General features: G+C 44.0%; 54 protein-coding genes and 1 pseudogene (1 of these 55 only partly in view). 42 read left to right on the top strand and 13 right to left on the bottom strand.

The genetic code is table 11. The features are described 5' to 3' along the window. Window positions 1–145: 145 nt before the first annotated feature. Complete coding sequence (locus ACFQ3J_RS23490; protein ID WP_251584599.1) at window positions 146–841, bottom strand: MerR family DNA-binding transcriptional regulator; 696 nt, start codon at window positions 839–841, stop codon at window positions 146–148. 191 nt (window positions 842–1032) lie between these two features. Between ACFQ3J_RS23490 and ACFQ3J_RS23485 the strand changes: the two genes are divergently transcribed. Together ACFQ3J_RS23485 and ACFQ3J_RS23480 are read left to right on the top strand one after the other, a co-directional pair. After that, window positions 1033–1434, top strand: a complete 402-nt coding sequence (locus ACFQ3J_RS23485) for a VOC family protein (protein WP_251584597.1) — start codon at window positions 1033–1035, stop codon at window positions 1432–1434. Next, entirely contained in the window at window positions 1431–2054 is a 624-nt protein-coding gene (locus ACFQ3J_RS23480) for a hypothetical protein (protein ID WP_251584595.1), read from the top strand. The genes ACFQ3J_RS23485 and ACFQ3J_RS23480 overlap by 4 nt, the downstream gene beginning before the upstream one ends. Window positions 2055–2311: 257 nt before the next feature. Here the strand turns inward: ACFQ3J_RS23480 and folE2 are convergent, their stop codons facing one another. Together folE2 and ACFQ3J_RS23470 are read right to left on the bottom strand one after the other, a co-directional pair. Continuing rightward, window positions 2312–3247 carry a GTP cyclohydrolase FolE2 gene (gene folE2, locus ACFQ3J_RS23475; RefSeq protein ID WP_251584593.1) on the bottom strand — a complete coding sequence of 312 codons (936 nt, stop codon included), beginning with the start codon at window positions 3245–3247 and terminating at the stop codon, window positions 2312–2314. A gap of 76 nt (window positions 3248–3323) precedes the next feature. Then, on the bottom strand, window positions 3324–4295 hold the full coding sequence (locus ACFQ3J_RS23470) for a CobW family GTP-binding protein (RefSeq protein ID WP_251584591.1): 972 nt from the start codon (window positions 4293–4295) through the stop codon (window positions 3324–3326). Window positions 4296–4701: 406 nt separating this feature from the next. Between ACFQ3J_RS23470 and ACFQ3J_RS23465 the strand changes: the two genes are divergently transcribed. From ACFQ3J_RS23465 to ACFQ3J_RS23450, 4 genes and pseudogenes are all read left to right on the top strand, one after another. Beyond that, window positions 4702–5136 carry a Fur family transcriptional regulator gene (locus ACFQ3J_RS23465; RefSeq protein ID WP_251584589.1) on the top strand — a complete coding sequence of 145 codons (435 nt, stop codon included), beginning with the start codon at window positions 4702–4704 and terminating at the stop codon, window positions 5134–5136. Window positions 5137–5302: 166 nt separating this feature from the next. Next, a complete protein-coding gene (locus ACFQ3J_RS23460; protein WP_251584587.1) occupies window positions 5303–5671 on the top strand; it encodes a hypothetical protein in 369 nt (122 codons plus the stop codon). A 217-nt stretch (window positions 5672–5888) separates the two neighbouring features. After that, on the top strand, window positions 5889–6218 hold the full coding sequence (locus tag ACFQ3J_RS23455; protein ID WP_091161405.1) for a PadR family transcriptional regulator: 330 nt from the start codon (window positions 5889–5891) through the stop codon (window positions 6216–6218). Between the two features lie 16 nt (window positions 6219–6234). Continuing rightward, window positions 6235–7100: pseudogene (locus ACFQ3J_RS23450) on the top strand (pentapeptide repeat-containing protein). A 158-nt stretch (window positions 7101–7258) separates the two neighbouring features. Here the strand turns inward: ACFQ3J_RS23450 and ACFQ3J_RS23445 are convergent. Continuing rightward, window positions 7259–8299 carry an NAD(P)-dependent alcohol dehydrogenase gene (locus ACFQ3J_RS23445; RefSeq protein WP_251584585.1) on the bottom strand — a complete coding sequence of 347 codons (1041 nt, stop codon included), beginning with the start codon at window positions 8297–8299 and terminating at the stop codon, window positions 7259–7261. A 305-nt stretch (window positions 8300–8604) separates the two neighbouring features. Here ACFQ3J_RS23445 and ACFQ3J_RS23440 point away from each other — a divergent pair, with 305 nt between their 5' ends. Then, complete coding sequence (locus ACFQ3J_RS23440; RefSeq protein ID WP_091161400.1) at window positions 8605–9015, top strand: MerR family transcriptional regulator; 411 nt, start codon at window positions 8605–8607, stop codon at window positions 9013–9015. A gap of 82 nt (window positions 9016–9097) precedes the next feature. Continuing rightward, entirely contained in the window at window positions 9098–9271 is a 174-nt protein-coding gene (locus tag ACFQ3J_RS23435) for a hypothetical protein (protein WP_251584583.1), read from the top strand. A 49-nt stretch (window positions 9272–9320) separates the two neighbouring features. On the opposite strand, the gene ACFQ3J_RS23430 is transcribed toward ACFQ3J_RS23435, so the two are convergent. The 3 genes from ACFQ3J_RS23430 to ACFQ3J_RS23420 all read right to left on the bottom strand — a co-directional run bounded on the left by ACFQ3J_RS23430 (window position 9321) and on the right by ACFQ3J_RS23420 (window position 10538). After that, complete coding sequence (locus tag ACFQ3J_RS23430) at window positions 9321–9530, bottom strand: hypothetical protein (protein ID WP_251584581.1); 210 nt, start codon at window positions 9528–9530, stop codon at window positions 9321–9323. Beyond that, window positions 9493–9663, bottom strand: coding sequence for a hypothetical protein (locus tag ACFQ3J_RS23425; RefSeq protein WP_251584579.1), 171 nt, complete (start codon window positions 9661–9663; stop codon window positions 9493–9495). The genes ACFQ3J_RS23430 and ACFQ3J_RS23425 overlap by 38 nt, the downstream gene beginning before the upstream one ends. Window positions 9664–9728: 65 nt before the next feature. After that, window positions 9729–10538, bottom strand: coding sequence for a helix-turn-helix domain-containing protein (locus ACFQ3J_RS23420; RefSeq protein ID WP_251584577.1), 810 nt, complete (start codon window positions 10536–10538; stop codon window positions 9729–9731). 252 nt (window positions 10539–10790) lie between these two features. Here ACFQ3J_RS23420 and ACFQ3J_RS23415 point away from each other — a divergent pair, with 252 nt between their 5' ends. After that, on the top strand, window positions 10791–11570 hold the full coding sequence (locus ACFQ3J_RS23415) for a sugar phosphate isomerase/epimerase family protein (protein ID WP_251584623.1): 780 nt from the start codon (window positions 10791–10793) through the stop codon (window positions 11568–11570). Window positions 11571–11630: 60 nt separating this feature from the next. Continuing rightward, window positions 11631–12650, top strand: coding sequence for a Gfo/Idh/MocA family protein (locus ACFQ3J_RS23410; RefSeq protein ID WP_091161394.1), 1020 nt, complete (start codon window positions 11631–11633; stop codon window positions 12648–12650). Window positions 12651–13060: 410 nt separating this feature from the next. On the opposite strand, the gene ACFQ3J_RS23405 is transcribed toward ACFQ3J_RS23410, so the two are convergent. Continuing rightward, the gene (locus tag ACFQ3J_RS23405) at window positions 13061–13984 is read right to left on the bottom strand and encodes an ArsR/SmtB family transcription factor (protein ID WP_091161392.1); all 924 of its coding nucleotides are present in this window, start codon (window positions 13982–13984) and stop codon (window positions 13061–13063) included. Window positions 13985–14398: 414 nt separating this feature from the next. Between ACFQ3J_RS23405 and ACFQ3J_RS23400 the strand changes: the two genes are divergently transcribed. From ACFQ3J_RS23400 to ACFQ3J_RS23385, 4 genes are all read left to right on the top strand, one after another. Next, window positions 14399–15373 carry a glycoside hydrolase family 43 protein gene (locus ACFQ3J_RS23400; RefSeq protein ID WP_251584575.1) on the top strand — a complete coding sequence of 325 codons (975 nt, stop codon included), beginning with the start codon at window positions 14399–14401 and terminating at the stop codon, window positions 15371–15373. Between the two features lie 268 nt (window positions 15374–15641). Next, window positions 15642–16883, top strand: coding sequence for an extracellular solute-binding protein (locus tag ACFQ3J_RS23395; protein ID WP_251584573.1), 1242 nt, complete (start codon window positions 15642–15644; stop codon window positions 16881–16883). A gap of 140 nt (window positions 16884–17023) precedes the next feature. Then, window positions 17024–17899 carry a carbohydrate ABC transporter permease gene (locus tag ACFQ3J_RS23390; RefSeq protein ID WP_091161387.1) on the top strand — a complete coding sequence of 292 codons (876 nt, stop codon included), beginning with the start codon at window positions 17024–17026 and terminating at the stop codon, window positions 17897–17899. A 32-nt stretch (window positions 17900–17931) separates the two neighbouring features. Further along, window positions 17932–18777: a carbohydrate ABC transporter permease gene (locus ACFQ3J_RS23385; RefSeq protein WP_091161386.1), complete on the top strand. Its 846-nt coding sequence runs from the start codon at window positions 17932–17934 to the stop codon at window positions 18775–18777. A 332-nt stretch (window positions 18778–19109) separates the two neighbouring features. On the opposite strand, the gene ACFQ3J_RS23380 is transcribed toward ACFQ3J_RS23385, so the two are convergent. After that, on the bottom strand, window positions 19110–20828 hold the full coding sequence (locus ACFQ3J_RS23380; protein WP_251584571.1) for a glycoside hydrolase family 13 protein: 1719 nt from the start codon (window positions 20826–20828) through the stop codon (window positions 19110–19112). Window positions 20829–21021: 193 nt separating this feature from the next. Between ACFQ3J_RS23380 and ACFQ3J_RS23375 the strand changes: the two genes are divergently transcribed. From ACFQ3J_RS23375 to ACFQ3J_RS23365, 3 genes are read left to right on the top strand one after another with little or no spacing between them, the layout of a single operon-like run. Continuing rightward, window positions 21022–22740, top strand: a complete 1719-nt coding sequence (locus ACFQ3J_RS23375) for a spore germination protein (RefSeq protein WP_251584569.1) — start codon at window positions 21022–21024, stop codon at window positions 22738–22740. 33 nt (window positions 22741–22773) lie between these two features. Then, window positions 22774–23898 (top strand): GerAB/ArcD/ProY family transporter, encoded by a 1125-nt coding sequence (locus tag ACFQ3J_RS23370; RefSeq protein WP_251584567.1) that lies wholly within the window; start codon window positions 22774–22776, stop codon window positions 23896–23898. Further along, on the top strand, window positions 23882–25072 hold the full coding sequence (locus ACFQ3J_RS23365; protein ID WP_251584565.1) for a Ger(x)C family spore germination protein: 1191 nt from the start codon (window positions 23882–23884) through the stop codon (window positions 25070–25072). The genes ACFQ3J_RS23370 and ACFQ3J_RS23365 overlap by 17 nt, the downstream gene beginning before the upstream one ends. 217 nt (window positions 25073–25289) lie before the next feature. On the opposite strand, the gene ACFQ3J_RS23360 is transcribed toward ACFQ3J_RS23365, so the two are convergent. Continuing rightward, complete coding sequence (locus ACFQ3J_RS23360; RefSeq protein ID WP_251584563.1) at window positions 25290–26681, bottom strand: phosphodiester glycosidase family protein; 1392 nt, start codon at window positions 26679–26681, stop codon at window positions 25290–25292. Between the two features lie 179 nt (window positions 26682–26860). Here ACFQ3J_RS23360 and ACFQ3J_RS23355 point away from each other — a divergent pair, with 179 nt between their 5' ends. The 3 genes from ACFQ3J_RS23355 (at window position 26861) to ACFQ3J_RS23345 (ending at window position 28528) form a co-directional block, all read left to right on the top strand. Further along, window positions 26861–27580, top strand: coding sequence for a DsbA family oxidoreductase (locus ACFQ3J_RS23355; protein WP_251584561.1), 720 nt, complete (start codon window positions 26861–26863; stop codon window positions 27578–27580). 167 nt (window positions 27581–27747) lie between these two features. Next, on the top strand, window positions 27748–28191 hold the full coding sequence (locus tag ACFQ3J_RS23350) for a DnaJ family domain-containing protein (RefSeq protein WP_251584559.1): 444 nt from the start codon (window positions 27748–27750) through the stop codon (window positions 28189–28191). A gap of 157 nt (window positions 28192–28348) precedes the next feature. Beyond that, a complete protein-coding gene (locus tag ACFQ3J_RS23345) occupies window positions 28349–28528 on the top strand; it encodes a GapA-binding peptide SR1P (protein WP_090727442.1) in 180 nt (59 codons plus the stop codon). An 88-nt stretch (window positions 28529–28616) separates the two neighbouring features. Here ACFQ3J_RS23345 and ACFQ3J_RS23340 read toward each other — a convergent pair whose 3' ends face one another. Beyond that, window positions 28617–29780: a cation:proton antiporter gene (locus ACFQ3J_RS23340; protein ID WP_251584557.1), complete on the bottom strand. Its 1164-nt coding sequence runs from the start codon at window positions 29778–29780 to the stop codon at window positions 28617–28619. Between the two features lie 471 nt (window positions 29781–30251). Between ACFQ3J_RS23340 and ACFQ3J_RS23335 the strand changes: the two genes are divergently transcribed. From ACFQ3J_RS23335 to ACFQ3J_RS23325, 3 genes are all read left to right on the top strand, one after another. After that, window positions 30252–30815, top strand: coding sequence for a DUF420 domain-containing protein (locus ACFQ3J_RS23335; RefSeq protein WP_091161372.1), 564 nt, complete (start codon window positions 30252–30254; stop codon window positions 30813–30815). Window positions 30816–30950: 135 nt separating this feature from the next. After that, window positions 30951–31859 (top strand): aldo/keto reductase, encoded by a 909-nt coding sequence (locus ACFQ3J_RS23330; RefSeq protein WP_091161370.1) that lies wholly within the window; start codon window positions 30951–30953, stop codon window positions 31857–31859. A 53-nt stretch (window positions 31860–31912) separates the two neighbouring features. Continuing rightward, window positions 31913–32239: a thioredoxin family protein gene (locus ACFQ3J_RS23325; RefSeq protein ID WP_091161369.1), complete on the top strand. Its 327-nt coding sequence runs from the start codon at window positions 31913–31915 to the stop codon at window positions 32237–32239. Between the two features lie 71 nt (window positions 32240–32310). Here the strand turns inward: ACFQ3J_RS23325 and ACFQ3J_RS23320 are convergent, their stop codons facing one another. Next, the gene (locus ACFQ3J_RS23320; protein WP_244533687.1) at window positions 32311–33084 is read right to left on the bottom strand and encodes an undecaprenyl-diphosphate phosphatase; all 774 of its coding nucleotides are present in this window, start codon (window positions 33082–33084) and stop codon (window positions 32311–32313) included. Window positions 33085–33323: 239 nt separating this feature from the next. Between ACFQ3J_RS23320 and ACFQ3J_RS23315 the strand changes: the two genes are divergently transcribed. From ACFQ3J_RS23315 to ACFQ3J_RS23225, 18 genes are all read left to right on the top strand, one after another. Continuing rightward, window positions 33324–35117 (top strand): cache domain-containing sensor histidine kinase, encoded by a 1794-nt coding sequence (locus ACFQ3J_RS23315; protein ID WP_251584554.1) that lies wholly within the window; start codon window positions 33324–33326, stop codon window positions 35115–35117. Continuing rightward, window positions 35110–36648 carry a response regulator transcription factor gene (locus ACFQ3J_RS23310; protein WP_251584552.1) on the top strand — a complete coding sequence of 513 codons (1539 nt, stop codon included), beginning with the start codon at window positions 35110–35112 and terminating at the stop codon, window positions 36646–36648. Before ACFQ3J_RS23315 ends, ACFQ3J_RS23310 begins: the two co-directional genes overlap by 8 nt. A 206-nt stretch (window positions 36649–36854) precedes the next feature. Next, window positions 36855–37838, top strand: a complete 984-nt coding sequence (locus tag ACFQ3J_RS23305) for an ABC transporter permease (protein WP_091161364.1) — start codon at window positions 36855–36857, stop codon at window positions 37836–37838. A gap of 16 nt (window positions 37839–37854) precedes the next feature. Next, a complete protein-coding gene (locus tag ACFQ3J_RS23300) occupies window positions 37855–38763 on the top strand; it encodes a carbohydrate ABC transporter permease (RefSeq protein WP_091161362.1) in 909 nt (302 codons plus the stop codon). 250 nt (window positions 38764–39013) lie between these two features. Continuing rightward, the gene (locus ACFQ3J_RS23290) at window positions 39014–40717 is read left to right on the top strand and encodes an ABC transporter substrate-binding protein (RefSeq protein ID WP_251584550.1); all 1704 of its coding nucleotides are present in this window, start codon (window positions 39014–39016) and stop codon (window positions 40715–40717) included. Between the two features lie 624 nt (window positions 40718–41341). After that, window positions 41342–43042: an ABC transporter substrate-binding protein gene (locus ACFQ3J_RS23285; RefSeq protein ID WP_091161359.1), complete on the top strand. Its 1701-nt coding sequence runs from the start codon at window positions 41342–41344 to the stop codon at window positions 43040–43042. Window positions 43043–43313: 271 nt separating this feature from the next. Beyond that, window positions 43314–44663, top strand: a complete 1350-nt coding sequence (locus ACFQ3J_RS23280) for a GH1 family beta-glucosidase (protein WP_251584548.1) — start codon at window positions 43314–43316, stop codon at window positions 44661–44663. A 382-nt stretch (window positions 44664–45045) separates the two neighbouring features. After that, window positions 45046–45321 carry a hypothetical protein gene (locus tag ACFQ3J_RS23275; protein WP_244533673.1) on the top strand — a complete coding sequence of 92 codons (276 nt, stop codon included), beginning with the start codon at window positions 45046–45048 and terminating at the stop codon, window positions 45319–45321. Between the two features lie 274 nt (window positions 45322–45595). Continuing rightward, window positions 45596–46504, top strand: a complete 909-nt coding sequence (locus tag ACFQ3J_RS23270; protein ID WP_170862587.1) for a COX aromatic rich motif-containing protein — start codon at window positions 45596–45598, stop codon at window positions 46502–46504. 29 nt (window positions 46505–46533) lie between these two features. Then, window positions 46534–48516, top strand: a complete 1983-nt coding sequence (locus tag ACFQ3J_RS23265) for a cbb3-type cytochrome c oxidase subunit I (RefSeq protein ID WP_091161356.1) — start codon at window positions 46534–46536, stop codon at window positions 48514–48516. Further along, window positions 48516–49127 (top strand): cytochrome (ubi)quinol oxidase subunit III, encoded by a 612-nt coding sequence (locus tag ACFQ3J_RS23260; RefSeq protein WP_251584546.1) that lies wholly within the window; start codon window positions 48516–48518, stop codon window positions 49125–49127. The genes ACFQ3J_RS23265 and ACFQ3J_RS23260 overlap by 1 nt, the downstream gene beginning before the upstream one ends. 1 nt (window position 49128) lies before the next feature. Continuing rightward, window positions 49129–49464 (top strand): cytochrome o ubiquinol oxidase subunit IV, encoded by a 336-nt coding sequence (gene cyoD / locus ACFQ3J_RS23255; protein WP_047913708.1) that lies wholly within the window; start codon window positions 49129–49131, stop codon window positions 49462–49464. A 253-nt stretch (window positions 49465–49717) separates the two neighbouring features. After that, window positions 49718–50395: a deoxyribose-phosphate aldolase gene (gene deoC / locus ACFQ3J_RS23250; RefSeq protein WP_091161352.1), complete on the top strand. Its 678-nt coding sequence runs from the start codon at window positions 49718–49720 to the stop codon at window positions 50393–50395. A gap of 215 nt (window positions 50396–50610) precedes the next feature. Then, window positions 50611–51441 carry a 5-dehydro-4-deoxy-D-glucuronate isomerase gene (gene kduI, locus ACFQ3J_RS23245; RefSeq protein WP_251584544.1) on the top strand — a complete coding sequence of 277 codons (831 nt, stop codon included), beginning with the start codon at window positions 50611–50613 and terminating at the stop codon, window positions 51439–51441. Window positions 51442–51504: 63 nt separating this feature from the next. After that, window positions 51505–52257 carry a DeoR/GlpR family DNA-binding transcription regulator gene (locus tag ACFQ3J_RS23240; RefSeq protein WP_251584542.1) on the top strand — a complete coding sequence of 251 codons (753 nt, stop codon included), beginning with the start codon at window positions 51505–51507 and terminating at the stop codon, window positions 52255–52257. A gap of 18 nt (window positions 52258–52275) precedes the next feature. Beyond that, window positions 52276–53028, top strand: a complete 753-nt coding sequence (kduD, locus tag ACFQ3J_RS23235; protein ID WP_251584540.1) for a 2-dehydro-3-deoxy-D-gluconate 5-dehydrogenase KduD — start codon at window positions 52276–52278, stop codon at window positions 53026–53028. A 29-nt stretch (window positions 53029–53057) separates the two neighbouring features. Continuing rightward, window positions 53058–53900, top strand: a complete 843-nt coding sequence (locus ACFQ3J_RS23230; RefSeq protein ID WP_251584538.1) for a sugar phosphate isomerase/epimerase family protein — start codon at window positions 53058–53060, stop codon at window positions 53898–53900. Window positions 53901–54394: 494 nt separating this feature from the next. Continuing rightward, complete coding sequence (locus ACFQ3J_RS23225) at window positions 54395–56347, top strand: heavy metal translocating P-type ATPase (protein WP_091161443.1); 1953 nt, start codon at window positions 54395–54397, stop codon at window positions 56345–56347. 150 nt (window positions 56348–56497) lie between these two features. Here the strand turns inward: ACFQ3J_RS23225 and ACFQ3J_RS23220 are convergent, their stop codons facing one another. Then, the gene (locus ACFQ3J_RS23220; protein WP_091161345.1) at window positions 56498–57229 is read right to left on the bottom strand and encodes a ZIP family metal transporter; all 732 of its coding nucleotides are present in this window, start codon (window positions 57227–57229) and stop codon (window positions 56498–56500) included. Window positions 57230–57562: 333 nt separating this feature from the next. Here ACFQ3J_RS23220 and trxB point away from each other — a divergent pair, with 333 nt between their 5' ends. Next, a protein-coding gene (gene trxB, locus ACFQ3J_RS23215) for a thioredoxin-disulfide reductase (RefSeq protein ID WP_251584536.1) crosses the window boundary here: on the top strand, window positions 57563–57671 show its beginning. 833 nt of this gene lie beyond the right edge of the window; the window shows 109 of its 942 coding nt (coding positions 1–109); it begins with the start codon at window positions 57563–57565; the stop codon falls past the right edge of the window.

Here is a 57671-nt window from a genome sequence, read left to right as displayed (position 1 = left end):
TAATAGTCTAATTTTGAAGTGTTCTAAAAATCTAGAACACAACTGTAATGCAAAACGACAGCCGAGCGAATTTCAGGTATCCACTCCTGATTTCGCTCGGCTTTTTTCTTAGGCAGCCTTTGTTTGAAAGTTGTAGTTGTTACTTTCACAGAGTGTCCAACAGGTTTTGAAGCGTGGCAATACCTCGAACCTGCTCAACAAGTGCATTATCAATATATTGGAGAGATTGGAGGATCATCTCCTTAGCCTGAAGCACGTTACTATTATCAATATCCGCTAATACCTCACGAACAATATCCAAGGAGTAAACGACGCGCTGAATGGTTCGAATGATATGTACTCTTCTAATATCAGCTGTGGAATATATACGAAATCCGCTATCTTTGTCCCGTTCAGGATTTATTAAACCTTCCTTTTCCCAATGACGAATGGATGAAGCAGATACGTTTGCTTCTTTAGCTACCTCTCCAATGGTGAAATTACTTTTATGATTGTATTTATGAATATTGGTTAATTCCGTTAATTCCGTTGAATCAAGTATTTTAGCTGTTCTTTGCACTGTTTCCTTTTCAGCATGGAGGTCAACCTGCGCTTTGTTAATTAGCCATAAGGCATCATGTATTTTGCTATTTATGATCAGAGGCATCACCTTTTTAACCAAGTCCATTCCGAATCCAGCATTCAAGGCACGTATGCATTGAAAATATGCCTCATGCGTACTTGTATAGATCCGATATCCATTTTCTGCTCTCTCTACTTCTGGAATAAGTCCCCATGATTCATAATGTCTTAATGCACTTGTGCTTATATTTAATTTCTTAGCGATTTCAATGCCTTTCATCACATTTCTCCTTATACCCACCCTACAATTTATAGTTAAAGCAGATGACGGGTTTCTTTATTATAATTCAATAATGACAGTATATGTATTTATTAAACCTTAGCATTTGCATGCATGTTGTACGATTAAAATGTTAGGTGGGTTTTAGTTGACCTACCTTACTAGTTTTTAAAACAAAGGAGAAGAATCAGATGACTAATCTAAAAGTAGAGCAAACCATTATACCGTATTTCATGGTACTAAATGCATCCAAGTTCATTCATTTTACTCAAAATGTATTCAATGCCGAAGTAGGAACTATTGTAAGACTGGGAGACACGGAGGGTGTAATTCATGCAGAAATGAGAATAGGAAACAGCACCATCTACTTTGCTGATACATCTGCTGACGGAAGCTGCGGACCAGGAGTGTGTGGGGAGTTAAATACAGAAGGACTTGTACCGATCCAGATGTATATATTTGTTGAAAATGTTGCTGATACTTATAAAAAGGCAATTGCAGAAGGAGCAACACCTCTAATGGAACCTTCAGAAGAAACAGGGAATATGGGTGGTTTTGTTGATCCGTTCGGGAATCTATGGTGGGTTAAGTGAAAAAAGTAGAATTAAACCGCAATAGAATCATTCCGATTTTTGACTGTGACTATGATTTATTTGATAACCATTTAGAATTTTATACAGCTCTAGGATTCAATATTGTGTATTATCAGAAGGCTCCTTACCGTTTTGCTTCTGTAAGAAAGGAAGGTATTGGAGAATTCAGCTTTTATGGTGTGAAAAATTTTAAAGTAGAGGGGAATACCGGAGGATGTTATGTCGTTGTACCAAACATTCGAGAAGTGTATGAACAATTCAAGGTAAAGCTAAAAGACTATTACGGAAAAATTCCATCAAAAGGTATGCCTAGAGTCTCAAGGCTAAATAAAACAGCGGAAGACTGGAGAGTAAATATTACGGATGCTAGTGGGAATTACATCATAATTGGAGAGAGCATTGGGGATTCCATTCCGTTAAAGGAAGGAGAAGGCGAAAGAGACAAGACCCTTAAATCGAAGTTTGAACGGGCATATGAGCAGGCTTACCGTTTTGCTTATTCAAAAGAAGATTTTTTGGCAGCAAGAAATACGTTGGAAGTCGCATTCCATAAGCTCGAAGGAGAGATATCAAATGAGGTTTTATTCAAAGCATATAGTGCTGCAGGCAGAGATTTTTAATTCATTGGGTCAATTCAAGAAATCTAAAGATACAATACAAGAAGCAGACAACATTGAGCTGACTATAAGTGAAAAAGAAAAATTTAAGGACTTTGTTGATCGTCTCAGTGAACTCCAATTGGAAACGAACCAGTGAATATCATGGGTTCAGGGGACATAAATGATTGAGTATGTGCACACTAGTATATATTGCAGTGGCAAGTTTAATGCACTTGTAGTAGCTCATGCATAAATTATTGGGGGAAGGAAGAGGGGGGTTAGGTTGCCGCCTCTTCCTTTCTTTTATCATAAGTAATCTTTGCTACGGCATCGTGTAAATGAATGGATTCCTCGTTCCGACACTCTACTGTAAAAGCCCATACAGCGTTCATTTCATATAAATCAGCAGCTACAAGGCGTACCATATCCTCTACAAAGCGAGGGTTCTCATAAGCGTTCTCGGTCACGGCTTTCTCGTCTGGACGTTTTAGAATCGGATGTAGTGCACAGCTTGCATTGGATTCTGCTGCTTCCAGAAACGCAGTTTTCCAATCCTGTACAAAGTATGCATCCGGATCCGGATTAACCTCGGCTGTTATTGAGATGGTGCCGCGCTGGTTATGAGCACTGTACTCGCTGATTTCTTTGGAACATGGACATAAAGTGGTTACTGCCACACGCAAGCCCAGCGTGATGGTTGGCTGCTTTTCTTTTTCATAGCTTATCTGAATGGAAGCCTCTGCATGACTTAGTCCTGTTCTTCCCGTAACCGGGGCGGAGCGCTCGTAGAACCAAGGGAAGGTCATCGTTAGTTCGGATCGGTCTTGACCCATATCATTGGCAAGCTCTTGGGCAAATTCAATCAATTCGGGTAATTCAGCCGACCAGCTCTTCTGACGATATCGCTCCAATTGCTCAGTGAGCCGGCTCATATTGATACCCTTCGATTCTCGGTGCAGGCTGGTTGCAAGCGAGATCGTAACAATACTGGTTTGGAGCCGGGTCTCTAGATCAGAATGAACCTGTATGGGGTGCTTGACCGCAGAGATCCCGACATGATCTATGGGGAACAAGTAGTTTTCTCGACTATTTTGAAGATCAGCCATTTGTTCTTTTGTTGTTGGTTTGTTTCCTGGAATAGGATCCGTGGAGCCGAAGCGCCGATGTCGTTCCGGCTTCGCAGGGAGAATGGGTCTATTGTTAGATGGTTTCATTAATTACTCCTCATCTTGTAACGGTTGAGCGTTTATGATCGTAAACATGATGAGTACACACGAATGGTGCTGGACCTTAAGAAGACTTCATCGTAACATTCATGGATTCACAAAAAGCGGTCCATTCCGCAAGCATTTGATTCTTGTCCAATTGCATGCCTATTACAACTAAATAGGGGGTACCTGGATATACGGAAGTTGTCCAATTCATCCTGCCCCCTGCAAATTGAAACAATTCGACTTTTTCATCAATACGAATATAGCCCTTCATTCGAACCAATTGTGGACACCAATGACGAAGGAATTGTTCCAATTCAGGTTTATTGAAGGATATGGATTCAGGAATAGGAAGAGTAATCGTTTTAATGTGAGAATAAGAGGGTTCAGGGATAGGTGTATTAGTGAATTCCTCCGCAGGATTCGTAAGATTTTTATGAGGTGTGATCCCTTCGAGCAGTGAAGCGACATTGATTTCACTATGCACAGTATAAAGAATTTCCGCATGTTCATTTTGCTTACGAACGACTTTTTCAATCTTGGCTAATGCTTGTGAAGAAGCCAAGTCCTTCTTGTTCACAAGGATAAGGTCGGCTACTTCAATTTGTCGGCGAAGTGTTCGAACAAGCTGGCGGTCAGCAGCAAAAATGCTATTATAGTCGAGCGTATGCTCGGCATCCAATACGGTGATAATTCGTTTGTTTTCAACTTCGTTGCGAAACGACTCTGCCAGTATATCAGCAATTTCTTCAGGGTTCGCAACACCCGTAAGTTCAATAAAAATGAAATCAGGCTGTCTTTGCAGCAGCAGGCGCAAGGCCCCGTCCAATTCCGCCTTTTTGTCACAGCAGACACATCCATCTAACAGTCTTTCAATTTGCACCTCGCTTTGCTCGCTGATCAGTTGACCATCTACATCTTGCCGACCCAGTTCGTTCATTATTACGCCAGGTTGTAACCCCCGTTTTTTTGTTTCCTCTAACATTTGTAGAAGCAGTGTTGTTTTGCCACTGCCCAGAAAGCCACTTAAGATGAAGGTCGGAATTCGCACAAGAATCATCCTCTCTAATTTATGGATTACATACTTTTAAGCGTTGATAGAAATCTATTAGTAGATATATGCTTCTTTAAATCGTAATTATTACAATTAATGCAAATGAAGATGAATATAATTTCCTACCCATTGCCATTTAGTATTTGACATATTAAATAAAAGGAATTATATTATCGAATATAAATCGTAATTCTTACGAATAATTTCGTGAGCTCATATATATTTAAAGGAAAAAGCTGAAAGACTCAAAGGCGAGTACCCGTGACCTAGCGGATATCTGGGGTTCAGGTTATTCGACGGTATTAAATTACTTCTCGAAGTCAGTCCAATATGGCATTTTATGTGCTCAAGTTGTGTGACATCTATTCATTTTATGTATGTAAATAGCAGGCAGGTGATTAGGTTGGAACCAAGCACGAAGCTCGATAATTTGATTGCCTTCCTGGCTGAGAACAGCGTCCGAATTACGGCCAAACGGACATTTTTACTTGATTTAATCGTAAGGTTAGATCGTCCGTTCTCAGCCATAGAGGTATATCAAATGATGGAAAAAAACTTTCCTGGATTGAGTTATGGGACGGTTTATCGGAATCTTGAGCTTTATAAAAAATATCGGATCATTGAGGTTTTCGCACTGGGCAATGAACTGCGTTATCGTGTCATCGATCATATCAGGCCACAGCTGCATTTTATTTGTATGGACTGTAAGCACACCATCCCGTTAACTTTTGATCCGGAACAGATGAAGTTGCCGAAGCCTGAACAGTTTAGATCGATGAATTACAAGATTGATGTGTTCGGATACTGTATGGATTGCGAAGACGAAGAGAACCCTTAAAAGCGATGAGCAGGATTAAGATTTAAGAAGATAGCCGCTTGAGAGGAGGGCAGATATATGGCTGAACATGCGAGAAGTGCCAACCAAGAGATAGAACAAGTGATAAGTACGCACAGTAGAGAACAGTGGCACCGGGAGAGAGGTAGAATTAAGGGAATGGGTGGCGATGACTAAGCACAGAAAACGAGATAAGCAGACGGTTTGGCTAGGTGATGCTGAATTTGACGCAGAACTACTTCCTGCATTAACGTATTTCGAACGTGCGGGAATACAGACAGAGTTCTCTTGTGCTGGCGTAAGTCTGTTGGATGAGCCGGAGAACCATTCCCTCTATGCTTACATCACATTCATCACCTCTAAGAAAACAGAGTCGTTTATTGAGTATTCCATGGAGCGTATGAGACACCGTTTGCTTGTTACATACGAGCCCTCGAGGAAACGATATGATCTGTCTTCCTTTTTTATTGGGCATAATCGCCGATTCTGCACGTTAATGAATCAGTACGCTCAAGGATTTTACCTAAGCCAGTGTTAAAATAAACGATACACAGCATTTATCCTCAAATCGAGAGCAGACTGATATTTAACTTATATCGGGCTGTTTTTGTTTGTCTTGATTCTTTCGATGTATAACATGAAATGAATTTAGGACTCAAATGAATGAGGTTGAAAGGTCGGTTTATATATCCCTATCCCTATTACCTTTACAGTCACAGTAGTATAAACTATCATGAAATAGTGGGGGTGTTGAGATGAGTAAAAATAAAATAACATCCGACCTGCTGCGCGGACATACCGATACGATGATATTACGCTTACTATCCGAGGCGGATCGTTACGGTTACGAGATCGTGAAGTTGATTGCAGAACGTTCAGGCGGAGAATATGAACTAAAGGAAGCAACGATGTACTCCAGTGTTAGGCGGCTTGAGGTTGAGGGTGATATTGAGTGGTACTGGGGCGATGAATCGCAGGGCGGAAGACGGAAATATTTTAGGATCACAGAGAAGGGCAGAGAAACTTATCATCGTAATATAGAAAACTGGGAATATGCGAAGCGAGTTCTTAAGGACTTATTATGAGGAGCTGATCGATCCTATGGATGAGAAGTTGGTCAATTATTTAAACGCAGTGTTCGCACCGTATGATGGAGTCAAGAGCGTTGAGGAACTGAAGAGTGATCTGCTCCATGATCTGAATGACCGGTATCGGGAACTCCAGGAGCAGGGCAAGGATGAGGAAACGGCCTTCAAGATGACCATCGATAGTATCGGTGACATCGAACAAACGGTACAGGAGGTTGCAAGCCTGTCACGCACGCTGGAGAGGCAGGTGCTCACGAACTTTAGTGCGAGTAATTTACCGAAGAGCGACTTTGCTGATGTAACGGTACATAAAGGGAAATTTGCGTCGAGTGCATTACAGGGCTCTGACTTCTCCAATGCAGATTTGACGGGAAGTACGTTCTCAAGCAGCGATGTACGGGATGCAAATTTTGATGGAGCGAACCTGACGGACTGCAACTTCTCATCACTGGATCTTTCGAATGCGAGCTTTAATACATCGGTGTTGGTACGAACGAATTTCAACGTTTCCAGCTTGAACGGTGTGAGGTTTGTTGGGGCGAGATTGACAGACGTCAAGATTAGCACGACCGATCTTAGGAAGACGACGTTTGAGAACTGTATCTTCGTTGGAGTAGATTTCAAAAATTCTGACCTTACCGGTCTTTGCCTTGACGGACAGAGCTTTAAGGTGTCAGATTCGAGAAGTGTGCTTTAACTGGTGCTTCCTTTAAAGGTGCGTGCTTGCGAGATGTTTCCTTCCAGCCAGGATTTACGTTGACTAAGAAATATTACCGTATGATGAAGACGATTTGTTTTGACAATGCGGTGATGGACAAATTGACTTATGCCGCACTCAAAGGAATGGAAGCAGATCTATCTAAAGTCATCGTCAAATAAGCAGAGCTCGTGAAAAATGAAGCTGGGGAACTGCCGCATTGAGCCATTGTTCGTCAGCTGTATAGGATAAATCAAAGGCCGTCCTACATGATCGTAGGACGGCCTATTTTATCTCCACAGAGCGGACCCTGATAAGATATGATCCTCATTATGGCTACTTACATCGTGCTCGTATCAATAACGAATCTGTACTTCACATCCGAAACGAGGACCCGCTTGTAGGCTTCATCAATCTCATCAGCGGATATAACCTCAATCTTCGGAGCGATATTATGTTCTGCGCAGAAATCCAGCATTTCCTGGGTTTCACGAATACCTCCAATCATGGAGCCTGCGAATGAACGGCGATGTCCTATGAGAGACATGACATGAAGTGACAGCGGCTCTCCAGGCGCACCGACGTTCACCAATGTTCCGTCCAGTGTGAGTAGTGAGAAATAAGCATCCATATTCAAGCTGGCGCTTACCGTGTTAATAATTAAATCAAAGGATCCCGCTAGTTTCTCGAAGGTTTCCGGATCACTTGTAGCATAGTAGCTGTCTGCGCCAAGCTGCAAGCCATCGTCCTTCTTCTTCAGAGATTGGGACAGAACGGTTACCTCGGCACCCATGGCATGTGCAATCTGAACCGCCATATGACCAAGGCCACCCATGCCGACCACAGCGACTTTCTTGCCTGGAGCAGCTCCCCAGCGGCGAAGCGGTGAATAAGTCGTAATCCCTGCACAGAGTAGTGGGGCTGCTGCGTCAAGTTCAATGTTATCTGGAATTCGGACGACAAAGTCTTCAGTTACGACAATATGGGAAGAATATCCCCCTTGTGTCGGTTCGCCATACTTGTCTACACCCGCGTAAGTAGGAATGTTCCCTTTGAGACAGTATTGCTCTTCTCCTTTACGACAGTTCACACAATCCCCGCAGGAGTCCACCATACAGCCAACGCCTACCCGGTCGCCTACTTTATATTTGGTTACTTCGGAGCCCACATCGGTTACGATTCCTGCAATTTCATGTCCAGGTACGAGAGGGTAGTTCACTTCTCCCCATTCGCCGTGAGCGGTGTGGATGTCAGAATGGCATATCCCCGCGTATTTAATTTCAATCAGGACATCCTGTGTATCGAGATCCCGTCGTACGATTTCAGCTGTTCGAAATGATTGATCTGGACCATCTACAGCTCGTGCTTTAGCTGTTATCATAAATGTAACCTCCTAGAGTTAAAGTTTTATTGTTCATGAGAAAGGCAGTATTCCAGTGAGAAAGGAAATCATGCTTGATCGATTTAAAATATCCTCAATCCATTCCCTACCCTAGAAACTTCTCTTGCAAATTCATGTTAAATGTTACAGTTAACTCTAAGTCAAGCCACATCGATAGATTTTTACTAAAATCGTACCTAAGTCGCATGAAATGGTCTTGCTTTGACATCATTAATAGTCCTTGATAGAATACCTAGAGTTAACTCGAAGTGTATGTTTAAGAGGATAGGAGAGTAGAAGATCGCATGAAGACATATACCATTAGTGAAGTAGCCAAAGAGTTGAACCTTACACCCTATACGTTGCGTTATTACGATAAGGAGGGTCTGCTGCCATTTGTAGAACGGACAGCGGGTGGAAGAAGATTGTTTAAGGAGTCCGACATGGACGCCTTAAAAGTAATTGAATGTCTGAAGCTGACCGGAATGCCGATCAAAGAAATTAAAGACTTTATTGACTGGTGCTCTGATGGAGATGCGACATTACAGCAGAGACATGATATGTTCATCGAACGAAGAGCCACGGTAGAAGCACAGATGGAAGAACTGAAGAAGACGATGGAAGTTATTGAACATAAATGCTTGTATTACAAGACCGCACTCGATGCCGGAACAGAAGACATTCATAAGAAGAGAAGGATAGAGAGCCCTCATTAAGCAAAGAACCAGCTGAGATGAATTGGACCTCTAGTTAGATTGTCTAACTTAGGGGTCATTTCAAGCGAATGGATGTGTTCGAATGCAGAAACGAATCCTGCTGGTAGCCATATTTCTTATGCAATTTCAAAATTTTGGATTTCTACTGGATATGGATCTGCATACGAATCTAGTAAACGCCGTACTGTGTCTGCTCGGATTGGGGAGTGTATACCTGGCGATTGCGACCGTAGATACCGGTATAGGGGAGATATAACGGGCGCATATAAATCAACAGCGATCATCTTCTAAGTTGAAGACGGTCGCTATTTTGCATTACAGATAGCATACTGCGGCAGGATATGCTCTTTTAACAGTCTAATGACATGCTCATTTGCTTCGACGACGGTGACGCTCTTCACATTATCTTTCTCGGAAACCATATAGGCATAATAGCCAAGGCCAAGACCGAAGGTAAGCGCATTGCCAAAGGCCGCTTCAACAGGCTCCTTCATCGTTTCGATCTTCGGAAACACCGTAGGCCGTAATCTCCTGAATCCCCTCTGTGGTGATAAGGTCAGGCGCTTGGTTCAGGTAATGGCTCAGCAATGCAAATACGGTCCGGTTATCTTCTTCAATTCGAGCCATTGTTTCTTTGTCTAGTTTCATATGTGCTCCTCTCAAAAAAAAAACGGGATTCAATATCGCGGATAAGTCATTCATCTTAAAAATATTTAAATGTGTGAGTTAACAATTCGGGAACGGTATTCAATCGGAGAAATGCCGAAATGCGTGCGGAATACCCGGTGAAAATAAGAATAGCTGGCAAAGCCGCAAATCTCGGCAATATGCTCAAGTGTCATTTCGTTACTATACTTCATTTGCTCCACGGCAGCTTTAAGCCGGATTTCAATGGCATATTGGACCATTGTTTTTCCATAATGCTCTTTGAATAAACGAACTGCACTGGATAAGCTGAGACCCGCATAGCTCGCTGCTTCTTCCAGCTTGAAGGTGGTTGTCGCATGCTCCTCGATGAATCGCTTTAGCTTCAGGGTTGAGGTTCCTTTGAGCCCTGTCTGGACATGTTCAGAGATCGCTCTGTCAATATATAAGCATAGTCCGCGAAGCAGCACATCCTCCAGCTCCGTGTTTTCCTCTAATGAACCCCGTCGTCTTACTAACAGCAGATTGCGCCATAGTCCGATGAGCTTCTCATCCAGCCCAACCCGGCTGACCGCAGGCCTCGATCTTCTTCTGTTCCACCAGTCATCAATCCAGGGTCCTTGGCAGAACAGATAATAGTCCCCACTGGACAATCGACCCTCGTTCGCAGGCTCTTCTACGACAAGATGATAGTCATCACCTGGCTTCAGAAGCAGAAGATCTCCGGTTGTGAGCGTGTGCTCTTGACCCAGCGAATAAACTTTGCAGCTTCCCTCCGTTTGCAGCCGAAAAAGATAGTGGGGTAATCCGCTTTTTGTATTTTGAATGAACGGCTTGTAATGATAGGAATAATCACATAGGAGAAGGGTTGTATCCACTGGAATTCTAGGCCTCCTGTCAAAATAATGAGCAAATAGTTCATGTTATGATCATATTGGATATGTTCATTTTAGCCCAATTCGACTTACAATGTAACTAGTTCGATTCAAACGGAAGCTGGCGACCCGGATTCACGAAAGGGTTTTAGTAAATACCGCAGGTTTGATACGAACCTTTGTGAAAATTAGCGATTTAGTGCATATGCAGATGTTTAAAGTTCGTAATCCTACTACAGAAAGAGGTAATAGATGATGAGAAAGATCAATATCGGGCTACAGTTGTACACACTTCGTGAAGAGACCGCAGCGGATTTCAGAGGAACACTCAAGAAAGTGGCTGACCTTGGATATGAAGGTGTTGAATTTGCCGGCTATGGTGACATTCCTGCTGAAGAAATGAAAGCGCTTTTGGACGATCTGGGTCTTAAGGGCTTCAGCAGTCACGTTTCCCTTCATGCGATGCGTGCTGACCTGCAGAAGGAAATTGATTATCTCAAAACGATCGGTGCTGAGTATATGATTTGTCCATTCCTAATGCCGGAGGATCGCCCGGAAACGGCAGAAGGCTGGACGGCATTATTCACTGAGCTTGAGCAGATTGGTAATGAGGTCCGCAAGCAAGGCCTGATCTTTGGCTACCATAATCATGACTTCGAATTCCATGGCACGGTTGGAGACAGCAATGCTTTTGACGCGATGTTCGCTGAGACTTCCCCTGCAGCGGTTCAAGTTGAGATGGACGTATGCTGGGTACAATTCGCAGGTCAAGATCCAATCGAGTATATCGGTAAGTATACAGACCGCCTGCCACTGCTCCATCTGAAGGATTTCAGCAAAGATGGGCAGGGTCAAATGAAAACACTTGAGCTGGGTCAAGGCTCTGTGAATCTGCCAGCTGTTATTGACGCTGCGGATCAAGCAGGAGTACAGTGGCTGATTGTTGAACAGGATGTCTGTCAGAATCCACCGCTTCAAAGCATTGAGAACAGCTACAAGTGGGTAAAAGAGAATTATCTTAGTAAATTGGGCTAATCGTTCATTTTCGTCTATTCAAACTAATAAACTAACTAAATTCACTAAAGGAGATTCGACATGACAAAGATTAAAGTTGCCGTATTCGGCTGTGGTGCGATTGCTGAGCGTAGACATATTCCGGAATACGCGGCAAATGAACAAGTAGAGCTCGTTGCATTTGCAGATCCGATTATTGAGCGTGCCGAGAAAATGGCTGAAACCTACGGTGGTAAAGGCTATGCGAGCTATGAAGAGCTGCTTGCCAATGAGGAAGTAGATGCGGTCAGCGTGTGTACACCGAACTATTTGCATGCTTCCATGGCGATTGCAGCAGCAAATGCAGGCAAGCATGTGCTTGTGGAGAAGCCGATGGCATGTACAGCTGAAGAAGGCGAGCAAATGATTGAAGCAGCGAAGAAAAATGGGGTGTTCCTCATGGTAGGACACAACCAGCGTCTCATGCCGCCTCACGTGAAGGCCAAGGAATTGCTTGAGTCAGGCAAACTGGGCAAAGTACTAACTTTCCGTACTTCTTTTGGACATCCGGGTCCGGAAGCATGGAGCGTGGACGGTGCTGGCAGCTGGTTCTTCCGCAAAGAAGAAGCAATTATGGGCGCAATGGGCGACCTTGGCGTTCACAAATCTGACTTTATTCGTTACCTGCTGAACGATGAAGTGTCCGAAGTTGCCGGCTTTATCAGCACATTGCATAAGGAAGGCACAGAAGTGGACGACAATGCAACCTGCATCCTGCGTATGAAGAGCGGAGCGGTTGGCACATTGGTAGCCAGCTGGACCCAGTACAAAGGCGGAGACAACAGTACCGTATTGTGGTGCGAGAACGGCGTGATGAAGATCGGTACAGTTGAAGGTGATGAGGTCATTGTTGAGCTGACGAATGGTACGGTTGAGACGTACAAAGTCGGCGCAATGGCAACGAATGAAAAACAAGTACCAAGTGGTGTGATCGACGCTTTTGTTGAATCCATCGTGACAAATACGCCGCCATCTATCTCTGGAGAAGAAGGACTGAAATCACTGAATGTCATTCTTGCTGCATTCGAATCACAGAAGACAGGTCAGATCATCAAACTGTAAATTCAATAGTAGTATGCGAAGGGACCCTTTGAGTATAGCTCAAAGGGTTTTTTTGTGATTCTAAACCTTCGTGGTTAGCTATAAATCGAGGCGGAGTTTGGCGTGACATACGAACTAACGTACAAGAATGACTATCCGCTGCTTTATAATGCACCTGAATTAACACAGCAGGTTGCTGATTATCTCAAAAATTGCTGTAAAAGCAGTGGGACACGTGGTTTGCGGTTATTACGGGTTATAAAACGAATCTGCAGAAGATAACGGTTGAAGACGGCGGCGAGAACTCCCGCCGCCGTTAATTGTTTGTGCAGATGTAATAGAAATTATAAAAAAAGACATCGAGTTTCGCATGGTAAATGCCAATTCAATCGATGTCTTTCTGTTTGAAAGAGAAGCAGTTCTAAAACATATTATTCCGGTTTCTCGTTATTTGTCGTGTAGTACAGACGGAAGATGATGTCTTGATTATGATTACCGAAGCCAGAGCCGAACAGCGTCACACCACCAATATGTTCAGCATCTTCTTTGACAGCAATACGGAAGGACCAATAACTATTGCGGATGCCGATATCATCAATCGTGACGTCCGACAACTTGATGCCGTCCATAAATGTTCCTTCTTTTTTAATGATGAGATGCTTCAATAAGCCGTACTGATTTACACTTTCAAACCACCAAGGCGGGTTCAGCTTGCCTTTGCCCCCAAAATCTCCAGGGCTTGTCCACATCCCTACCTCGACACCATTTACAATGAATGTAATATCAGATGGCCAATGATTATTGGTAAGCGGAGCTTCAGAAGAGATCTCCATTGATATTTCCAGTTCTTCTGGAACCTCGTCACCCATCAGATAGTTCGGAATTTTATATTCGACATAACCTTGTCCAAACCACAAAATTTTTGCGTTGAGACGATCCGGATCGAGAAAGTAGCGTGGATCATCAAAGATTCCGATGACGGAGTCTCGTGTGCATATTCCACAGGTAGGCTGGATATGTACATCAGTAAAGTGACCAATGGATATTTCGGTTTTGCGAATCTCCCTCGGAATGACATCTTTAATCGGGAATGCGATTTCAAGATTGTCCATACTAAGGGAGCATACCTTCTGGGCAGCGCCGCCCTTGCCTGGGGCCATCGTCGATTCGATGATTCCGGCCTTCTCTAGTTTCTTTACATGCATAGTCATGATCGCACTGCTAAGTCCTAGCGCTTCTGCCAATTCTTTAATGTTCATTGATTTCTGTGACAAGAGATGAACGATTTGAATCCGTACATTGCTGGAGATAGCCTCAAATATATGCAAATTCTGTTCAGCTAATTCAATTCTCAATGTTATTCCTCCGAACGGCGATGATTTATTAATGTATATGTAAATCATACATGTAGAACTTTATAATATATGATTCTCCGCACGTTCACAAGGTATTATTCAACTAAAAAAGATAAGATAATCTGCTGTCGACGTGATGGCATTGAGGATAATCGCGCCAGAGCAGCGGTTTGTCCAGCGATGATAGCTTTATATATTCAACGAAATAGAACGAAAGAGAATGTTTGATGAACGGAGATATATATCTATTTTCTATATGGATATTTAAAAGGTTAATGAATATATGAATTAATAACGAAAATGTAATTGACAGGAGAAACAATTCATTCTAATATTTAGGTGAATTAATGAATAAATTTGTGAATTAATAAACAAATGTGTAAATCAATTCGATGAGACAGGAGATTGACATCCATGGGAAATGAAATTCAATTTGTTAACCCTATTATACCTCAACGGGCTGATCCTTGGGTATACAAACATTCTGATGGCTACTACTATTTTACAGGCTCCGTTCCAGAATATGACAGAATTGAAGTTCGTAGAGCCAAGACGATTCAGGAGCTGGGTAAGGCTGAACCGGTTGTGGTGTGGCGCAAATATGATGAAGGCATGATGAGCGCTAATATATGGGCTCCCGAGATTCATTTCATAGATAATAAGTGGTATATCTATTTTGCCGCAGCCAGAACAACGGAGACGGTGGAAGGACTATTCGATCATCGGATGTTTGTTTTGGAGAATGCTTCAGAGAATCCATTAGAAGGCGAATGGACAGAGAAGGGGCAGATCAAGACGAAGTGGGAGTCTTTTGCGCTGGATGCTACGTCTTTTGAGCACATGGGTAAGCGCTATCTCGTGTGGGCTCAGAAGGACCCTGATATTGTCGGTAACTCCAATCTTTATATTGCTGAGATGGAGAATCCATGGACTCTTAAGGGAGAACAGGTTATGATTGCCGAGCCGACGTATGATTGGGAGAAGATCGGATTTCTAGTAAATGAAGGAGCTGCTGTGCTACATAGAAATGGCAGAATTATCGTCTCCTTTTCTGCTAGTGCTACAGACTATAATTATGCTATGGGACTGATCTATGCAGATGAAGACAGTGATCTTCTGTCACCGGACAGCTGGACCAAGCTGCCTGATCCCGTGTTTGTAACCAATGAAGAGACAGGGCAATACGGACCGGGGCATAACAGCTTCACCGTATCTCCGGATGGGTCTCAGGATATTCTCATTTATCACGCAAGAAATTATAAAGAAATTGAAGGGGATCCTCTCTACGATCCGAATCGTCATGCGCGTGCCCAAGTGTTTAGCTGGAACGAAGACGGGCTGCCTGACTTTGGTGTTCCTGTCCCCGATGGAGGGGTTGTAAGCCGCTAAACTGGCGGCTTGCAAATAAATATGAGCGGAATGGATAAAAGTGGTTGACAATGAAAGCGCTATGAATTATGATATGTTTGCAAAAACATTAATGATTAATGTAAATGTTATCAATATTTTTTATGCCTGTACGGGAGCACTCCTAGGCAAGCTCCTCGACAGCAGATCAGCAAGTTTGAAAGTTGGAGTAAAAGGCAGCCCATGATTTAAATCTTTGAATGCGGTTTCATGAAAACATTGATTTTGAAAAGCACTGGGGGGTTCTTAAATGAATCGTAAAAAAGGTCTTTTGACAATCGTTTCTATGCTTCTGTTGGTTATCGTTCTCGCTGGTTGCAGCAGTGACGATAAGAACACAATTACATTTTGGACACCGCTGACTGGTGAAGACGGGGCTTATATGGATCAGCTCGTTAAAGAATATAATGCGACTGAACCTGAAATGAAAGTAAAACATGTGATTACCTCTGATATGTATACGAAACTATCCACAGTAATTAACTCCGGTAAAGGTATTCCAGATTTGACCATTATCCATGCTGACCGCGTACCTGGCTATGTGAAGCAAAATGTACTTGAGCCAATGACAGGAATTCTATCCGCACAGCCTGAAATTAATGAAAGCAACTATTTGCCTCAAGCATGGTCAACAGGTACGATCGATGGAACTCAGTACACAGTACCTCTTGATATCCACGCTAACGTAATGTACTACAACAAGGATTTGCTTGCGAAGTACGGTGCAGAATCCTTCCTTGATGATAACAATGTAACAGTGGAAGAAATCCTGTCTCTTCAAGGAAAAATGGAAGAGGGAGACTATGTAGTTAACGATGCGCTTCTTGGGTGGGCTATGCTTGGACAGCTGCAGAACTTAGGCGGCGATGTACAGCAAGATGGTCAGCCGGCAGTAAATACACCTGAAATGAAACAAGCGTATGAGTCCGTTAAGCAAATTGCCGATGCAGGCCTGATGACTCCATTTGGTGAAGACGGTTACCTGATGTTCCAGTCCGGCAACGTTCTCTTCTCCACAGATGGAACTTGGAGCTCGACTGCTCACGCAGCTGTGGAAGGCTTGAACTTCGGTGTGACGAACGTCTACTCTGCTAGTCCTGATAAATTTACAAACCGCTCTTCTTCCCACTTGTTCGCCATGCTGAATAACGAAGCAAGAACAGATGAGAAGGAAGCAGGAATCGGCAGCTTCCTGGAGTTCATACGCCAGAACTCCATTGAATGGGCTAAAGCAGGTCAGATCGTAGCAAGTAAACAAGTATTTGAAAGTCCTGAATACCAAGATTATATGCAATCCTTTTTTACGACAGACGAGAAGCAAATTGAATCTCTGTACATCTATACTTACGAATATTATCCTTATGTAGCTGAAGTGGTAGATAAATACTCCAATGATATTATTCGAGGCAACGTAGATATGGATGAAACCTTACAGACGATGCAAAAAGAAGTCGAAGATAAAATTGCTCAAGGCAGTACCGGGGCTCAGTAAAGCAGACGTCAAGACGAGAATATATAAGATGAATTGAAGATGACTCAGGGTTCAACATTAATCTTTAGTACATCGATTTAGTACAAAAGTAATGTGCCATTTATGGCACATTACTTTTCCAAAAGGAGAATTGAAAGGCTATGAAGAAGAGATCCTTTGCCCCTGTTTTCTTTGTTGGGCCCCATCTTATTTTATTTCTGATATTTATTCTAATACCGACGATCTACGGTATTTATGCTTCATTCACTCAGTGGAATTTAATTAATGACCCGGTTTGGGTTGGTCTTGATAACTATAAAACGATTCTTTTTGATAGCGAATCTACGTTTAATTATCAATTTTATAATGGTTTGAAGAATACCCTGCTCTTTGTTCTTCTGAGTGTTCCGATCTTGATCGTGATCCCTCTGATGATTGCTGTGGCACTGGAGCATAAAAAAGTGAAATTGAAGGGAACCATTCAATCGATCATTTATATTCCAGGCCTCATTTCTATTTCTGCAGCTGCACTGATCTGGTCTTTGATCTTCAACAAACAGCTAGGTGTTACCGGTAATGTATTCGGATCGGAGACGGTCTGGGCGGCAACTCAGCCATACGCCTGGATTATTATCATTGTTATTACGGTTTGGGGCGGGGTTGGCGGTAATATGATTATTTATCGTGCCTCTATCAATGGTGTTTCCAAGGATTTATATGAAGCTGCCGAGATGGACGGAGCAGGTTCTGTTCGCAGATTTTTCAGCATAACGCTGCCGTCTATTCGTTTCCCGCTCATTTATACCTTTGTTATGACAACTGCCGGCTCCTTTAACGTATTTGGTCAGCCACTCATGATGACTGACGGCGGACCGCAACAGAGCACACACGTACTTATGATGTACATCAGACAACTCGCATTCGGTTCAGGTGAATCCTTGGCTGGTATGGCATCTGCAATGGCAGTGCTGCTGGGTCTCGTTATATTGGTTATTTCGGCATTGCAATATTATGTAATGAACCGAAATGCGAACTAGGAAGTGGATACGGAAGGGGCAGATGGTTCAAAATGAAAAAGAAAATCAATATTTCGAAATATATATCATACCTATTTCTTATAGCGATTTGTGTCATTTGGGCGATTCCTGTTCTATTTGGGATTACGACATCGTTTCGTTCCCAGACGGAAGTGGTTTCGACCGGCTTCAGATTGCTGCCGGTTGACTGGGACTTCAATAACTATGTGACCATATTGGAGAATACGTCCACTGCTCCGATCTTGCGCTGGTTAATGAACTCTTTATTTATTGCGATTTCGCACACCGCCCTGGTTATTGTAATAATATCAATCACAGGCTATGGCTATACACGCATGAACTTTAAGGGAAGAGACACTTTATTCTTTACCTTGCTCGGAATTTCGTTCTTTCCAGCAGTCGTAAACTTGATTCCTTCATACAAGATCATTGAAACTCTCGGTTGGGTAAACACTGCATGGGCGATGATTATTCCGGGTCTTGCGGGAATGGGGAACATCTTCTTGGTAAGGCAGTTTATGAAAGGCATTCCACACGATCTGGATGAATCTGCACGCGTGGATGGAGCGAGTGATTTCAGAATCTATTTCTCTGTCATTCTGCCGTTGGTTAAACCGGTATTGGTCGTTTGCGGCTTGTTCTCATTCATCGGTTCCTGGAACGACTTCCTATGGCCGGTTATCGTATACACGGATGTAGAGAAGATGCCAATTACAGCAGGCTTGCTCTTGCTTCAAGATATTTATGGTAACTATCGATTGATTGGACAACTCATGGGATCTGCGATGCTGGCGATTATTCCTACACTTATATTATTTATCTTTGCACAGAAGTACTTTATGCAGTCCATTAACCTGAACTCAGGTATTAAAGGTTAATTTATGAGGACTACTGAACAGGAAGCAGTCAATGTCCAAGCAAAAAGAAGCTTTCTCCATAGTGGAGAGAGCTTCTTTTTGTTTGTAATATAGTTAGCCTAGGTAAATATCTTTTGGGGCGCATTCCTTAATAGCCTTCTGATTAACCCGGAGCTCCTCGATGTAGGAGTCGATAATATGCCCCAGCTGCTTAACCATTTCCTTCTTGATTTGATTTATGTAATCCTCAGGACAGAACGCCGAGCAGAGGATGGTTCCATTCGCATAAGATTTGGTTCCGGGCTGATGGTATTTAGTTTAGATAATTTCACTTTGGGATTTATGCAATATCCTCATTCATGAAAGTGAAGTGGAGGTGCCAGTACAATAGCCTCATACGGCTTAAGATTACCGCTTTTAAGATCAATAATTTCATTAGACTCTTTGTAATTCCCAATAAGAAGACGAGCGTCAGCCAATCGTTCGATATCATTAGGATCAAGGGAGTAAGCTGCTTCTTCCTCTGAGAAATTAAGCAAAACGAGCCAAGTCTGATCCATAAATAAACGTAGATATGCAAATATTTGAGAATGATCTGTTAGAATGGCTTTATACTCTCCATAAGTAAGTACAGGATTGTTTTTACGAATCTCAATAAGCCGTCGATAATAATTTAACACGGAATATGGATCTGATTCCTGTTCTTTGACGTTAACCTCCTTGTAATTAGGATTTGCAGGAAGCCAAGGCTCTCCTGTAGTAAATCCGGCATGATTGCTCTCATCCCACTGCATAGGGGTTCGTGCGTGATCTCTTGCTTTTCTTCGAATTCGCTGCATGATCTTCTCTTCATCTTCTCCTCGTTCATTAACCATGACATCGTAATAGGCAAGCGCCTGTTGTTCTTTAATATCATCGATAGAATGAAGCTTGGGATTGTTGGTCATACCTAGTTCATCACCTTGCAGTATGAAGGGTGTTCCTTTCAACGTATGCAGCATTGTTCCGATCATTTTGGCGGATTGAACCCTATACTCGACGGGATTGCCAAAGGTATTGACCAGTCGGGGCTGATCATGATTGCTGAAGTAAAGACCGAACCATCCACCGGGGTCGCCTACGTTTTTTTGCCATTTCTGCATCACCTCCCGCAAATCGTCAAGAGTCCATTCTTTTTGTTGAAATTCATCTTCAGGGAGATTACCGAGCGTACTTGCTTCAGGTGAAATAACCATGGACAATTCTTTGCGATCTGGATGTGTATAGTCGAGTACATCCTGCTCACTGATATAGGACATTTCACCAGCAGTGAAAATATCGTATTGCGAGAACACTTTTTCATTCATTTCCTGTAAATAATCGTGAATATACGGACCATTCTTAATGAAGGGTTCGCCGTTCGATTGCAGTCTGGACAGATCCGAATCAGGGAAGGTCTGATCCTTGGAGATTGCATTTACTGCATCGATACGAAATCCGTCGATTCCCTTATCCAGCCAGAATCGCATCATCTTATACATGCTTTCGCGCAGATCAGGATTGTCCCAATTCAGATCCGGCTGGGTGGAGTTGTAGAGATGCATATAAAATTCCTGATTCTCCTCATCGAAGGTCCAGGCGGATTTGCCAAGATAAGAACTCCAGTTATTAGGGGGGCCGCCATCTGCTCCGGCAGGTCTCCAAATGTAGTAATCCCGGTAACGACTATGCTTGTCGGAGCGAGACGCTTTAAACCAGGGGTGCTGATCAGAAGTATGGTTTAGAACCAGATCCATGATAAGTCCCATATCTCTCTTATGGACCTCTTCCAGAAGGAGCTCAAAATCCTTCATTGTGCCGTATTCAGGCTGGATCGAATAATAGTCGGTAATATCATAGCCATGATCGATGTCCGGTGATTGGTAAATGGGGTTCAGCCAAAGGGCAGTTACTCCTAAACTCTGCAGGTAATCAAGCTTGGATATAATTCCGGGCAGATCCCCGATTCCATCCCCGTTACTGTCTTTAAAGCTGCGAGGATAAATTTCGTAAATGATATTCTGTTTCCAAGCTTTTTTGTACTTGATATGCATGAGATACCCCTTTCGCATTCTAATGAGTATTGTTTAGAATTAATACCCGAAAATGAACAGGGGAAATCGTCAATAAGGCCGATTACAAGGCTGATTAGAAGTTGTTGCTGGCAAATAAAGAATGATTATGAGGGAATGGGGTTAAAATACAATCAATCCTTTACAATCCAACACAGCAGGGAGTTTTTTCAAATTGTGGGAAACCCTATTGTCCTATTTCCCCGACTGGGGTATCTGGATCCAGGCGGTTGTCGTATTCGTCATTCCCGTTGTACTGATGAAGGCTGCTGCTGACCTTAATCGTTATGTTAAAGCAACGAACCGAAGCAAGAAGGCGAATACTTCCTCCGGAGAAGTAAGCAGCTCTCCTGAGCAAGACAACAGTTCCGGTCAGGGTAAAGACGCTAATCAGTCACAACAAGAATCCGGTCAGCCGCTTACAGGCAACTACGATTCGGATATTCAGCTTATAAAAAAGAGTATTGGCGACAATTCGGACGTGCATATCAAGGAATTTGTCATTAAGGGCTTGAACAGCCGTGCTGCCATTATCTATGTAGATGGACTGACAGATACTGATCTAATCAACACCCATGTTCTTGCTCCATTAATGAGAGATGGAATACCGCAAGCCGAAGCAGAGGAACTTCATTCAAGTGAAGATCTGGAGAAATATTTGCAGCAAAAACAGCTTCCGGTCATAGGAATGATGGAGTCGAAGCAGCTCGTCCCTACCGTGGAGAAGATGCTGGCAGGCTACGCCGGTCTCCTCGTTGACGGAGCTTGCGGCGTGATGATTGTAGGCTCGCCCAAGGGTAAGCAGAGGAGTGCTGAAGAGCCTTTGTCAGAAGCGCTGCTTCGAGGTCCAAGGGTCGGCTTTACGGAGAAATTGAATGAGAATACAGGACTTTTGCGGTTACATGGCCGAAATAGCAGTCTTCAAATCACTCAGCTTGAAGTAGGGAATCGGGTGAAGAAGGATATTGTCATAGCTTACATGAACGACATTGCTGATCCCCGGCTGATAGAAGAAGTTCACAAACGAATCGAACAAATCAGCATTGATGATCCGCTCGAATCAGGATATATTGAGCAATTAATTGAAGACAACTGGATCAGTCCCTTTCAACAGACTCAAAACACGGAAAGACCTGACAGAGTAATTGGTGCTCTTCTGGAGGGACGCGTCGCTATTCTGCTGGACGGAACTCCCTTTGCTTTAATTGTACCGGTATCGTTCAGCATGCTGCTGCAGTCACCAGAGGATTATTATGAACGCTGGGTTTGGGGAACCTTCATCCGGCTCATTCGCTATTTGGCTACTTTTATCGCTTTGTTTGGACCAGCGATGTATATCTCTTTCATTTCGTTTCATCCGGGACTCATTCCCACCAAGCTGGCACTCACGATTATCAATACGAGGGCGGGTGTTCCGTTTCCTTCTATTATAGAAGCGCTGATTATGGAGATAGCTATTGAAATCTTGAGAGAAGCAGGAATACGTCTGCCCAAGCCGGTTGGACCGGCGATGGGCATCGTCGGCGGTCTCATCATCGGAGAAGCTGCTGTTCAGGCAGGTATTGTCAGTCCTTTCCTGGTCATTATCGTAGCGGTAACGGCGATATCCTCGTTCTCCATACCGATGTATAGTGCCGGCATTACAATCCGGGTGCTCCGATTCGCTGCGATGTTCAGCGCAGCCCTGTTTGGGCTGTTTGGGGTCATTATGTTCTTCTTGCTGCTATGCAGTCATCTTGTGAGACTCAAGAGCTTCGGTGTTCCTTATACCGCCCCTATGATCTCTTACAGGCCTACCGACTGGAAGGACTTTATCGTGCGTGCTCCCATGTTCATGATGAGAAAGAGGCCCAGCATGACGAGGGGCCGGGACAAGGATCGCATGAAATCATAAACTTTGGTAAACAGAAAAGAGTGATGGCCTAATATGAGCAGCAATCTGAATAAGGCAGAAGATCAAATAACCACAACCCAGGCTGCTGTAATTGTAATCAACTACATGCTTGGCGCCGGAATCCTGACGATGCCAAGGACCATGGCAAAGGCGGTCGGGACACCGGATATTTGGATTTCGCTCCTCCTGTCAAGCGTGATCACTTTTGCTGCAGGCATCATTATTGCCCGGTTATGCATGAGATTTCCGGGTAAGACTGTTTTCCAGTTCACGAGCGAAATCATAGGAAAATGGATTGCCTATATCATCTGCTTTTCAATTATCAGCTACTTTGTCACCATCTCCGCCTTTGAAATCCGGGTGATGGCGGAAGTGACCCGGCTGTATCTGCTGGAAGCAACCCCTGTATGGTCCTATGTCATGATCTTTATGTGGGTGGGCTTCTATCTGGTGATCGGCGGCATTAATCCCATTGCTCGGCTGTATGAGATCATCCTGCCGATTACACTGGTCATTTTTGTCGTCATCATCCTGCTCAGTGTCCGCTTATTTGATATCAACAACCTTAGACCTGTGCTCGGGATGGGAATCATGCCGGTTATTAATGGTATCAAGCCCTCATTGTTGTCATTTACTGGGTTTGAAGCGATGTTTGTCGTCATGGCCTACATGAAATATCCGAAGCAGGGAGTAAAGGCGGTCGTTTACGGAATATCTGTACCGCTGGTCATTTATTTAATTACCGTCATTATGGTCATTGGCGGTTTGTCACTGGAAGGAACCGTAACGAAAACCTGGCCGACGCTTGACCTGCTGCGCAGCTTCGAAGCCGAAGGTCTCATCTTTGAGAGGTTTGAATCCTTGCTGCTGGTCATTTGGATCATGCAGATTTTTTCTACGTTTACCATTACCCATTATGCTGCGTCGCTTGGCGGGGCCCAGCTGTTTAAAGGACGAAAAATTACGCCTTTTCTGCTGCTACTCCTGCCGGTCAACTATATCATTGCCCTGCTGCCGAAGGACATTAATGAAACGTTCATCCTTGGGGATATTTTAGGTAATTTCTCACTGGTGCTGTTCTGCGGACTTCCGCTAGTTCTTCTCATCATTAGCCTCATCCGTAAGAAAGGAGGTAAGCAAAGTGAACAACCTGCGTAACACGATCAAGCTGATGGCTATCTTCTTCCTGACAGTCTGTATGACGGGCTGCTGGAACAGCAGGGAAATTGAGGATTTGAGAGTATACGTCGGTGTTGGACTGGATGTGGCGGATGAAACAAAATTTGAAAAAAAGGTGAATGAGCGCGGAGGGCATTACCCTAAAAAGAATGTGCTGACGGCGACCGTACAAATCGTGCCAGGAACGAAAGAGCAGGCAGCTCAAGGACAAGGCGGTCAGGCAGGTGAATCGTATCTTAATGAAAGGCTCACCGGCGATTCTCTGCTGCAAATATTCAGGCAATTCTCTCTTCGAAGAGATCGTCCTCTAATCGGCCACCATTTGAAGGTTATTGTCATTTCTAGTGAATTAGCGACCAAGTACAGTCTTGAGCAGCTGCTTGATTTTATTTTGCGCGACAATGATATCAGACCCAGTGCTCTTGTCTTGATCAGCCAGCAGAAAGCTATCGATGTGCTGAGTGCCAATCAGCCGGGCGAAGTTCCAGCCTTTAATCTGAGAGGCCTTGTCCGCAATCGCCAGCGTACGAACCGAATTCTGCCTGCCATTTCGCTCGGGAAGCTGGAGGGCTTAATGCAGTCCAGACAAAGCTTTGTATTGCAAAATGTCATCATGGCGGAGAATGAATTAAAATTTGTCGGCGGGGCGCTTTTTGAAGGGGATACGAATAAATATATTGGCAGGCTGAATCAAGTGGATGTTGAAGCGATCTCCTGGATTGAAGGGAATCCGGGCGGGGTGCTCAAAACTTATACGGACGAAGGCGATACGATCGTATATGAGATCGCTTCAATTAGCAGCAAAATCACCCCTAAGCTGGAGGGAGACGAGCTCTCTATTCACATTGATGTGCAGTCAAAGGGAAGACTGATTGAGGATTGGAGCTATCCTGAAGAATCCACGGATTCGGCATATATTGAAGAGCAGGAAGAGAAATTTAACGAAACCGTGAAAAATGAAATTAAAACACTTCTAGACAAGCTGCAGCATACATACCGTGTCGATGTGGTCGGCTTTGGTAAGGAGGTACGAATTAAATACCCAAGATATTACAACAAGGTGAAGGACCGTTGGGATGAAGTATTTAGTGAAATCCCAGTTACTTATGATGTAGATCTGGAGATTATAGATTACGGATCAACGTTGGAATGACCAGAAGGAGTGAAGAGGATGAATCTGCTACAGAAGCTGGCTCGAAGGATCATTATAGGTAATTGTTACAGTCGAGGCGGTATTATCCATTTTCCATGGTGATGGAGGCATTCATTATGGAAGGCGTATTTGAAGGTGGTTGTAATCTTGTTCTATGAAAAAGAACTCCTTGCCCGATGGCAAGGAGCTTTTCAAGTTTTGATTTGCTTATTTCATGCTACCACTTTAATGAGCTTCCGAACACGAGACCGTTACTGATCAATCTTCCCGGCGAAGTTACGGTGTTACCATTTGCATACATGCCCGAGGAAGCCCCACCATCCATATTCATGGCCTGATAAGCGCCCAGCTTCAGCATGATGCTGCCCCACTGTTTGATCGTAGCTCCAGGGACGGTTGCAAGGACAATACTCCCGTCCTTCTTGATGGCAATTCCGCTCCTTGCACCGCCATCTGTTAATATTTTGGAGCTACTGAACCCTTCGGCTGCCGGATTTACGGCCAGCTTGCCGTCTTTTACAAGTCTCGGCCCTGCTCCAATAGCCGTATGGACATTGGACCAGTTGATATCTTTATTATTCTCGTTATAGTAGCTGATGCTATAGTCGACATAACTGCCTTTTTTGAAGCGAGTGGCAAGCATGTCCTCTTCCTTGCCTGTAAATACAAGCACATACCCATCACTTGGAATCGTGGCATTTTGGTTTGGAGCTACTTTCGTGACAATACCCTTACGAACCGTAATCGCTGTCCCGTAGGAGAAGCCGACATTTGCTCCACGTTTCGGTGTAAACATAACGGCTGATGTTTTCCCTTTGGTCGGTGTACGGTTTACGAAGTAGACATACCAGCTCTGCGCTCTCTCCTCGGGAGCCTTGACGGTGCCGCGAACTCGAACGCGAAGTGTATCCATGACGGCAGAGCCATCCCATTTGAAACCGATGGATGTACCTGTATTGCCAATATGCTCTATAACTCCATCGCTGATGATCATGCCATAAGGATCGGGAACTCCGCCATAAGCTTCAAAATAGGTACCATTAATGGCGGCAGATGCGTTATATGCGCCCGCGATGGAGGACAGCGATTTGACTGCGCCTACTCTCTGATTGGCAAGACCGGCATTGACTGGTATTCCTTTTGGTAGTGTCACAGTCTTCACGCTGAATGATTTGCCCGATACTCTGACTTTTTTCGTCGCATAGACGGCCTTGGCTTTAGAGGCTCCTTGTGTGATAGTCACAGGCAGCTTAAGCTGACCTTTGTAGCCTGGAGTGACGACCTGGATCAGAATGTTCGTAGAACCCTGCTTTACAGGAATAACAACGCCTTCCTGATTGACACGGGCGATGGCTTTGTTGCCTGAAGAATAGACGACCTGCACTTTATCCGACAATTTAAGCTTGTTTTGAATCGGCTCACGTTTATCCAAGGACAAGGTAATGGATTTGGACGGATAAGTTAGGGTTACTGCTGTTGACTGGCTGCTTGCCGCTTGTGCTTTTCCAGAATAAGAATTGCCTGAGGAGACAGGCACAGCTAGAGCTAATGCGGTCGTAAGCAGAATAGCAGCTGATCTTTTGATGTATGTTTTGGTGAAAATGTTCATGTTGCGTTTAAATCCCCCTTATGTATGAAGAATAGGTATGCTACTAGGTTGTTATCGGCAGAGATACCCAAATAACTTACATATTATTGAAAATGAAAGGAGAGTTGTACAATACTTCATGTGTATGCTATCATTTGGTTACCAATAGTAAGTAACAGAATATTAGGAGGTATTGCAGGATGAAAGTAGAAATTTGGTCGGACTTTATGTGTCCTTTTTGTTATATAGGTAAACGCCGTTTTGAGAAGGCGCTTGAATCTCTTCCGTTCCGCGAATCCGTAGAAGTGGTGTACCGCAGCTTTGAATTGAATCCGAATGAAGCAGTGGACACGGATCAAACAACATATGAAGCGCTGGCAAGCAAATATGGAACAACGGTTGAGCAAGCCAAAGCAATGACTGCGAATGTCGTTGAGCAGGCGCAAAGTGTAGGATTGGACTATAATTTTGATCGGATTAAACCGACGAATTCATTTGATGCCCATCGTCTGGCTCATTATGCAGCGACCAAGGGCAAAGACAAGGAAATGGTGGAGCGGCTCCTTGCTGCCTATTTTGTAGAGGCACAGCATGTGGGCAGCAGAGAAGTGCTGGTGAAGCTGGCAGCAGAGATTGGGCTTGATGGCGAGGAAGTTAGTACTGTTCTGGAAGGAGATCAATACAGCGAGGAAGTTCGCACGGACGAGAGAGAAGGGGCGCAGCTTGGCATTCAAGGTGTTCCATTCTTCGTTATTGACCGCAAGTACGGCATTTCCGGCGCACAGCCGCTTTCTGTATTTAGTCAGGCACTCACTCAGGCTTGGTCCGAAGGCCAGCCGCTGCAGGTCATTGGCAATGCGGAGGATGCTGCTGTATGTACTGATGATTCCTGTGTAGTGCCTGGAGATGAGAATAAATAACAGCATACCGTTATCCGGCGATTCGGGCTCTTCCTAGAGCTCGGATCGTTTTTTTGTTTATGATTAGGAGGATAACCAATGTGTATTATTGAATAAATTTCCAAAGACCTTCTTTTTTTACAAAATTAGTGTGTAATTTCAAAGAAGAGAGGAGCTGTGGAACAAGCTTGGATAACAGAGACAATGAAAATAATGATCCCAAGGTATCTCCAGAACAAGAGAAATACTCAAGTAAGCCTGTTCAATATACTACTAACTATGTGAACCATATTGATAGCATTTATAATGATTTCGCTGAAAGAGGCGGCATGGATAATTTGAAGGGTCAAGGAAAACCCCTTGAAATTTCTGATGGCAGTGTCGTAGACTCAATGATGAAAAATGCTAATTATCTACCAAAATGGATCGAATTGCAGAAAGAAATTAGTGCTCATATTCTTGCAACTCTTGAAATTATGGAGAATAACGGTGAGAAAAACAAAGTAAACGAAGAAATCGATACGATCAATCTTAAAATACAGAAATATAATCTCATGGTTCCCACAAGTATCTTACAGAAGGGCTTTATCTCACCTGAGAACATCAAAAATAAATATTCACATTGGGAATGATGAGGTCTTTAATTTAATTTCAGGCATAAATGTTGATAACGCTTACTATATATAATGAAGTAAGAGGTAATGCAACACTCCGGTATCTGTCAAGAATGCTTTATACTCGGAGGAAGCCGCATCAATCCTCACCTTTACAATCAAGGAGGTACTTGTAGTGGAGAACAATAAGGGTTCAATTCCGCTGGGTGTTATTTTATGCCGGGACTGTCACAATGAGCTTGGCGTACAGGAAACAAATCGTGTACAGGTTTTTTATTCGAACTGCGGATCAATCCACTGTAAGGAGAAGAGATTGAATTCCGAATATGAGCAGTATCTCGATGACAATCCATAAATCATCATTCATAGTGTTCTCACTATAAAATACGCGGGTATAAAAAGAGCAGAGGGCGGCATGAATGCGCACCTCTGCTTTTTTATGATTAAATTGAAGTTTCTTTCTTGCTCTCCCGTTTCTCGGAGAACATGATCTTAAGCAATGGAGGTGTCACCAGTGTTGTCACGATAACCATGATAATGACCGAGGTGTAATATTCGGTAGCAAGCAGTCCCGAACTGAGTCCAGTTCCTGCGATGATGAGAGCAACTTCTCCTCTAGAGATCATGCCTGTTCCTACAGCAAAGGAGGAATGTCGGTTAAACCCGGTGAGACCTGCGCCGAGCGCGCCTCCAAGCAGCTTGGTTATAATCGCGATCACACTGATTACAATAATAAATCCGATCTGAGATCCGACTCCTTCGAAGTTGACGTTGAGCCCGATATTGACAAAAAATACAGGAACGAACAAGCTGTACGCGATCGGCTCCAGTTTATTCTCCACTGTATGCTTGTAGTCGGTTTGCGAGATGGCAATGCCTGCAGCGAAGGCGCCGATAATCCCCGCAACGCCCATCCATTCGGCAAAATACGAAAACGCAAGAGCGATAATGACGCCGGCAGAGATGACCGTTTCAGCGACCTTCAGCTTCGACAGCCATTTCATGAGAAGTGGAACAGCCCAGATGGCTGCTGCAATAATAACGACAAAGAACAGAACCTTCTTGCCGATCAGTGTCCCGATGCTGACGGATTCTCCGGCTCCGAGCACACTCATCATTACAGCCAAGAGGACAACGACCAGGATATCGTCTACAACGGCAGCACCCAGAATGGTCGTCCCTTCTCTGGAACTCAGCTTGTTCATCTCCTTAAGCGTTTGTACGGAAATGCTGACTGAGGTTGCACAGAAGAGCAAACCGAAGAACAGGGCATGATGCTGATCCATGCCGAAGGCGATAGCTGATCCATAGCCGCCAAAGAAGGGGATAATGACCCCGCCGACCGCAACGGCAAAAGCAGCCTTCCAGTTTTTTCTCAGCTGATCCAGATCCGTTTCCAGACCTGCGATGAACATGAGGACAAGCACCCCGATCTCGGCAAACTCTTGTATGAATGATGTCTGGTGCACCCATCCAAGTACTGCGGGTCCGAGAATAACCCCGGCAATCAATTCCCCCAGTACAGATGGCTGTCCCAGCTTCACTGACAGATGTCCTGCCAATTTGGTAAAGATAAGAATGAGTACTAGATGCAGAATAAACTCCATAGTGATCTCCTTTCTGAGTCATATATTGTAGTGCATGCGAGCGAATCACAACGAAGTTATTACTAAGATATATTGTCCGGACGACATCGGTTGTAACCCAATCAGGACAAGAAAAAAGACATATCTGGCGCAAGGAGCCGTTGATATGCCTCAAAAAGACAGAGAGATACCTGATGTGCCAGACTCCCCCTATAAAAAACAACGTATGTGATTGTGAGCAATAACTTAACTTATTATACTGCTTAAAAACGAGATTGAAAAGACATGTTTATGGAAAGATATACATAACCCAGCATTTACATCGTCTGATTGATCATTCGTTTAAGATATATGAGAAGTATATTTGAAGACTTCGTAACAGAAGCTAGAGTTATAAGGTATGATTGTTCGAAGTGTTGTCACTTAACACCTTGAGTATAGGAGTATATAATTAGAAATAGCATTTACTCATAGAGGAGGATACGCGTAAGTATGAGCAAAAATCTCAAGGAAGGCGGATACGTCCCGACGAGCAAAAAAAATTTTGCCGGGATTATTTTAACCGTTTCCCTTATCGCGAATATCATTATTTTGGTACTTTTCTTCGGTCCCGTCGGCTACAGTGGTGAAATTAGTTTTGATTATACGATTCTTCCAAGAATTAATGCTGTGCTGAACAGCTTTACCTTTATTTTTCTGCTTGCGGCTCTGATTGCGATTATGAAGAAGAACATTAGAATTCACAAGGGCTTTATTCTTGCTGCATTCACATCCACACTATTGTTCTTGGTAACCTACCTAACGTTTCACTATATATCGCCTGAGTCTGCCAAGTTCGGAGGAGAAGGAATCATTCGGCCTATTTACTTTACGATTCTAATTACCCATAGCTTCCTGGCTGCTGTTATTGTCCCTTTAGCCCTGTTCTCTCTGGTATGGGGCTGGACGATGCAGGTCGAGAAGCATAAGAAGATTGCACGCTGGACGATGCCAATCTGGCTCTATGTAAGTATCACCGGGGTTATCGTATATTTGTTTATGGCACCTTATTATTAATGAATAAAGAATAAGCAGAGACCGGAATTTCCTTCGATTTGTGAGGAGGCACCGGTCTTTTTTGTTTAATAATAGGGACATGCTACAATAGAGAGGCATTGATTGTGTTAGTCATAGAGGAGGGGAAATCGCGCCGTGAAGAAGAACAGACTCGGTTCGTCAGATCTTTTAGTGAGTGAAATTGGACTAGGCTGCATGTCGCTCGGGACGGATGAGAATACAGCGGTACCGCTTATTCATGAAGCACTTGATCGCGGGGTTAATTTTCTGGATACAGCGGATATTTATGATGATGGGCGAAATGAAGAAATCGTAGGCACTGCACTGAAAGGCCGCAGACAAGATATTGTATTGGCTACGAAAGCAGGGAATGTTCGTGTCCCCGGACAGTCCGGCTTAACTTGGGATCCAAGCAAACAGCATATCTTCTCCGCGGTCAAAGAGAGCCTGCGAAGACTTAAGACGGATTATATAGATTTATACCAGCTGCACGGAGGAACGATTGAGGACAACATGGAAGAAACGATTGAAGCGTTCGAACAATTGAAGCAGGAAGGGGTTATTCGTTATTACGGAATCTCTTCCATTCGGCCCAACGTGATTAGAGAATATGTTCAGCGTGCTCAGATCGTAAGTGTCATGAGCCAGTACAGCCTGCTGGATCGTCGTGGTGAAGAGGAGGTTTATCCTCTGCTCGATGAACATGGAATTAGTGTGATTGCGAGAGGCCCCGTTGCGAGTGGTGCGCTTGCAGATGGCAGAGATGATAAAGCTGCAAAAGGCTTTTTGAATTATTCTGGGGATCAGATTACCAAAATTCGAAATCAGCTTCGTCCTCTAGTGAATGAGCACCGGAGCATGTCTCAAACGGCTATTCGTTATGCACTCCATCATCCAGCGGTGGCGACTGTAATTCCGGGGGCAAGCTCGCGCAAACAGCTGCTTGAGAATATCGGTGTCGCAGATACACCTTCGCTCACAGAGGAGGAATATCAACTGCTTCAAGAAATGACCAACGCTAACCTCTATACGCAGCACCGTTAATGGAAAGCTGTTATATTATATAATCAGAACACAATAAGAGAGGGGTTTATAAAATGGAGAGAATACAAACTGAAGAACAATACAGAGAGCTTATTCAAGGAGATAAGCTGACCGTTATCAAATTTGATACGACATGGTGTCCAGATTGCAAAAATATGGACCGATTTATTGGAGACGTCATTGATCAGCATCAAGACAAAGCGTTCTACGCAATTGATGCAGAGAAGCTTATGCCGGTAGCCGACGAGAACCAGGTCCGGGGTATTCCAAGCCTGCTCGTATTCAAGAATGGAGAGAAGATTGCTCATCTGCATAGTAAATGGGCAAAGACACCTGCTCAGGTGTCGGAATATCTTGAAACACTAGAATCTAAGCTGTGAAACAGCTGATTTTTTTCTCCTTACAAGGAGCCCCTCCATGCTGCCGATTGAACAGCAGGAGAGGGCTTTTTTTACAGCACAAACACGAAGATGACAAGAGCAAGTCCGAAACGATAATAGGCAAAGGTTGATAGCTTGAGTCTTTTTAATAAATGAAGAAAGGTTCTTATCGCGAGCATGCCGACAACGAAAGAAGTAATCAGTCCGGCTGCAAAATAAGGGATATCGCTGACAGACAAATAGGAGGCGCTCTTAAGCAGATCCAGAGCTGTTGCTGCAAACATAATGGGGACCGAAACAAGAAATGTGAACTCTGCTGCTGCGGTATGGCTGACTCTGGCTAGAAGCCCGCCGGATATCGTTGAACCGGATCTTGAGAAACCAGGCCATAATGCGAGAATCTGAAATAATCCGATCGTAAACGCTTGTTTGTAAGTAATGTCGTCGATCGTAACCGCAGTGGGCTTCCTGTGCCATTTTTCTGCAGCAATCATCAGCAGACCTCCGGCAACCAGACTGTAAACGACCGTTTCGGGTCCGAACAAGTAGGCTTTGATGACATCTCGCATCAGTACGGCGGCAACACCTGCAGGCACCATAGCGAGAAAAATATGGAGCAGGCTCAGCCGCGGAACTGTGCGGTCTAAGGGCTTGATTCTGAATAAATCAATAAAAGTCCGCCAATATAAGACGACAACAGCAAGCACTGCACCAAGCTGGACAACAACCTCGAAGGTTTTTACACTTTCCTCATCGGTAGATAAGCCAAGCAAGTGAGCAGTCAGGATCATATGTCCGGTTGAAGACACAGGCAAAAATTCGGTCAGGCCTTCAATAATCCCCATAATAATGGAAGATAAAATATCCACGGCATGTCCTCCTTAAGATCACTTGGGATGTTTTAATACAGACTCACATTAGGAAATGATCTTTATATACTACTCGTCTTATCTGTCAGACAGAACCAAAAGTAAATGTTGATTTATGTCGAAACTAGTCACTTTGCTTGTCTTCATTTTGTGATATGATAGGTGAAGCAAGCTCATTTATGTAAGCGCTTAGAATAGAAATAGAGGTGAATTCTTTGCTGTCATGGCTTGTACGGCTTAACAATAATACGAAGCTGAAGCACAAGCTTCTGATCAGTTACGTTCTTGTCGTCATGATTCCTGTGCTGATTATCGGTATAGGTGTGACTTATTATTTTCGGCAGCAGGCGATGGATCAAGCAATAGAGCAAGCTAGAAACAACGTAGATCGAATTAAAAATCAGGCCTCCACATTTCTCAGGGTGCCGACAGATATATCTAATCTCCTGCTGTTCAACAAGGAACTGGAGACTGTTGTAAATACCGAATATTCCAGCATCCTCGAGCTGACGAAGACTTATCATGCCTTCGATCTGTTCAATGAGTATCTTCAGCAATACCGGGAGCTGTCCGCGATCCGATTCTTTACCTATAATCCTACACTTGTGAACAATCTGGAATTTATCCCGGTGACGGAACAAATTGAAGATACCGAGTGGTTTGATCAAGCCATTCACGCGAGAAGTATCGGTTGGTTCTATGTGCCAACGACACCCGATAATCCGGCGGATGCCTTGGCATTGGTCAGAAGGGTGCATTTTCCTGAATATCAAAGTCAAGGTGTGCTGATGGTGCTGATTAATCGCTTTGAGATTAACAACATATTAAGCCAGGAACCTTTTGACACGATGGTTGTAGACAGTCAGGGATACATTGTCGCAGCGAAAGATATAAGTTTGGTTGGACAAACCTTTGATAATTTGGACATTGAAGTGGATCTTAACAGCCAAGGGACGGGGATTATTGATACCGATGTCAAGAATGAGCCTTCCAAAATTATTGTCGATGAGCTGCTCCCGGCTTCGAGCATGAATGGATTTCAAATTGTATCGGTCTTCTCCAACAAAAGCATCGTTAATGATGCGAACAAGATCAGCTTAATTGGCATGCTATTTATCGGTTTAGTGCTGCTGGTGGCGCTGGTATTTGTCTATGTTATTTCGTTCTTAACGACAAAGCGTATGCTTGGGTTAAGCCGCCAGATTAACCGGGTCGCCCTAGGGGATTTGAAAGTTGTATCCAATATTGATGGAAATGATGAGATAGGTCAGCTGTCAAGGCAATTTAATTCGATGGTATCGAGCATTGATCAATTGATGACGCAAGTCGTTGAGACAAGTGAGCAGAATAACCGGCTCGAGATCGCGCAGAAGGAAATTAAGCTCAAAATGATGGCTAGCCAGATCAATCCGCATTTTCTGTTTAATGCGCTGGAGTCCATACGGATGAAAGCACATATTAGAGGAGAGGTCGAAATAGCGAATATTGTTCGGCTGCTCGGTAAGCTGATGCGCAAAAATTTGGAGATCGGCAGCGGGCATACGACCGTCAAAGCCGAGATGGAAATTGTTCAATCTTATCTGCTCATTCAAAAATTCCGTTATGAAGATCGATTGGATTTCGAATTGCGGCTGGACAAGTCTGCTGATAAAATATACATCCCTCCGCTGATTATCCAGCCTCTCGTTGAGAATGCGATTGTACATGGGCTCGAGAACCAGGAAGAGGACGTTAAGGTTGAAGTCAAAATTCAGAATTTGGATGAGAAGCTGCTTAGAATAGGCGTGACAGATAATGGCGTCGGGATAACCAAGGAGCGACTTGCAGAAGTGCTTGCTTCCATTGCCGGTCCAGATGAGGAAGAAAAGAGCCGTATTGGCCTTAGAAACGTTCATCAGCGGTTGACATTGTCTTATGGAGAAGAGCATGGACTTAATATCCATAGCGAATATGGTGTAGGTACAGAAATTTATTTTACTGTTCCCAAAGGAGGCAGCCTGAATGTATAGCGTAATACTTGTAGATGACGAACCGATGATCAGAGAAGGGCTGAAGACGATCATTGATTGGGAAGATCGGGGTTATAAAGTCATTGATACGGCTTCTAATGGAAGAGAAGCTGTAGAGAAATATCATGAGCTTCAGCCGGATCTGATGATACTTGATATCCGCATGCCTGGAATGACAGGTCTTGAAGTGATAGAACAGCTATTTCAGGAAGGTAAAAAAAGACACTTTCTAATCTTAAGCGGCCATGCCGATTTTGATTATGCCAAGAAGGCAATCAGCTTCGGCGTAGATGGTTATTTGCTTAAGCCGGTAGATGAAGAAGAAATGATGGAAGAACTGGATCGAATCAAGAAAATGCTGGACAAAGAGGAGAAGATCAAGCAACGGACTTCGAACGAAGAGCTGTTTTACAGAGAGCATCTCATCGAGTCCATTATCTTTGACGGACAAGTCTGGGAGGATGAGCAGCTGAAGGAATGGGGGCTTTATTCTTCAAGCTATCAAGTGCTTCTCCTTGAGTTGTATAATGATTCGACCTTATTTCTAACAGAAGTCAAACGGGAAATCGCAGAGATGCTAAACGGCACACAGCGCGGAGTCGTATTTAATGCTAGGAAATATGTCGGGCTATTGCTCCGGGAGCCAGTGCTTTCCAAAGAAGATGCCCGTCGTTTATATGAAGGGATCGTAACGGTACTCAAACGATACTCTTCGATGATATATATTGCTGCAGGTAGTTCTGTCGATAGTGTTCGTGGACTTGAACAGTCTTACCATGAGGCATTAATTACAATAGAGCGGAGATTCTTCGCTAAAGAAAGAAGCATATTGCTTCTATCCGATGTGTATGAGCCGGATGATGAATCTGAACATGCAGGAACGATGAATGAACATGAACTGGCTGATAAGCTGTATTATGCGCTGGACATTAGAAGCAAGGATCTTCTTACCCGGGTATTGTTGGAGATGGAAGAGACCGTAACCAACAACCGTTTCACCGAAGGTGACATCAAAAAAATAACGGCTCAAATAGCGGCGTTGGCACTGAATAAGCTGTCTCTGAATCATGAAGAAGCCAAAAGCATCGTAACAGAGCATACAGCCATGCTAGCGGCTCTATATCGGCAGCCAACGCTGTATGATCTGTTAGAGACACTCAATATTCAATTTGTGAAAGTCATTTCCCAGCTGGGCGGTAACAGCAAGGATACTGTGATTAAGCAAATGATTGATTTCATTAAACGGAATCCAGGCGATCACCTTAAGCTTGAAGTGCTTGCCGAAGTCTTCAATTACAATAGCAGCTATCTAGGCAAACTGTTCAAAAATTATACGGGGGAATCATTTAACGTATTTGTCGACAAAGTTCGCATGGAGCGTGCGAAGGAACTGCTGTCAGAGGGTCTTAAGGTCCATCAAGTGTCTGCTACCATTGGGTATGCGAATGTGGATTATTTCCATAGCAAATTTAAAAAGTATGTTGGTGTTTCACCGTCTGCTTACCGGGAGCAATCCAGGGATCAAAGCTAAGTGGCCTTTTCATGGAAATAGAAAACGTTATTGTTAAAATGTAGTCGTTCAAACAGCTCATTTGATACCCTCATTTTTAGACATATTATATAACAATTCGACGACACACCTCTAATTTTTATATGAAATTATATTAAATCCAATGGGTATTTCTCTTCAAAATGTTGGAGTATCATTAAGTTATCAAACAGAGGAGGGGTCATTTCATGGAAACGCTAACACAGCCCGCTTCCACGGATTCCAAGGAGTCACCCGCTGCGAAAGCGAAGCGGAAAGGGCCTAATAACTTTTGGAAGACAGTGAAAGACCAAAAGTATTTGCTGCTGATGTCCATGCCTTTCGTTGCATGGGTGTTCGTATTCAACTACCTGCCGCTATGGGGATGGACCATGGCATTTCAAGACTTTAAGCCAGCAAGAGGCTTTTTTGAGCAGGATTGGGTAGGGTTCAAACATTTCGTCGAATTGTTCAGTGACGATCGATTCTACCTTGTACTAAGAAATACATTGGCTATGAGTTTGATGGGACTAGTTGTCGGTTTCGTATTCCCGATATTCTTCGCTATCCTACTCAATGAGCTTCGCGGCAAATTTTTTAAGAGAACCGTGCAAACGGTATCATACTTACCTCACTTTGTATCCTGGGTCGTGGTAGCCGGGATTATAACGAAAATGCTGTCCACGGATGGCGGTATTATCAATGATATCTTGGTCGCACTTAATATTGTTGATGAGCCTATTCAGTTTATGGCGCAGGGGAATCTTTTTTGGTACATTGTAACCGCTTCCGATTTGTGGAAGGAAATGGGATGGAACGCGATCATTTATCTGGCAGCGATTACAGGTATCGATCAGGAGCTGTATGAAGCTTCCCGGGTCGATGGTGCAAGCCGCTGGAGACAAATGTGGCATATCACTTTGCCTGGTATCCGTTCTACAATCTCTGTACTGTTCATCATGTCGATCGGTCACTTGATCAGTATTGGTTACGAGAAACAATTCTTGCTCGGAAACAGCTTGGTAACGGACTACTCGGAAGTACTCGATCTATATGCTCTGAATTATGGTTTGCAGATGGGCAGGTACTCATACGGTACGGCAATAGGTATATTCAACTCTGTGGTTAGCGTAATCCTGTTGTTCACTGCAAACGGTCTCTTCAAGAAATTCACTAAAGAGAGCATCATGTAGAAAGGGGGAAGGAAGCGTGTCTAAAGCTAACAAAGCATTTAACGCCACAACTTCGGAGAAGGTTTTTGACGTAGCAAACTACGTTGTTATGGCTTTGATTCTTATAGTGACTCTGTATCCGTTCTTGAACGTACTGGCCATCTCACTCAATGAATCAACGGATACTGTTCGCGGCGGAATCTACTTGTGGCCTCGTGAATTTACACTTGAGAACTACAAGACGATTTTCCAATATGACGGTCTGATCCAAGGTGCTCAGGTATCCCTGGCTAGAACGATTGTCGGAACCGTGCTTGGCCTCTTGAGTTCATCCATGGTAGCGTATACACTCGCTCGTCCTGACTTTAGAGCGAAGAAATTCGTGTCCACGTTCCTGGCGCTTACGATGTATTTCTCTGGTGGTTTGATTCCAGGATACATCTTGATGAGAGATCTTAACCTGATCGGTACGTTCTGGATTTACATTTTCCCAGCTCTGATCAGTGCATTTAACGTATTCGTTATTCGTTCCTTTATTGATGGTCTTCCATATGCGCTTCAAGAATCGGCCAAGCTCGATGGAGCCAATGACTTTAAAATTTATTACAAAATCATCCTTCCGCTCTGTAAGCCGGTACTTGCGACGATTGCATTGTTCCTGGCCGTTGGACAGTGGAACTCCTGGTTCGATACTTACTTGTACAATGGTTCGAAGCCAGAGCTCACGACCCTTCAATACGAGCTTATGAAGGTCCTTCAAAGTACACAGCAAGGCAGCGGTTCTACAGTTAACGCGAATGATATGGCACAGCAAATGGCCAATATTTCACCGGAATCCATCCGAATGGCGATCACTATTGTTGTTACTGTTCCAATCCTTATGGTCTATCCGTTCCTTCAGAAGTACTTCGTTGGCGGTATGACACTGGGTGCAGTAAAAGCCTAGTACACTCAATCTAGATAGATTGAAGTAAAGAAACGAACAATATGAACTCTAAATGCATCAATCTCAGCAGTTAAACAATAAGAAGCTTTAATCCGTGGGATCCATTTCATAAATACCTGTATAGTTGTTTTGAAATTGATTCCCTTCTATCAAAATTATTAGAGAAAATAGAGATAGAAATAGAGATAAATATAACTTGTTGGATTGGATCAAAAAGATATTGCGTAATTAAATGGGGAGGAACTTAGATATGCCTAGCAAAACAACGAAATTTGCAATTGTACCTTTACTTGGAATGTCTCTTCTGGCGGCAGGATGCGGCGGAGGAAGCAATGGCAGTGGTGAATATGAGGATACTAGTAATGATACTTCAGCAATTACATTTGACTTCTTTAGTGCAGATGCTTCACTAAACTGGAATCAGATGCAGGATGCTGTTGGTAAGAAAATTACCGAAGCTACAGGGGTAACTCTGAATGGTGAGTTTGCAGTAACGGGCGGAGGACAAGACCGGGTTGCACTTATGGCAGCGAGCGGTGAGTATCCAGATATCATTTCTGCCAAAGGTGAAGTGAATAAGCTCGTCGATGCAGGTGCTTTGATCGACTTGACAGACCTTATTGAGGAATATGCGCCTAATATTAAGGCCTTGTATGGAGAGTACTGGGATCGCCTGAAATACAGCACAGAGGATGAGTCCATTTATATACTCCCAACCTACGCTGGTGTAGGCCAACAATACTTTGATGCAACAGGTGGATTTAAGCTTCAGCATCGTGTTCTTGAGGAGCTTGGATATCCTGAAATCCGTACAACAGAAGATTTTGAGAAAGCTCTGAAGGATTACATGAAGCTTCATCCGACAACGGATGGACAGCCTACTATTCCACTGACGCTGGATGCAGACGACTGGAGAATTCAAATTACAGTAACGAACCCGGCGTTCTGGGCAACAGGCGCTCATGATGATGGTGAATACTTCATCAATCCAGATACTTTTGAAGCAATGCTGCACGTGAAACGTCCAGAGGAAAAAGAATACTTCCGTTGGCTGAACAAGCTGTATAACGAAGGTTTGATTGATAAAGAAAGCTTTGTACAAAAATCGGATCAATACAAATCCAAAATTGCAAGTGGCCGCGTGCTTGGTCTGATCGACCAAGAGTGGGGTTATGCTGATGCGGAGAACTCTCTGAAAACACAAGGCAAATACGATCAAACTTATGCAACATTCCCTGTAACCATGTCTGAGGACATCTTGGATCATACATTCCAGGATACAGGATTCCAATCTGGATGGGGTGTAGGAATTTCTACAACGAACCCAGATCCGGTGCGTACAATCAAGTTCTTTGACTATCTGGCTTCTGAAGAAGGGCAGGTTCTCATTAACTGGGGTATTGAAGGCGAGCATTACAACGTAGATGAGAATGGCCAACGTGTCATCCCTCAAGAAGTGCTGAATGAGAAGAACAACAATGCCGGACCGTTCACAAAAGAAACAGGTATTGGACTGTACACGAACATTGCACCACACTATGGTGACGGCGTGAAGGATTCTACTGACAACTACTACACAGCTAACTATCCAGAGCAAATCGTTGCTTCCTATTCTGAAGCAGACAAGACAACGCTGGAGCAGTACGGAGCTGAGACTTACAAGGACCTGTTCCCGAAAGAAGACGAATTCCCTGTAAAACCATGGGGTGCTGCTTATAATATGGCTGTACCATCCGGATCCAGCTACAGTGTTGCATTCCAGAAATCACAGGATATTATTAGAAAACGTATCCCAGAAGCGATCTTGACTACACCGGACAAGTTTGATGCCGTGTACGAGACAATGCTGACTGAGCTGGACAAAGCCGGCGTAACCGAGATGGAAGCAGAGTATACTGAGCTGATTAAGCAAAGAGTAGAGCTGTGGAACGGAAGTAACGCAGCCGCAGAATAATGTTTATTGTTAGATAATTTAAGCAAATGCTGCGCAATTGATAAGAAGGAAGAGGCTTTTATAGTTTTATAAAAGTCTCTTTATTCTAATTTCATTAAAATTTTACATTACAGACGGATCACTACTATGATTTACATATAAAGTAATTAGATATTAATAAAATGAGGAGAAATAAACCGAAAACGTTTAAATGTGTTGGATCACGATAGACAGACACCACCTTCCTGGCAATTATGTTAGTATAAATAGCTGGATCAACAGAAGAAGTGGGTTAAGATTAAAGATTTTTGATGTGAATTAATAGAGAAAATTCATTTAAAAAAGTATATATTAATTAAAAAAATAGATTGACTTCTTAAAGGGAATTTCATACAATGAATATATTGAAAGCACTTACATTACCTAGTTTCGAAAACGTTATCCTCAACTTAGATTGAACTCAATTATTAAACTTTTCCTCACAAGCAACACAACTATTAATTTCTTAATCCATTTTTCCGATTTTATTGAAGCGCTTTATTTGTAATATTTAATAATTAATGTTAGTTCATTCTTTTTCATTATCGGTATATACAGGGCAACCTGTTATGCATATCAAAGATTTTTTAAGGGGGATTACAGCAAATGAAGCACAAAGCGCCAAAGACAATCGCTATGTTGCTGCTTGCAAGCACAATGTTGTTTACTGCTGCCTGCGGAAATACAAATGAGGGTTCAGGCACAGGAACAGAAGGTACTTCGGACTCTACTGAGCCAATAACATTAACTTTCTTCGGTGCGGATGCAAGTCCAAACTGGAACAAGATGCAGGATGCTGTGGGTCAAAAAATTATTGAAGAAACGGGCGTTACCATTAATGCAGAATATGATATTTCCAGCGGCGGCGGTGACGACAAGATCGCCCTTATGGCAGCGAGCGGAGACTATCCTGACCTGATTTTCCCTAAAGGTAATTTGTCTAAGCTGGTTGATGCCGGTGCAATGATCGACTTGACAGATCTGATTGAGGAACATGCACCTAACTTGAAGAAGCTCTATGAAGGTCAAATGGACCGGCTGAAATACAGCAACGAGGACCAAGCAATTTACGCAATTCCAACGAATGCGGGTGTAGGTCAAATTTACTTTGATGCAGGCGGCGGCTTCAACCTGCAGCACAAGGTCGTTAAAGAACTTGGATATCCAGAGATCAAAACATTGGAAGATTTCGAAAACGCGCTGCGCGAGTACTATGCGAAGCATCCAACAACGGAAGATGGACAGCCAACCATTCCACTTACACTCAGTGCAGACGGCTGGAGAATTATGATTACGGTTACAAACCCAGCATTTGCCGCAACAGGTGCTCCTGACGATGGTGAATACTACATCAATCCAGAAACTTATGAAGCGATGCTTCATTACAAACGTCCAGAAGAGAAAGAATATTTCCGCTGGTTGAATAAAATGTATAATGAAGGTCTTCTCGATAAAGACAGCTTTATCCAAAAAGATGATCAATACAAAGCAAAAATCGCAAGCGGTCGTGTACTTGGCTTGATTGACCAAGGATGGGCATATGGAGATGCAGAGAATGCTTTGAAATCTGCAGGTAAGTTCGACGAGACATACGGTCATTATCCAGTAAGCCTTGATGAGAATTACAAGCGTGCTGACTTTCAGGATATTGGTCTGGATGCTTACGGTATTGGTATTACAGTAAGTAATGAGGATCCAGTACGCACGATCAAATTCCTTGACTGGCTCGCTTCTGATGAAGCTCAAGTTCTTCTTAACTGGGGAATTGAAGGTGAACATTATGTTGTAGAAGATGGTGTTCGCAAGATCCCAGCCGAAGTTCAAGATCGTAAGAACAATGACAATGCAAACTTTACAAAAGAAACAGGAATCAGCCTCTACACCGTATTTAGTGCACACTATGGTGACGGGGTGAAAGATCCATCCGGCAACTACTACACAACAAACTTCCCTGAGGAGATTGTTAAGAACTACAATGAAGCCGAGAAGGAAACACTTGCTGGGTATGGTGTAGAGACTTGGAAGGATCTGTTCCCATCAGAGGATGAATTCCCGGTTAAAGAGTGGGGAGCAGCTTACAATATGCCAGTACCTTCCGGTTCGGATTACAATGTAACCTTCCAGAAGACACAGGACATTATTCAAAAACGTATTCCTGAGGCGATCGTTTCTACTCCAGACAAATTCGATGAAATCTATGACTCTATGCTACAAGAGATCGATAAAGCTGGAGCCGTTGAAATGGAGCAGCAATATACAGAGTGGGTTAAGGCTCGTGTAGAATTGTGGACAGGTAAAGATCTGTAATCAGTTTTCATTTTCATATCATTAGGTAGTGCCTCACAGAGAGAAGATTTAGCTCCGATAATCTTCTCTCTGTTTTTTTTACACAAATATAGAGTTATTTCATTGACCTTCCGGTAATTATAAACTATAATTTTTATGAAAATGTGTAAGCACTTACATCAAGAAGTTAATTGATATTTTGATCAGTTAGCTTTATTTTTTGATCTAATCAAAAACGTTTTAGAAAAAATGTAAATCTTCGAAGTAATCTGTAAATAACGGGGGGACTCTAATGACAATTTTTCAATTTTCTAAAGATTTCAAATGGGGTACGGCTACGGCAGCGTATCAGATCGAGGGATCAGCTACAGCAGACGGCAGAGGACCGTCCATCTGGGATACATTCGCTAAAACACCAGGTAAAGTATTTAATGGAGATAACGGCGATATGGCCTGCGACAGCTATCATCGTTATGAAGAAGATATTGCACTAATGAACCAGCTAGGTATCCAGAGCTACCGATTCTCGGTATCCTGGTCTCGTATTCTTCCAGATGGAGACGGTGAGATCAACCAAGCCGGTCTTGATTATTATCATCGCTTTGTAGACAAACTGCTCGAGAATGGGATTGAGCCGTTCTGTACCTTGTATCACTGGGACTTGCCTCAAACGCTTCAAGACGCAGGCGGCTGGGAGAGCAGCAGAACGGTTGAAGCCTTTGTGAAATTCTCAGAAATTATGTACCGTGAGTTTAATGGTAAGATCAAGAGCTGGCTCACGTTTAATGAGCCATGGTGTATCGCCTTTTTATCCAACCTACTGGGTGCACATGCACCAGGTAATCGAGATCTGCAGACAGCACTTAATGTTGGTCATGGTCTGCTGCTGGCACACGGCAAATCCGTTAAGAAGTTCCGTGAGCTGGGTACAGAAGGTAAGATCGGTATCGCTCCAAATATGGAATGGGCTGTTCCTTACAGCAAGTCAGAAGCGGATAAAGCAGCAAGCGAACGCCACATCGCATGGTTTGCCGACTGGTTCCTCGACCCGGTCTTCAAAGGGGAATATCCTCATTTTATGGTGGACTGGTTTGAGCAAGCCGGTGCTAAGGTAGACGTTAAGCCAGGAGACATGGAGATCATTTCTCAGCCAATTGACCATCTAGGAATCAACTACTATACAATGAGTGTAGATCGTTACAATCCAGATTCCGGTGTACTTGGATTCGAACAGGTGGATATGGGACTTATACAAACCGATATTGGCTGGCCGGTTGAATCCCGTGGATTGTACGAAGCACTGCACTATTTGCAGAAATACGGAAACATCGATATTTACATTACGGAAAATGGTGCATGCATCAATGACGAAGTGGAGAACGGGCAGGTTAAAGACTTCCGTCGTATTTCGTATTTACAGCAGCATATCGCACAAATCCACCGCGCTATAACCGATGGCATTCAGGTCAAAGGATACATGGCATGGTCCATGATGGATAACTTCGAGTGGGCAGAGGGTTATCGCATGAGATTTGGGCTTGTTCATGTTGATTATCGCTCGTTGGTAAGAACACCTAAAGAGAGCTTCTACTGGTATCAAAATGTGATCAGAAACAACTGGCTTGAAACGAGACCCGTATAATTAAAATAGCCGATCTGAAGGTTCCTTCATTATTTAAACCGCCGCAGTTTTTAACTGCAGCGGTTTTTATTTTTCTATGCTGTGCTAGTCCTCAATTCTTCAAAATGCATAGGAATAAAAGAAGGATAATTTCACTCGAGTGAATCCATTTCATAACTCATTAAAAAGGCGGATTCGAAACTATATACGAAAATAAGTCAAAATTGTGAAGTGTCAATGAATAAATACCAGATATGGATTGTAAATATAAGGATAAAGTCCTGTAATTTCAAAAATAATGAAATATCTTTGACTAAATTTTGAACAAATAGTGAACAATTCTTGTTGAAGTGTGATATATTAAATGTAGTAAGCACTTACAAAAATTAGAAGGAGTTGACTTATGATGATTGTGAACAAACCTGCACGTGTCAGCGCTGCCAGAGAGAAGGATGACCGAGCTGTACGCATGGTGTTCATGATGACGGTAATGGCCTGGGTAGCCTTAATTACTGGCGTGATCATCTGTTTGTTTAATCTGCATGCACTCACGAACAGCAACATGGGAATTATGGTAGGCATAGGCTTTTTGGTGGGTAGTGTCTACATTTACTTTATAGGAAAAGCGATGGGACTTCTCGATCTCCATAGAAAAGATCAAGAGTCCGAAGATCAATAAAGCCGGCATATGAGGGAGAGGGAAATGACTGATTCAAACAGCTGTATATTTGGTAAAGAGCCTTAGCTGACAAACCAAAATGGTTTGAGTGGTTAAGGCTCTTTTTGTTGCGTAATGCAAGGAAACAGATCATTTGTGAGAAAAAATTCACAAAATTTGTGATCAAATTCGACAAATTTGTTAACATCCGTTTTATTGTTATGAATTTCTGATATCTTTAGGGGGAAGATAGTAGCATCGTTTGTAATTGCGCATTAAAGGAGAGGGGATCAAGATGGATAAAAAACCTAGATCGCTTTCCAAAATCATTCTCGCAGTAGTGATTACGCTTGTTACCTTGGGCGTTATGATTTGGTCACTGTTTGCAGATGAGAACGGAAAATACGTTGTACTCGATCCAAGTGGACCGATCGGCGAAGCACAAAGGGATTTGATCATTATTTCAACCATTTTGTGTGCGATCATCATTGTACCTACATTAATACTAGTCGGTGTTATTGTATGGAAATATCGTGACACACCTGGAAACAAAGCTAAATATTCACCGAACTGGGCGCACAGCACAGTTGCCGAGGCGATATGGTGGGGACTTCCTATTCTAATCATTATTGTACTTGGTGCAGTCACTGTGCGCTATACGTATGCGACAGAGCCTTCGAAACCGCTCGTGTCTGATAAGGAGCCGCTTACAATTCAAGTTACCTCCTTGGACTGGAAATGGTTGTTTATGTATCCAGATTCGAACGTAGCAACTGTAAATACGCTGACGATTCCGGAAGACACACCGATCCGTTTCGAGCTGACTTCGGATGCACCGATGAACTCCTTCTGGATTCCGGAGCTTGGCGGACAAATGTACACGATGTCTGGTATGGCCATGGTGCTTCATCTTCAAGCAGATGAGCAGGGAACCTTTATGGGTTCAGGAGCTAACTTCTCTGGAGAGCATTACACAGATATGAAGTTTGATGTAAATGCCGTTTCCGAAGAAGACTACAATAACTGGATTAACGAAGTGAAGCTGAACTCTCAGCCGCTTACGGCCGAAGGTTATGACCAGCTCTCAGATCCAAGTGTTGAGGAAGTTCAGTACTTCTCGGCCTTCCCTGAAGGACTGTTTAACGATATCGTTACAAAATACGTAGTGGATAAAGAAGAATCCGCGGAAACAACGCACGAATAAACATTAGCTCGAAAGGAGGCCCTTCATTCATGTTAAGTGATTTGTGGGAGTTTCTGACGACAGAGTTTTTAGTAACAGGCGATCCCCTCATTTTAGGGGCACAGGTATCTATCGGCCTAGCATCGCTTGCGATCGTCGTAGGACTCACTTATTTTAAAAAATGGGGCTGGCTCTGGAAAAACTGGTTAACTACCGTTGACCACAAAAAAATCGGTATCATGTATATCTTGGCCGCGATTCTAATGATGTTCCGCGGTGGCGTGGACGCGCTTATGATGAGATTCCAGCTGGCTTTACCAGGTATGGAATTCTTGCATGCCGATCACTATAACCAAGTCTTTACTACACACGGAACGATCATGATTCTTTTTATGGCGATGCCATTTATGTTCGGTCTGTTTAATGTCGTTGTACCTCTTCAGATCGGGGCGCGAGATGTTGCCTTCCCTTATCTGAATGCTGTCAGCTTCTGGCTGTTCTTCCTGGGTGCAATGCTGTTTAACCTTTCATTCGTAATCGGGGGTTCACCTGCAGCCGGATGGCTCAGTTATCCACCTTTATCAGGGCTTGAATTTAGCCCCGGGGTAGGACAGAACTTCTATATATGGGGGATACAGATATCCGGTATCGGTTCCCTTGCAACAGGGATTAACTTCCTTGTAACAATTATCAAGATGCGTGCTCCAGGTATGACTTGGATGAAAATGCCGATGTTTACCTGGTCCGTATTTGCAACGAACATTATTATTTTGTTTGCATTCCCAATCCTGACTGTGACTTTGTTCTTGCTCTTCATGGACCGTTTTGCAGGAACGCATTTCTTCACGCTGGATCTCGGGGGCAACCCGATGATGTATATCAACCTCATCTGGATGTGGGGTCACCCAGAGGTTTATATCGTTGTTCTGCCGGCTTTCGGTATCTTCTCCGAAATCGTGGCGACATTCTCCAGAAAGAGATTGTTCGGATATAAATCAATGGTATTTGCCATGTTGATTATCAGCGTTCTGTCCTTCTTTACTTGGGTCCATCACTTCTTCACGATGGGATCAGGCGCCGATGTCAATGCATTCTTCGCGATCACGACCATGTTGATTTCGATACCTACAGGTGTCAAGGTCTTTAACTGGCTGTTTACGATGTACCGCGGACGAATTCGTTTTACACTTCCAATGATGTGGACCATTGCTTTCCTGCCGTGCTTTATCATCGGGGGGATGACAGGAGTTATGCTGTCCGTTGCGCCGGCTGACTTCCAGTTCCATAACAGTTACTTCCTGATCGCTCACTTCCACCAGGTTCTGATCGGTGGTGTAGTGTTTGGTTACTTTGCTGGTATGTACTACTGGTGGCCGAAGCTGTTCGGATTCAACTTGCCGAACCGTTGGGGACATTGGGCATTCTGGACATGGAACATTGGCTTCTATATCACATTTATGCCGCAATATGCACTCGGTCTAATGGGTATGACTCGCCGTCTATACACGTATGGATGGGATACAGGCTGGGCAACGCTGAACGTGGTATCTTCTGTCGGGGCATTCCTGATGGGTGCCGGATTCCTGTTCCAGCTCTTGCAAATTGCAGATGGTATTCGTAAATACAAAGAAAACAAGGTCGGAGCGGATCCATGGGATGCTCGTACACTCGAATGGTCTATTCCTTCTCCGGTACCTGAATATAACTTTGCTATCGTTCCAAAAGTCGATTCTGTCGATCAGTTTTGGGAGGATAAACAACGTAAAGCTACGGGCGCTCATCAAACACAAACAGCTGAGCCAACATATGAGCCAATTCATATGCCGAAAAACACAGGTATTCCAATCGTGATGTCTGTCTTCTTCTTTATCGCAGGCTTCGGGTTTGTATGGGATTGGTGGTGGATGTATATCCCTGGACTGCTTGGCGTGGTTGCGACTCTGTTCGCACGCTCATTCCAGTACGACACGGATTACTACATCCCGGCTGAAGAAGTTAGACGTACCGAAGCAGCCTTGAGGGGGTCGGTATAATGGCACACACAGCAGTAAATAATCATCATGATGATCACGATCATGGTCATCATGATCCACAGGAACTAAAGACTTTAGGATTCTGGCTATTTCTAATCTCTGACTTGATTCTGTTCTCTGTATTCTTTGCAACCTATATCGTGTTGAAGGATAATACGGCAGGCGGACCAGCAGGGCCGGATCTGTTTAACATGACGGTCATTATTATCAACACATTCGTCCTATTGACGAGCAGCTTCACAAGTGGACTCGCTATTCTTGCGATGAACCGCGGAGATAAAAAGGGATTAACGATCTGGCTGATTGTCACAGCTGTACTGGGGCTGACGTTCCTTGGTCTTGAAATTTTCGAGTTTTATGAAATGGTTCATCATGGAGCTCTAATCACAACAAGTGCATTTACAGGTGCGTTCTATACTTTGGTTGGTACTCACGGCGCTCACGTAACGTTTGGTCTCTTCTGGATGTTCGGCCTGCTTCTTCAATTGAAGAAGCGCGGAATTACTCCTGAGATTCGTGGTAAAGTAATGAACCTTAGCTTATTCTGGCACTTTTTGGACGTCGTATGGATCTTCCTCCTTACGATCGTCTATCTGATGGGGGTGATGTAAGATGGCAGAACAGCATAATCATGCACATGAATCTCATGAAGAGCATGGATCACTTAAATCTTACACCATTGGGTATGTCATCTCGATTATCCTGACCATCATTCCGCTTGTTGTCGTTCTGAATGACATGTTTAGTAGAACCGTAAACATGGTTATCATTTTGATCATGGCGGTACTGCAGTTTGGGGTTCAGCTCTTATTCTTCATGCACATTCGTGATGGAGAAGCAGGTAAGCCAAAATGGAACGTTATGGGTCTGATTCTAGGAATCCTGCTCGTGCTTACAATCGTTGTAGGTTCGATCTGGATCATGATGAACAACCAAGTCGCTCACTAATCCCTGAGAAAAATATAGTTCTTAGTAAGCAACTTGCTGCTCACTAAACCTCACTTCAGGACAATAAGCAGCTACAGCTTATGTAAGTTAAGATATCTATAATGAATGAGCACCTTGCCCTTCTAACCATCGAGCAAGGTGCTCTTTTTTACTCACGCACATGAATAGATCTAGCCTGCCTTTGCAAACCTAGTTAGTATTGGTATGATTAGATGTGGAGTTACAGAATATAACGATAGTGAGGACGATAAATATGAATCAAACAGCGATTTCTCCTTTGGTTGATCATACACTGCTTAAGGCCGATGCCCGCAAAGAGGATATCATCAAATTGGCAGAGGAAGCGAAGACCTATGGCTTTGCATCCGTATGTGTCAATCCTGCTTTTGTTGCTGCCGCTTACGAAGTACTGAAAGACACGCCTGAGGTTAAAGTGTGTACTGTAATCGGTTTTCCTCTAGGCGCAACAACTTCTGCGGTAAAAGCTTTCGAAACTACAGATGCTATTAACAATGGAGCAACAGAAGTGGACATGGTGATCAACATCAGTGCGCTCAAAGATGGCAATGATGAGTATGTTCGCGAGGACATCGCGGCTGTTGTTAACGCTGCTAAAGGCAAAGCACTGACCAAAGTCATTATCGAGACATGCCTCTTAACGGATGAAGAGAAGGTACGTGCATGTGAGCTGGCTGTACAAGCCGGTGCTGATTTTGTGAAGACTTCCACGGGTTTCTCTACAGGGGGAGCGACGAAGGAAGATATCGCACTCATGCGTAAAACAGTGGGACCTGATGTTGGCGTGAAAGCCTCTGGAGGAGTCCGCAGCAGCGAGGATGCATTAACGATGATTCAGGCGGGAGCTACTCGTATTGGAACAAGCGGCGGCGTTGCGATTGCAAAAGGTGAGCGTTCTGACAGCAGCTACTAAACGAATATAAGGTTAGAATGATGAGCGATCCCGAGAGGGGTCGCTTTTTTACATTCATAATAGAAGAAGGCAATGAATCGCCATGATTTATACAATGTTGGAGCAGAGATATATTTTTCAAAGATAAAAGAGTACACAAATCGATTAAAATAAACTAAAATAAACCTATATGAACTTCCAATATAAACCAAGACATACGAAAGGATTGATATCAGATGCAAAATCGTTATGCTGCTCATCCAAATGAAGTGAAGAACTATGATACCAGCCGTCTACGTGAGGAATTTTTGATCGATCACTTATTTGCAAAAGATGAGCTCGTTACCGTGTATTCTCATGTGGATCGCTACATCGTAGGGTCTGCGGTTCCAGAGTCACAGGATATCAAGCTGGAAGTTAATTTGAAGGATATTGGGACCGACTTTTTTCTGGCTCGTCGTGAAATCGGTATCATTAATATCGGTGGTCATGGAACGGTATCTGCCGATGGGGTTCGGTATGAGATGGGAAGTAAAGAGTGTCTGTATGTCGGCCTTGGTGTGAAGGAAGTGATCTTCCATTCAGGATCAGGAGAAGCTCCACAGTTTTATTTTGTATCCACACCTGCTCATCATGCTTACCCGACGACGAAGGCGACACAGAAGGAAGCCACGCCAGCTCACTTAGGTAGTATTCAGACGTCGAATGAAAGAACCATATATAAATACATTCATGAAGGCGGAATCAAGAGCTGTCAGCTGGTCATGGGGATCACAGAGCTCGATCCAGGGAACATGTGGAATACCATGCCAGCGCATACGCATAATCGTCGTTCTGAAGTGTACTTGTACTTTAACCTTCCAGAGGATGGAGTTGTATTCCATATGATGGGAGAGCCTGAAGAAACAAGGCATCTAGTTGTCCGTCAAGGCCAAGCAGTGATTTCACCGAGCTGGTCCATACATAGCGGCGTAGGAACGAGCAACTATACGTTCTGCTGGGCTATGGCAGGAGAGAATCAAACCTTTGATGATATGGACGGCGTGAAGATGACGGAGCTGAAATAACACAAACCAATCAATAACAAAGAATAATATCAATCAAGTAATCATAAGAAAGTTGAATGAAATATGAACTCAATGAAACGACATGAAAAAATAATGGAGCTGCTCATTGCCAAGCAGGAAGTAACAGTCAATGGGTTAAGCGAGCTCCTTGAAGTGACTGGAAAGACTATCAGGGAAGATTTGGATAAGCTGGAGAGCATGGGTCTCCTCGTGCGGGTGCACGGGGGAGCCATGCTAGCCCAGAATGATCAATATGGCATTCTGACCAGCATGGGTGCGCTGGAGAAGCACAATCCAGAGAAGATCGAAATCGCAGAGCGGGCGATTACTTACATTGAGCCGTATGATGTCATCGCCCTTGACGGAGGAAGCACGACACTTGAGATGGCACGTCTGCTGGAGAATATTCCGCTGACGGTGATTACCAATGACCTCCTCATCATTTCTGAGCTGACTCGTAAAGATCAGATTCGTCTCGTGGTGCCAGGTGGCTCAAGAGTAAGGAATATGCTGGTCAGTGATGAGACAGAGCGATTTATATCCAGATTGAACATCCACAAGGCTTTTATTTCGACGACGGCTCTGCATCCTGAATTCGGTTTTTCTATATATACAGGGGATCTGGTCTCTCTCAAAAAGGCGCTGATCCACACGGCCCAACATGTCTATGCTGTAGTGGATCATTATAAATTTGGTCGATTTGCTCTGCGTACTTTTGCATCATGTGGAGAAGTCGATGTGATTATAAGCGACAAAGCACTTACGGATGAATTGAAGGCTCCATATGAAAGCATGGGAGTGAAGATTGATAATTAGCGGGAGGCATAGAGAAATATGAACAGTTTTGATCTCAGTGGAAAAGTAGCGCTGGTTACTGGTACCTCCGGAGGGTTGGGTCAAGGCATGGCCATCGGTCTTGCAGAAGCTGGTGCCGATATCATCGCTGTATCCCATTCCATGCCGACAGAGACGGTGCAGGCAATCGAGCAGCTGGGCCGTAAGACAGTGGGTATTCAGGCTGATCTAAGCAAAGAGGAAGAGCTGCCATCGGTCTTCGAACAGGCACTTCATTTTCAGGGAAGAATTGATGTTCTTGTCAATAATGCAGGCATCATCCGCCGTACGCCGGCAGCTGATCATGGAGCTTCGGACTGGCATGATGTCATTGACCTCAACCTGAATACCGTATTTTTCTTAAGTCAGCTGGCCGGAAGGCATATGATTGAGCGCGGAAGCGGCAAGATTATTAGTATTGCTTCTATGCTGTCTTATCAAGGCGGTATCAATGTGCCCGGATATACAGCCAGCAAGCATGCGGTAGCAGGCTTAACCAAAGCACTGGCAAATGAATGGGCAGGCAAAGGGGTTCAGGTCAATGCTATTGCCCCAGGATACATGGTGACGAACAACACCCAGCAAATTAGAGACGATGAGAACCGCTATAAGGATATTACAGCCCGGATTCCAGCAGGACGCTGGGGAACACCGGAGGATCTGAAAGGGCCAGTGGTATTTTTGGCTTCCTCCGCTTCAGATTATTTGAATGGACACGTTCTGAATGTAGATGGAGGCTGGCTCGCTCGATAATGCTCACTTGAGAAGGAGGATACGAGAACATGAAACTGGGAGTCCTGGCGCATACGTTCGGTAAACAGCCCACTTCAAGTCTGGCAGCTCGCATCGCCGGCAGCGGGTTCACATCGGTTCAGCTTGCACTGGCCAAGGCATTGTCAGATATCGATTCTTCTAATGGTAAACTGAGCCCTGGTTTGGCCAATTGGGTAGGGGAGCAATTCCACAAGGAAGGCATAAGGATCGCTGTGCTGGGGTGTTATATTAACCCGGTAAATCCGGATGCTGCTGTGAGGAAGTCAGAACTGGCACGATTTAAAGAGCACTTGCGTTATGCTCGTGATTTTGGCTGCAGCATCGTAGCCACAGAAACAGGAAGTGTTACAACGTACAAAGAGACTCATCCGACTTCCTATGAGGAGCAGGGATTTCAGGTGCTGCGTGAATCAGTGCTTGAACTGGCAGAGGAAGCGGACAAATGGGGTGTTCATGTGGCTATCGAGCCCGTGTCCGTCCATACCTTACATACGAGAGAGCATATGCAGCGCCTGCTTGAGGAGGTTCCGTCATCGAGTGTCGGGCTGCTGTTTGACCCTTGCAATCTTATAAAGGTAGAGCATGTCGTGAATCAGGCGGATTTTTTGCGAGATGTGTTTGATCAGCTGTACGATCGAATGATCGCCATCCATGCCAAGGATGTCGCTTTTGATGTGAGCGGGAAGAAGTACAATCCTGTACCCGGCGAGGGCATACTGGATTATCCTTTATTCTTTGAATTGCTCAAAGCGTATAAGCCTCATATCGACATCTCCCTGGAAGGTGTAACAGCAGAACAGGCAGATGATGCGGCGGCCTATTTACGGCGCTTATGGCATGCTGACAACTAATTCACTTTTAGATATCAGGGTTTTTAATTAATTATTGTTTTTCCGGTTTATGAAAAACCCTCGATTCATAAAATCTCTTCTCATGTAACAAAATGAGAGGGGATTTTTTTGTGTAATCAAACTTTTTCTTAGACCATCTCGTTACCGTATCGAAACCGCGCGAAAATACCATGCGGGTAAAACTACTTTTTTAAGAGTTATGGCTACATTACAGAAACCGACATCTGGAAACGTTTATACCGAGGAGCAGATAGGAATATTTCTATTTACAATTTCTGTGAGCCAGGTATATAATACAGTAAAAGTTGCATTAAACAAAAATTATTGTATAGACGCAAAAATGATTATCATTCTCAGTGATGTCACAATGCAATTTTTACGAAAAACCATGCTGCTTCGGGATTCCCGAAGCAGCATGTGTCATTTTAAGGCCATTAACAATGGCTCTCATTCTCAATTAGAAGGTAAGCGATGAAGAAAGGATTGTGATGAATATGAAGGCTATTCAGCCACGAATTAGTACAGCGGCACAAGTGGATGAGCACAGACTATCTCCTAAGCGTCCCGGGCGCAAGAGAGGCCCGAATTTCAAGATGATGCTCAAGAACCGGGAGATGCAGGCGGCTCTCGGCAGCGGAATTATGATGCTGGCAGCATGGGGGATCTCAGGAAGGTATGAGCTTATTTCTATCGTGATGTATATTGCAGCTTATACGATAGGAGGATGGGCCAAAGCCAAGGAAGGTGTGGAGACACTCGTCAAAGACAGGGATCTGGACGTGAACCTTCTAATGATTGCTGCGGCCATAGGAGCGGCAGCGATCGGATATTGGAATGAAGGGGCGATGCTTATCTTTATCTTTGCGCTCAGCGGTGCGCTTGAGAGCTACACTACGGAACGCAGTCATAAAGATATCTCTTCCTTGATTGGCTTGAAGCCTGAGACAGCGCTGCGGTTACAGGACGGCACAGTGGAACAGGTCGCAATTGAGCTGCTTCAGCCCGGAGATTTGCTGCTGGTTAAGCCAGGCGAAATATTACCTTCCGACGGTAAAGTATACAAGGGTTACTCAGCTGTGAACCAGGCTTCCATTACAGGAGAATCGATTCCAGTGGAGAAAAGCGCAGGAGATGAGGTCTATGCCGGTACAATGAACGGCGAAGGGGCCTTGTATATTGAAGTGACTCAGCCAGCCGATAATACTTTGTTTTCGAAGATCATCAGATTGGTAGAGGAAGCGCAATCCGAAGTGCCGGCTTCTCAGCGGTTTATTGAGAAATTTGAAGGGATTTATGCCAAACTGGTCGTCTTGATTACTCTTGTTCTTGTTCTAGCAATGCCGCTGCTGTTTGGCATCGCCTGGGGAGACGCTTTTTATAAGGCGATGGTATTCCTGGTTGTTGCTTCTCCGTGTGCTTTGGTTGCTTCCATCATGCCTGTTATGCTGTCTTCGATCTCCAGCAGTGCAAGAAGAGGACTATTGTTTAAGGGTGGAGCTCATGTAGAGAATATGGCGAAGACGGCAGTGGTGGCCTTTGACAAGACAGGAACCTTGACGAGAGGCGTTCCTGAAGTTACTGATTTGATCGCTGCTTCTGGATATGACGAGATGAACCTTCTATCCCACGCAGCAGCAGTGGAAAGTCAGTCTACACATCCACTGGCAGAGGCCATTGCAGCAAGGGCGATTGCAGCTGGAGCACCGCTTATTCAGGCTGAGGACGTCCGGGCGATCACGGGCTGGGGCATTGAGGGTAGGATTGCCGGAGAGTTATGGAAGGTAGGCAAAACAGATGTGTTGGATCAGGCGGATACTGATCCGGCGTGGTTACAGCTCAGGTCAGAACTCGAGCATGAGGGCAAGACAGTCTCCGTTATTATGCAAGGAGATCAGATTGCCGGTCTGATCGCGCTGCGGGATACGGTTCGTCCTCAAGCGATGAAGGCAGTGAAACGGCTGCAAGAGCTGGGTATCAAGGTAGCCATGCTGACGGGCGACCGTCAGGCTACCGCTGATGTCATTGCGAAGGAAACGGGAGTTGATCTCGTCTATGCCGGGCTGCTGCCAGAGCAAAAAGTAGAGAGGGTTCGTTCCCTTCGTGAGCAATATGGCCATGTCGTCATGGTTGGCGACGGTGTTAATGATGCGCCCGCACTGGCTGCAGCGACGGTTGGTATGGGAATGGGAATGTCGGGCAGCGGAACTGCCATAGAGGTCGCAGACGTGGTGCTGATGAACGATAATATTGAAGAGATCGCGTGGAGTGTCACTCAGTCAAGACGTGCGGCAAGCGTTGTGAAGCAGAACATCGTGTTTGCCATTAGCGTAATCACCATTTTGATTGCAGGTAATTTCATTTCGGAGCTGGCGCTCCCTCTAGGTGTGATCGGGCATGAGGGCAGTACAATTCTTGTGATTCTAAATGGACTTCGATTATTAAGATAACCTTGTATCGAAGACAAGCAATTGGAATAAAAAAGCGTCGTTTGCTCTCTAGGCTTCAGGCCTTGGGCAAGCGACGCGTTTGCTTTTATATAGCGTTAAGCTAGTTTTTCAAAGGATCAATGCAGGTAGCGAGGATGATCTACCTTGGGATCAGAATACCTCGGTAAGTGTAATCATCGTAACAAGTCCCAGAATAAAAGAGATCGTCGCCACCCGCTGGTTCCCGTCTCCATGACTTTCTGGAATAAGCTCCTTATACACGATGAACATCATGGCTCCCGCTGCGAAGGCAAGGCCATAGGGTACGAGTCCATCAACGACACTGCTCAGTGAATAGCCGATAATGCTGGTTACAATTTCTACAGCACCTGTCAAGGTGGCAATACCCAGTGCTTTGAAGCGACCGATATTTTGATTAACGAGAAATAGGGCAACGAGAAAACCTTCCGGTGCATTTTGCAGACCGATGGACAACGCGATCAGGTTGCCTAAGCTGTCATCTGAACTGGCATAGCTGACACCGACAGACAAGCCCTCTGGCAAGTTGTGCATCGTTATTGCAGCAATGATCAGAAACGCTTTGCCTTCAATGTTGAAGGGCCGTGATTCTGGATTTTCCAGATCAATATGCGGTATATACATTTCCAGAACGAGGAGAACGATACTTCCCGCCAGGATCCCTATGAATAGGACCAGCAGATTGGACTGACCTAGTGCTTCCGGGATGAGACTGTAGAGTGAAGCTGAGGTCATAATCCCGGCCGCATAGGCCAGCAAAATGTCCCGGAGCCGGTGTGTGACCTTGCTCATAAACAAGATCGGGATGGCGCCAAGTCCTGTAGACAAGGCCGATATAACACTTCCTATTAATGCCTCAACCATATCTTTTTCTATTCCCTCCTCAATGCTGCATATGTAGTAATTCAGGCGACATCAACTGACAAATGAGCATTGACATCGACTTTGAAATTGCTCATAATGATGACTAGATTAGAATTATTATAAATTATGTATTGCATTTCCGTAAAGGCGACGATTTCATGAACAAGTGGAGCCATTCAATACATTATTCATGATCCTTTTTGTGGGGACAACTCTTTTTTGAGTTTATGTTGTATTTCAGGTTCTAATACATATTGTATGTTTGCTTGACACTGGTTCATTCAAAGTATGTATATTGCAGCAATTTGCGGATAGTAGCGGGAGGTTATTTAAATGTATAAATCAGTCATTATCGGTACAGGCCCTGCGGGTCTGACAGCAGCGATTTATCTGGCTCGTGCCAATCTGAGTCCACTTGTCATTGAAGGCCCGGAACCGGGAG

The sequence above is a fragment of the Paenibacillus provencensis genome, from assembly GCF_042678545.1.
GTDB lineage: Bacteria > Bacillota > Bacilli > Paenibacillales > Paenibacillaceae > Paenibacillus > Paenibacillus provencensis.
The sequence above is the reverse complement of the archived record's forward strand: the minus strand, read 5'-3'. Positions and strand labels throughout refer to the sequence as shown.

What these genes read in the sequence shown, in the direction of transcription:
- ACFQ3J_RS23230 (WP_251584538.1), top strand. Translation starts at nt 53,058, where the DNA reads ATGAAACTGGGAGTCCTGGCGCATACGTTCGGTAAACAGCCCACTTCA.
- ACFQ3J_RS23320 (WP_244533687.1), bottom strand. Translation starts at nt 33,084, where the DNA reads ATGGGGATTATTGAAGGCCTGACCGAATTTTTGCCTGTGTCTTCAACC.
- ACFQ3J_RS23240 (WP_251584542.1), top strand. Translation starts at nt 51,505, where the DNA reads ATGAACTCAATGAAACGACATGAAAAAATAATGGAGCTGCTCATTGCC.
- ACFQ3J_RS23305 (WP_091161364.1), top strand. Translation starts at nt 36,855, where the DNA reads ATGGAAACGCTAACACAGCCCGCTTCCACGGATTCCAAGGAGTCACCC.
- ACFQ3J_RS23390 (WP_091161387.1), top strand. Translation starts at nt 17,024, where the DNA reads ATGAAGAAGAGATCCTTTGCCCCTGTTTTCTTTGTTGGGCCCCATCTT.
- ACFQ3J_RS23455 (WP_091161405.1), top strand. Translation starts at nt 5,889, where the DNA reads ATGAGTAAAAATAAAATAACATCCGACCTGCTGCGCGGACATACCGAT.
- ACFQ3J_RS23380 (WP_251584571.1), bottom strand. Translation starts at nt 20,828, where the DNA reads ATGCATATCAAGTACAAAAAAGCTTGGAAACAGAATATCATTTACGAA.
- folE2 (WP_251584593.1), bottom strand. Translation starts at nt 3,247, where the DNA reads ATGAAACCATCTAACAATAGACCCATTCTCCCTGCGAAGCCGGAACGA.
- ACFQ3J_RS23285 (WP_091161359.1), top strand. Translation starts at nt 41,342, where the DNA reads ATGAAGCACAAAGCGCCAAAGACAATCGCTATGTTGCTGCTTGCAAGC.
- ACFQ3J_RS23395 (WP_251584573.1), top strand. Translation starts at nt 15,642, where the DNA reads ATGAATCGTAAAAAAGGTCTTTTGACAATCGTTTCTATGCTTCTGTTG.
- ACFQ3J_RS23340 (WP_251584557.1), bottom strand. Translation starts at nt 29,780, where the DNA reads ATGGAGTTTATTCTGCATCTAGTACTCATTCTTATCTTTACCAAATTG.
- ACFQ3J_RS23220 (WP_091161345.1), bottom strand. Translation starts at nt 57,229, where the DNA reads ATGGTTGAGGCATTAATAGGAAGTGTTATATCGGCCTTGTCTACAGGA.
- ACFQ3J_RS23225 (WP_091161443.1), top strand. Translation starts at nt 54,395, where the DNA reads ATGAAGGCTATTCAGCCACGAATTAGTACAGCGGCACAAGTGGATGAG.
- ACFQ3J_RS23425 (WP_251584579.1), bottom strand. Translation starts at nt 9,663, where the DNA reads ATGAAACTAGACAAAGAAACAATGGCTCGAATTGAAGAAGATAACCGG.
- ACFQ3J_RS23360 (WP_251584563.1), bottom strand. Translation starts at nt 26,681, where the DNA reads ATGAACATTTTCACCAAAACATACATCAAAAGATCAGCTGCTATTCTG.
- ACFQ3J_RS23265 (WP_091161356.1), top strand. Translation starts at nt 46,534, where the DNA reads ATGTTAAGTGATTTGTGGGAGTTTCTGACGACAGAGTTTTTAGTAACA.
- ACFQ3J_RS23310 (WP_251584552.1), top strand. Translation starts at nt 35,110, where the DNA reads ATGTATAGCGTAATACTTGTAGATGACGAACCGATGATCAGAGAAGGG.
- ACFQ3J_RS23415 (WP_251584623.1), top strand. Translation starts at nt 10,791, where the DNA reads ATGAGAAAGATCAATATCGGGCTACAGTTGTACACACTTCGTGAAGAG.
- ACFQ3J_RS23280 (WP_251584548.1), top strand. Translation starts at nt 43,314, where the DNA reads ATGACAATTTTTCAATTTTCTAAAGATTTCAAATGGGGTACGGCTACG.
- ACFQ3J_RS23410 (WP_091161394.1), top strand. Translation starts at nt 11,631, where the DNA reads ATGACAAAGATTAAAGTTGCCGTATTCGGCTGTGGTGCGATTGCTGAG.
- ACFQ3J_RS23370 (WP_251584567.1), top strand. Translation starts at nt 22,774, where the DNA reads ATGAGCAGCAATCTGAATAAGGCAGAAGATCAAATAACCACAACCCAG.
- ACFQ3J_RS23335 (WP_091161372.1), top strand. Translation starts at nt 30,252, where the DNA reads ATGAGCAAAAATCTCAAGGAAGGCGGATACGTCCCGACGAGCAAAAAA.
- ACFQ3J_RS23275 (WP_244533673.1), top strand. Translation starts at nt 45,046, where the DNA reads ATGATGATTGTGAACAAACCTGCACGTGTCAGCGCTGCCAGAGAGAAG.
- ACFQ3J_RS23460 (WP_251584587.1), top strand. Translation starts at nt 5,303, where the DNA reads ATGACTAAGCACAGAAAACGAGATAAGCAGACGGTTTGGCTAGGTGAT.
- ACFQ3J_RS23440 (WP_091161400.1), top strand. Translation starts at nt 8,605, where the DNA reads ATGAAGACATATACCATTAGTGAAGTAGCCAAAGAGTTGAACCTTACA.
- ACFQ3J_RS23435 (WP_251584583.1), top strand. Translation starts at nt 9,098, where the DNA reads ATGCAGAAACGAATCCTGCTGGTAGCCATATTTCTTATGCAATTTCAA.
- ACFQ3J_RS23290 (WP_251584550.1), top strand. Translation starts at nt 39,014, where the DNA reads ATGCCTAGCAAAACAACGAAATTTGCAATTGTACCTTTACTTGGAATG.
- ACFQ3J_RS23485 (WP_251584597.1), top strand. Translation starts at nt 1,033, where the DNA reads ATGACTAATCTAAAAGTAGAGCAAACCATTATACCGTATTTCATGGTA.
- ACFQ3J_RS23355 (WP_251584561.1), top strand. Translation starts at nt 26,861, where the DNA reads ATGAAAGTAGAAATTTGGTCGGACTTTATGTGTCCTTTTTGTTATATA.
- cyoD (WP_047913708.1), top strand. Translation starts at nt 49,129, where the DNA reads ATGGCAGAACAGCATAATCATGCACATGAATCTCATGAAGAGCATGGA.
- ACFQ3J_RS23400 (WP_251584575.1), top strand. Translation starts at nt 14,399, where the DNA reads ATGGGAAATGAAATTCAATTTGTTAACCCTATTATACCTCAACGGGCT.
- kduI (WP_251584544.1), top strand. Translation starts at nt 50,611, where the DNA reads ATGCAAAATCGTTATGCTGCTCATCCAAATGAAGTGAAGAACTATGAT.
- ACFQ3J_RS23260 (WP_251584546.1), top strand. Translation starts at nt 48,516, where the DNA reads ATGGCACACACAGCAGTAAATAATCATCATGATGATCACGATCATGGT.
- kduD (WP_251584540.1), top strand. Translation starts at nt 52,276, where the DNA reads ATGAACAGTTTTGATCTCAGTGGAAAAGTAGCGCTGGTTACTGGTACC.
- ACFQ3J_RS23385 (WP_091161386.1), top strand. Translation starts at nt 17,932, where the DNA reads ATGAAAAAGAAAATCAATATTTCGAAATATATATCATACCTATTTCTT.
- ACFQ3J_RS23325 (WP_091161369.1), top strand. Translation starts at nt 31,913, where the DNA reads ATGGAGAGAATACAAACTGAAGAACAATACAGAGAGCTTATTCAAGGA.
- ACFQ3J_RS23445 (WP_251584585.1), bottom strand. Translation starts at nt 8,299, where the DNA reads ATGATAACAGCTAAAGCACGAGCTGTAGATGGTCCAGATCAATCATTT.
- deoC (WP_091161352.1), top strand. Translation starts at nt 49,718, where the DNA reads ATGAATCAAACAGCGATTTCTCCTTTGGTTGATCATACACTGCTTAAG.
- ACFQ3J_RS23270 (WP_170862587.1), top strand. Translation starts at nt 45,596, where the DNA reads ATGGATAAAAAACCTAGATCGCTTTCCAAAATCATTCTCGCAGTAGTG.
- ACFQ3J_RS23490 (WP_251584599.1), bottom strand. Translation starts at nt 841, where the DNA reads ATGAAAGGCATTGAAATCGCTAAGAAATTAAATATAAGCACAAGTGCA.